Genomic DNA, 56,284 nt, shown 5'->3' with positions numbered 1-56,284 from the left:
TGACGATGAGTTCACGGATCGCGAAGCGATGCAGACGGCCTCTGACTTGTCGATTTTCGTATTTTCGCGCGGGACGCTTCTGTTCGATATCTTACGTTGATTGCCGACGGCGGAGCAGTCCGACGAGTCGTACGACAAGGGCGACGCCGCACGGTCCGGCTCGCGCGAGGTATTTCGACGGCCGGTCTTGATGCGTGATGCACGTGCGCGAAGGCCGGCCGTTCTCGCGTCAGTACCCCGACCCGCCGCTGCCCTGATCCGTGACGATCGCCACTCCCGAACTCGTGCCGAGCCGGGTCGCGCCGGCCTCGAGCATCGCGAGCGCGGCCGCGCGGTCGCGCACGCCGCCCGACGCCTTCACGCCGAGCGTCGGCCCGACCGTGCGGCGCATCAGCGCGACATCCGCGAGCGTCGCGCCGCCATGGCCGAACCCGGTCGACGTCTTCACGAACGCGACGCCGAGCTCGCGGCACATCTCGCACACGCGCACCTTCTCGTCGTCGGTCAACAATCCCGTTTCGAGGATCACCTTGAGCGGCACCGTGCCGCAGGCGCGGTGCACGGCGTCGATGTCGGCCTTCACGTCGTCGGCGCGGCCGCTTTTCAGCGCGCCGATGTTGATCACCATGTCGATCTCGCCGGCGCCCGCCGCGATCGCGGCGGTGGCTTCGAATGCCTTCGCGGCGGACAGCCCCGCGCCGAGCGGAAAGCCGACCACGGCACAGACAAGCACGCCGGTATCGGCCAGCTCGCGCGCGGCAAGCGGCACGTTCGCCGAATTCACGCAGACCGAGTAAAAGCGATGCTCGGCCGCCTGGCGGCAGAGTTCGCGGATCTGCGCGTCGCTCGCGTCGGGCGCAAGCAGCGTGTGATCGATGGTTTGGGCGAGTTGGGCGTTGGAAAGCGGCATGTGTCAGGACTCCACGGATCGTGTGCGGAAAGGGCACACGGAAAGTTGATGTTTTCACATCGGTTTGTTACAAATACGACATTCCGGCCGGGCCTGCGCGCCCGGCACGACGAGCGACTCACGCGACGGGCACGCAGGATACAGGCATGGAAACAAAGAAGGGCGAACGGATCAAGACATTGATGAACGTGCTGCAAGGGCAGAACGCGATTCATCTGCGGGAAGTCGCCGAGCTGTTCGGCGTGTCCGAAATGACGATCCGCCGCGATCTCGCGGACAACCCGCACGGCCTCAGCCTGATCGGCGGCTACGTGACGCGCCATTTCGCCGCGCAGCGCAGCGACATCGGCGAATACCTGATCAGCGCCGAGAACAACCGGCAGACCGAGGAAAAGCGCCGCATCGGCAAGCTGGCCGCACAGTTCGTGACGACCGGCGACACGATCTTCGTCGACTGCGGGTCGACCACGCCGTTCGTCGTCGATTTCATTCCGGACGACCTCGAATTCACGGCGGTCTGCAATTCGCTGAACGTGTTCGCGAAGCTGCAGCAAAAGCCGCATTGCAACGTGATCCTGTGCGGCGGCGCGTATCACCGCCAGAACATGGTGTTCGAATCGGTCGCCGAAACGGGCATCCTCGATTCGGTGCGCGTGTCGAAGGCGTTCATCTCGGCGGCCGGCGTGAGCGATCGCTGCGGCGTCACGTGCTTCAACTTCCACGAAGTCGATGCGAAGAAGAAGGTGATGGCGCGCGCGCAGAACCGCTTCCTGCTGGTCGATCACACGAAGTTCGACGAAGTGCGCGCAGCCTATTTCGCCGAACTGACCGATTTCAACTACGTGATCTCCGACGGGCAACTGAGCCGCCGCTACGAAACCGCGATCCGCGAACACGGGATCGCGCTCGTGACCTGATGCGTCGCGCGCGTGCAGCGCGCCGGGCGTCGCGCTATTCATCGCGTCAGGCATCGCGCGCTTCCGCCGCGCTCAAGTAGCCGGTGACCACCTCGAAGCGGCGCGACGCACCCGGCGCCAGCGCCGCGACGTGACCCTTGCGGCGTTCGGCTTCGTAACCTTCCGGCTCGCAGGTCGACGGCAGCGCGAACGCGGCGACCTGCTGATCCGCGTTGTGCAGGATCCAGCGCGTCGCATGCGGGAATTGCGCGGGGCGGTACGCGGTATGGAACGCGCCGCCGTCCGGATGCGCGAGCCGGAAATGCGCGATGCCGTCGGCATCCGCTTGCACGTCGTTCATGAAGAACACGATCTCCGGGTCGTACAGCGCGGGCGCATCGAGCGTCGCGAGCCGCGCCGGTTCGCGCGCGAGCGTGGCCGTGTAGTCGCGCCACGCAGCGGTCGGCTTCACGTGCGCGGGCACGCTGTCGCGCAGCCGCATGCCGCCGTGCGGGAGCGATTGCACGAAGCGGCCGCCCGGCACGTACGCATAGTTCAGGTGGGCCATGTACATCAGGTCCATCGGCGCGCCGCCGAGATTCGTCACGTCCATCGCGATCGTCATCCGCGCATCGTGCTCCGTCAGCCGCACCGACGGACGCGCGACGTAGTGGCTGCCGAAGCCCTGCACGTACTCGTATTCTCCCGTCACTTCGACCATGGCGCCGCTCGCATCCGTGCCGACGATCAGGCTCGCGCGATCCATCGGCGCGCACGGCATCTCGCCGTGCAGCGCGTGCGTGTCGTCCGGCCCCGGGCAGCCGTTGCGCAGCAGCCCGCTGTGGAACATGAAGCAGCCGTAGGTATCGACGATCGACGTCGCGCGCCTCGGCTGCCGGAACATGTGCTTCATCGTCAGGTCGCGGCCGTCGAATTCGGCGGCCCAGATCATCTGGCCGAGATACGGCAGCACGACGAGATGGCCGCGGCGGTTCTCGAGCTTCAGCGCCTCGACGCCGGACGGATACGCGAACGCGGTGACGGTGATGCCGTCGGTGCGATACAGCGTGCGCGGTGCTTCGCGGAAGTCGTCGCGCCGCAGTTCGATCTCGCCGCGCATGGTCAGGCTCCCGACGTGTGGCGCGTCGCGGCGTAGCGCGCGGACGCGGGCCCGTCGGCCGCCGCGTCGGGCGTTGCCGCCGGCAGATGACGCAGGCAGTAGAAGCCGTAGTAGACGATCACGACGAAGCATGCGAGCGGCACGACGAACGCGAGCTGCATGTTGCCGCCCGTGTGATCGGAGATCAGCCCCTGGATCAGCGGCACGACCGCGCCGCCGACGATGCTCATCACGAGGATCGAGCCGCCGTATTCGGTGTCCTTGCCGAGGCCGTCGATCGTCAGCCCGTAGATCGTCGGCCAGCACGGGCCGAGGAAGATGCTCACGCACACGGCTGCATACACGGCCGTGATGTTGTGCACGCCGATCGTGTATGCAAGCAGCGCGATGCACAGGATGCCGTAGGCGATCAGCACCTTGGCCGGGCCGACGCGCTTCATCACGAGTGTCGCGACCAGCTTGCCGACGAAGAACGCGAAGAAGGTCGCGAGCAGGTAGCGCGACGCGCCGCGCTCGGTGAGGCCGCCGATCTGCATCGCGAGCCGGATCGTGAAGCTCCACACGCCGACCTGCGCGCCGACGTACAGGAATTGCGCGACCACGCCCGCGACGAAGCGCCGGTTGCCGAACAGGCGCGCGAGCGTGCCGCGCGCGTCGATCCGGTGCGTGACCGTGCTCGCGCCGTTGCCCTTGCACGCCGGGTACGGCGTGAGCGCGAACACGACGAACACGGCGGCGAGCACGACGATCAGCCACTTGTACGGTTCGAGCGTGGCTTGAATCATCGCGAGCTGGTGCGTGTGGGCTTCGGCGGCCGACATCGCCGCGAGCTGCGCATGCGACGCGTCGCCTTCCTTGAAGATCAGGAAGCTGCCCATGTAGACGCCGGCCATCGCGCCGAACGGATAGAACGTCTGCGAGATGTTCAGCCGCCGCGTGCTGGTGTCGCGCGGGCCCATCAGCGTCGAATACGAGTTCGATGCCGTTTCGAGGAACGACAGGCCCGCGGCGATCACGAACAGCGCGACGAGGAACATCCCGTACTTCGCCATCGACGCGGCCGGGAAGAACAGCAGGCAGCCGGTCGTGTAGAGCAGCAGGCCGACGAGGATCGTCGTCTTGTAGCTGAACTTCTTCACGACGGTCGCGGCCGGAATCGCGAGGAAGAAGTAGCCGAGATAGAACGCCGACTGCACGAACGCCGATTCGAAATCGGACAGGAAGAACGATTTCTTGAACTGCGCGATCAGCACGTCGTTCAGGTTCGCGGCCGTGCCCCACAGCGCGAACAGGCAGCACAGCAGCGTAAACGCGAAGAGCGGCGTGCGATTCAGGTAATAGCCGTCGGGTGTGTGTTCGATCCTGGTTCGGCTCATGGGTGTCTCCTTCCCAATGTCTCGTCGATGAAGGCGCCGGTCAGAAGCCGGCGTCGCGGAGGAAGCGTTCGAACGTCGCGGCGTCGGCGTACGACTTCTGCGTGCCGAGGCCCGTGACCGAATGCGCGGCATAGGCGGACGCGTAACGCATCGCGTCGACGGCGTCGCGCGACGCGGCATAGCAGCGCGCGAAGCAGCCGATATACGCATCGCCGGCGCCCGTCGTATCGCGCGCGTCGACCGGCACGCCCGGCACGTGGCGCGCGCCGTCGCGCGACACCAGCAGCGAACCCTTGTCGCCGAGCGTGACGAGCACGTGCTTGAGCCCGCGCGCGACCAGCGCTTCGGCGGCCCGGGTCGCGCTGTCGCGCGAATCGACCGGCATGCCCGACACGATCGCGAGCTCGGTCTCGTTCGGCACGAAGAATTCGACGGAACGGATGCGCTCGAAATCGAGATCGGCTACGGCGGGGGCCGGGTTCAGCAACACGGGAATGCCGTGCCGTGCGCCGAATTCGATCGCGTGATAGACGGTGTCGAGCTCGATTTCGAGCTGCAGCACGATCAGCGCGCAGTCGGCGAGCATCGGCGCGGCCGCATCGATGTCGGCCGGTTGCAGATGGCGGTTCGCGCCCTTGACGATCAGGATGCTGTTGCTCGAATCGGGCTCGACGAAGATCGGCGCGACGCCGCTGGGCACGCCGGCGACCTTGCGCACGTGCGTGGTGTCGATGCCTTCGCGCTCGAAGTTGCGGATCGTGGTGTCGGCGAACACGTCGTCGCCGACCTTCGTGACCATCACGACGCGCGCGCCGAGGCGCGCGGCCGCGACGGCCTGGTTCGCGCCCTTGCCGCCGCAGCCGAGCTCGAAGTTCGGCGCCTCGAGCGTTTCGCCCCGGGCGGGCATGCGCGTGACATAGGTCACGAGGTCGACCATGTTGCTGCCGATGACGGCGATCGTCTCCATCTGCGTCTCTTCCTTGGTATGGGGTGCGCCGCGCGCGCGTGGTCGGCGGCGGCTCGTGAATGTGATAATAAAATCACATTAAATGTGAAAATGCAATCCTATGATGTTAGGAGGGTCACTTGTGGGGGCGGGCATCCGGCCGGACGAATGGTTCGTTCCGCCGCGTTGGAGCGGGTTCGGATTCATCGGGGGAGCGCTGGGAGTCGTTACGCGAACGATGCCGCGTTCTCGGATTTTCGTTGCGCGGCGCGATGCGAGCCATGTCGCGCGCTTCGCGGCCGTACGCCAGGATGACCGGCCGATTACCGTTTTGTCATCTACGTCGTTCGCGCCTGCACGGTGAGCGGCCGCGTCGCCGTTTCCGGGTAACATCGCCCGATGTCCCCACGAAAGCGACGGAGCCGGCCATGCGCATCCTGATAGTCGAAGACGAACCGAAGACGGGCGCGTACCTGAAGAAGGGGCTCGAGGAATCGGGCTTCAGCGTCGATCTCGCGAAGGACGGCGGCGAGGGGCTGACGCTCGCGCAGGAAGAGCGTTACGACGTGATCGTGCTCGACGTGATGCTGCCCGTGCTCGACGGCTGGGGCGTGCTCAAGCGGTTGCGCGACACGCACACGACGCCGGTGCTGTTCCTGACCGCGCGCGACGACGTGCAGGACCGCGTGCACGGGCTCGAACTCGGCGCCGACGACTATCTCGTGAAACCGTTCGCGTTCGTCGAACTGCTCGCCCGCATCCGCACGCTCGCGCGTCGCGGGCCGCCGCGCGAGACCGAACGCCTGACGGTCGGCGATCTGGACATCGACGTGGTGCGCCGCCGCGTGAAGCGCGGCGCCACGCGGATCGACCTCACGCCGCGCGAATTCTCGCTGCTGCAACTGCTCGCGCGCCGGCAAGGCGAGGTGCTGAGCCGGACGCAGATCGCATCGTACGTGTGGGACATGAATTTCGACAGCGACACCAACGTGGTCGAGGTCGCGATCCGGCGCCTGCGCGCGAAGATCGACGACGCGTTCCCGGTCAAGCTGATCCATACCGTGCGCGGCGTCGGCTACGTGCTCGAACCGAAGGACGACGCATGACGCGCCCGCGCTCGCTGGCCGCGACGCTCGCGCTCGCGTTCGCCGCGACCACGCTCGCCGCGTTCGCGCTCGTCGGCGCGTACGTGTATTCGGGCCTCGAGCGGCAGGTGAATACGCAGGACGATCTCGACATCGTGCTGGCCGCGCGTCACACGCGCCGGCTCGCGGGCGAGCTCGAGTCGCTCGATGCGGTTCGCGCGCACGCGGAGCGACTGACGAGCCAGGTGCTGGGCAACGAGGCGCTGTCGATGGCCGCCGTCGATGCGCGGGGCGACGTGCTCGCACGTCACAACGTCCGGCTCGCCGCGCCCGACGATGCGCCTGCGGCCGCATCCGCTCCGCTGGCCGACGCGCAATTGTTCGCGCCGCACGCGGTGCCGGTTCCCGCGAACGACCGGATCACGGCCGACCGGCTCGTCACGTGGACCGCCGGCGGCGGCACGCCGATGCGCGGCGTCGTGATCGAGGCCACGCTCGGCGACCGCACGCCGATCCGCATCGCGATCGCCCGCAACATGCGCGACCGGGCCGATCTGCTCGACGGTTACCGCGACCGGCTCAAGCTCGCCGGCGGGCTCGGCGCGCTGTTCGCGCTGCTGCTCGGCTACTGGCTGATCCGCACGGCGCTCGCGCCGCTGCGCGAGATCGTCGACAACACCGGCCGGATCACGGTCGACAAGCTCGACACGCGGCTCGACGCGTCGCGCGCCCCACCCGAGTTGCGCGCGCTCGTCGATGCGCAGAATGCGATGCTCGGCCGCCTGCAGCAGGCGTTCGCGCATCTGTCGCAATTCAGCGCCGATCTCGCGCACGACCTGCGCACGCCGCTGAACAACATGCGCGGCGCTACCGAGGTCGCGCTCGCGCGGCCGCGTTCGGCCGACGAGTACCAGGCGCTGCTCGAATCGAATCTCGAGGAATACGATCGTCTCGCGCGGATGATCGAGAACGTGCTGTTTCTCGCGCGTGCCGAGCATCCGAGCTTCGTCACCCGGCAGCGCGCGTTCGACGTGCGCGACGAACTCGAGCGCATCGCGGAGTATTTCGAAGGGCTCGCCGACGAAGCGGGCTCGACGTTGCGCGTCGAAGGGCAGGGGCAGTTGACCGCCGATGTCGAGCTGTTCCGCCGCGCCGTCGGCAATCTGCTCGCGAACGCGCTGCGTTACACGCCCGCCGGCGGCGTCATCACGCTGAGCGTAGACGAAACCGCGGATGCGGTGCGCGTCGTCGTCGCGAATCCGGGCGAGCCGATCGATCGCGCGCTGCTGCCGCGGATCTTCGACCGGTTCGTGCGCGGCGATCCCGCCCGCAGCGGCGGTGCGCCGGGTGGCACGGCCGGGCTCGGCCTTGCGATCGTGCGCTCGGTGATGGAACTCCACGGCGGTACCGCGCAGGTCGAAAGCGACACGTTCGGCACGCGTTTCACGCTTACGTTCAACCGGCTGGCGGCAGTGTGACGGTGGGTGCGGGTCGCGCGGCCGGTGCGTGTTCCTGCGCGCCGATGTTCGATTTCGCATCCGCACCCACGCTCGCCTGCCACCCGCCGCCCAACGCCTTCAGCAACCCGACTTCTGCCTCGATCCGGCGCGCGTCGATCTGATCGGTCGTGCGCCGATTCGTCAGCGCGATCGTCTGCGCGGTCACCACGTCCAGATAGCTGACGGCGCCCGCGTTGAAGCGATTCGTCGTCAGCCGCAGCGACAGATCGGCCGCGTCGGTCGCGCGCTGCTGGCTGTCGGCTTCGGACGCGAGTGCGTCGAGCGCCGACAACTGATCCTCGACCTGCTGGAACGCGACGAGCACGGTGTGCCGGTAGTCGGCGACCGCACCGTCGTATTGCGCATGCGCGCCGCGCAGCGACGCGCTGCGGCGGCCGCCGTCGAACAGCGTGCCGGCGAGCTGTGGACCGAGCGACCAGAACAGGCTCGGCGCGGTGAGCCACGGTGCGAAGAACGAACTCTCGAGGCCGACGCTCGCCGACAGCACGAGATCCGGGAAGAACGCGGCGCGCGCCTCGCCGATCCGCGCGTTCGCGGCCGCGACACGGCGCTCGGCCGCCCCGATGTCGGGCCGCCGCTCCAGCAGTTGCGACGGCACGCCGGCCGGAATGGCCGGCACGTGGAACGCCTGCACGCGCGGCGGCAGCACGAACGTCGACGCGCTCTCGCCGACGAGCGTCGCGATCGCGTGCTGCAACTGCGCACGCGACGCGTCGATATCGGTGTCCTGCGTGCGCGTCGATTCGAGCTGCGTCTCGGCTTGTGCGACCGCCGACGCATCGATCGCACCGGCCGCGAGCTGCCGCTTGAGCAGCGTCAGTGCGTCCGCGTACGCGCGCACGGTGTCGTCGAGCAGTTGCTTCTGCGTGTCGAGCGAGCGCAGCGCGAAATAGTCGGTCGCGAGTTCGGCCGTGACCGACAGCTTCACGGCCTGCAGATCGGCCGCGCTCGCGGCGGCGTCCGCCCGCGCGCCCGTCACCGCGTCGCGTACGCGGCCGAACACGTCGGGTTCCCAGCTCGCGGCCACGCCCGCCTGATAGTCGGGCGTCGTCTTGCCGGCAAGCGACGAGCCGAGCCGGTTTTGCGACACGCGCGCGCGGCTTTGCGCGGCGCCCGCAGTGATCGTCGGCAGGAACCCGGCGTGCTGATAGTCGACCGTCGCGCGCGCCTGCTGCAACTCGGCGACGGCTTTCTTCACCGTCTGGTTCGACACGTCGACGCGCGCTTCGAGCGCGTTCAGGTCGGCATCGTCGAAGATGGTCCACCAGGCGCCGCGCGCGGCGGCGTCGGCCGGTGTCGCGGTGCGCCAGCCGGACTGCGCGGCCGGTGTGCCCGCGTAGTGCGCGGGTACCGCGACGGCGGGCGGCGAATACGGCGGCAGCGTCGAGCAGGCGGTCAGTGCGGCCACGGCGCCGAGCGCGGCGACGCGGCGGGCGAACGGGAGCGGGTGAAGGAAGCGCATGGCGGATATCTCGTGAGTCGTCGTCGATGGGTCAGCCGCGCGCGGGCGCCGAGACCGGCGCCGATGCGGCCATCGCGGCACCATCGGCGCCGGCGGCACGCATCGGCGGCGCGACGCGCGCGGCGGCGGAGGAGGCAGAGGCAGAGGCAGGTTGCGCGGGGCGCGCAGCCGAGGCGGCAACCGGCGCCGCATCGTGCGCGGTCGACACGATCTTCACGGCTTCGCCGGCCGTGATCGCATCGCCCGGGTTGTCGATCACGCGATCGGTTGCCGCGAGCCCCGCGACGATTTCGACGCGCGTGCCGAAATCGCGTCCGATCTGCACGGTCTTCAGCGCGGTTCGGCCGTTCGCGCCGACGGTGGCGACCGTCACGCCGTTCGGCCGGAACAGCAGCGCACTGACCGGCAGATCGAGCGCCGGCGCCGCGCTCGGCACGGCGAGATGCGCCTGCGCATACGCGCCGGGCATCAGCGCGCCATCGTGGTTGTCGACGTCGATCTCGACGCGCAGCGTGCGCGTGACGGGATCGATCGCGCCCGCGCTGCGCGCGACCCGCGCGGCAAGCCGCCGCCCCGGATACTGGGGCGTCGTCAGGTAGACCGGCGTGTCGGTCGATACGCCGGCCGCGCTGTCCTGCGGCACGTCGACGAACACGCGCAGCGTGTCCGTCTGTTCGAGATGGAACAGTTCGCCGGACAGGCCCGGGCTGCCGGGCGTGCCGCCCGCCGTGACCAGCGTGCCGACGTCGACGTTGCGTGCGGTGATCACGCCGTCGAACGGCGCGGTGACGGACTCGTACGACACGAGTTCGGCAAGATGCGCGACGTTCGCCTGCGCGGACGCGAGCATCGCGCGCTTCGCGTTCATGTCCGCGACCTTCGTGTCGGTGTCCTGCTGCGAGACCGATTGCGTGTTCAGCATGTCCTGCCAGCGCTGCGCGGTCGATTTCGCATAGTCGTAGTTCGCCTGCGCGCTCGCTTCGTCGGCGCGCGCCTGGCGCAATTGCGCGTCGAGATCGGGCGCCGAGATTTGCGCGAGCGTCTGGCCGGCCTTCACGTGGGTGCCGAGATCGGCGCTCCAGTGCGCGACGTAGCCGCTCGTGCGCGCATAGATCGACGCGTCCGCATAGGGCGCCACCGAGCCGGGCAGCGTCAGCGTCTGGTCGGCCGGCGCCGCGCCGGGCACGACGACCGACACCGGCAGCGCCTGCTGCGCGGCCACCTGCGCACGCTGCGCGGCGCGTGCATCGATACGCGGCACGATGCCGAGCGCGAGCAGCGCGGCGGCGAGCGCGACGGCCGCGAGCGGCACGGCGAGCTTGCGGGCGCGGCGAGGCGGCGGCGTGTCGGGGGCGGCGCCGCGTGCGGCGGGCGGCACGGCTGCGGGCGCGGTAGCCGCTTCGGCGGCGGGCGGTGGGGCGACGGGTTCGATCGAGTCGTTCATGATGGGTCCGGGTCGGGCGAATCGAAGGATGAGAAGGGGCGGCCGTCTGCACTCAACGCAGCGCTGGCGTGTCGGGCGCGTGCTGCACACGCCGCGCGAGCCACGCGTGAACGAAGCCGAACAGCACCGGCACGAACAGCAGCGTCGAGCACGTGCCGAACGCGAGGCCGCCGATCACCGCGCGGCCGAGCGGCGCGTTCTGCTCGCCGCCGTCGCCGAGGCCGAGCGCCATCGGCAGCATGCCGATCAGCATCGCGAGCGCGGTCATCACGACGGGCCGGAAGCGGCTGAAGCCTGCGTCGAGCGCGGCCTGCCACGGCGGCGCGCCGGCCGCGAGCAGCTCACGCGCCGCGTTCACGACGAGAATGCTGTTCGCGGTCGCGATGCCGATACACAGGATCGTGCCGGTCAGCGCGGGCACCGACAGCGTGGTGCCCGTGACGAACAGCATCCACGCGATGCCGGCGAGCGACGCCGGCAGCCCGCCGACAATCACGAGCGGATCGAGCCACGACTGGAAGTTCACGACCATCAGCAGGTAGACCAGCGAGATCGCGAGCGCGAGGCCGCCGAGCAGGCCCGAGAACGACTCGTGCATTGCCTGCACCTGGCCGCGCAGCACGATCGACGAGCCGGGCGGCAGTTGTGCGCGCGCGGCGTCGACGAGCTTCGTCACGTCGGCAGTGACGCCGCCGAGATCGCGCCCCTGCACCGCCGCGAAGATGTCGAGCACCGGCTGCACGTTGTAGTGCGACACCACGGCCTGCTGGGTCGAGCGCGAGAACGTGCCGAGCGCGCCGAGCAGGTTCTGCGCGGACGCGCCTGCGGCCGGGCCGCCGGCCGGCGTCTGCGGCGTGCTCGCGGTGCCGGCGGGCAGCGGCACGTTCGCGAGCGACTGCAGCGAATTCACCGTGTATTGCGGCGTCTGCACGAGCACCGGGTAGCTGACGCCGTTGCGCGGATCGAGCCAGAAGTTCGGCGTCGTCTGCGAGCTGCCGGACAGCGCGATCAACAGGTTCTGCGCGACGTCGCGCTGCTGCAGGCCCGCCTGGATCGCCTTCGTGCGGTCCACGTTCACGTCGATCGCCGGTTCGTCGCCGGGCTGCTGGATGCGTGCGTCGACGAGCCCGCGCACGCCGCGCAGCTTCGCGAGCAATGCATCCGCGACCGCGCGGTTCTGGTCGAGCTTGTTGCCGACGATCTGGATGTCGATCGGCGCCGGCAACCCGAAATTGAGGATCTGGCTGACGATGTCGGCCGGCAGGAACGCGAACGTCACGCCGGGGAACGACTGCGCGAGCACGTTGCGCAGCGTCGCGACGTAGGCGGCGGTCGACGCGTGATTCGGCTTCAGCGTGACGAGCACGTCGGCGTCCTCGGTGCCGATCGGGTCCGACGAATCGTACGTGAGGTTGATTCCGCTGACCGGCACGCCGATGTTGTCGAGCACGCCGGCGAGCTGGTTCGCCGGAATCACGCCACGGATCTTCGCTTCGACTTCGTCGGTCAGCCGAGCGGTTTCCTCGATCCGTGTGCCGGTCGGCGCGCGCAGATGCAGGCGGATCTCGCCGGTGTCGACCGACGGGAAGAAGTCCTGCCCGGCGAACGCGTAGAGGCCCGTCGATGCGACACATGCGAGCAGGAACGCGGCCGCGAAGCGGCGCCGCCGCGCGATCGCCGCGGACAACAATGCGCGATAGCGCAGCCGCACGGCCTCGAAGCGATGCTCGAACGCCGCCTGGAAACGCGCAATGCGTGCGAAGGCGCCACGCGGCGGCCGGCCGCTCCCCTTGGCGCGCATCAGCGCCATCGCGAGCGTCGGCACCAGCGTGCGCGAGAAGAAGTACGACGCGATCATCGCGAAGATCACGGCCTCGGCCAGCGGCACGAACAGATAGCGCGCGACGCCCGTCAGCAGGAACATCGGCACGAACACGATGCAGATCGACAGCGTCGACACGAAGGTCGGCACTGCGATCTCGCCTGCACCGGTCAGGATCGCGTCCTCGAGCGGCGCACCGAGCTCGAGATGATGCGTGATGTTCTCGATCGCGACGGTCGCGTCGTCGACGAGGATCCCGACCGCGAGCGCGAGCCCGCCGAGCGTCATGATGTTGATGGTCTGGCCGAGCGCGGACAGCGCGAGCAGCGACGTGAGCACCGCGAGCGGGATCGTGACCGCGATGATCAGCGTCGCGCGCCAGCTGCCGAGAAACAGCAGGATCATCAGCGCGGTCAGGCAGGCGGCGATCAGCGCTTCGCGCACGACGCCCTGGACCGCCGCCTTCACGAACACGGACTGATCGTCGAGCGGCGCAATGTGCAGCGCCTTCGGCAGCCCGGCCGAGATCTTCGGCAGCATCGCCTTCACCTGGTCGATGATCGTCAACGTTGACGCGCTGCCGGTTTTCTCGACCGTCAGCAGCGCCGCGCGCTTGCCGTCCGCCCGCACGATGTTGGTCTGCGGCGCGTAGCCGTCGCGAACGTGCGCGACGTCGCGCACGTACACGACATTGCCGCCGATCGTCTTCACCGGCAGGTCGTTCAGCGCGGCGACCGTCTGCGTGCTGCCGTTCATCTGCACGTTGTATTCGTGCGTGCCGATTTTCGCGGTGCCGCCCGGCAGGATCAGGTTCTGCGCATTGATCGCGTTGACGACGTCGATCGGTGCGAGCCCTTTCGCCTGCAGCGCGCGCGTATCGAGGTCGACGACGATCTGGCGGATCTTGCCGCCGAACGGCAGCGGCACGGCCGCGCCCTGGACGGTCGCGAGCTGGGTGCGGATGAAGCTGTTGCCGAGATCGTACAGCTGCTGCTCGGCGAGCGTGTCGCTCGACAGCCCGAGCTGCAGGATCGGCACCGTCGACGCGTTGTACGTGATGATGTTCGGCGGCAGCGTGCCGGGCGGCAGGATGCGCAGGATCGACGCGGCGTTGCTCGCGGCTTCCGCGATTGCGCGATTGATGTCGGCGCCCGGGTGGAAGAAGATCTTCACGACCGACACGCCGTTCAGCGACTGCGACTCGATGTGCTCGATGTCGTCGACGTCGGACGTGAGCGCGCGTTCGTAGTTCGACGTGATCCGCTTGGCCATGTCCTCCGCGGAGAAGCCGTTGTACGACCAGACGATGCTGACGACCGGAATGTCGATGCTCGGGAAGATGTCGGTCGGCGTGCGCAGCAGCGCGAGCGGTCCCGCGATGAAGATCAGCAGCGCGAGTACGACGAACGTGTAAGGCCTGCGTAACGCCAGCCGGACGATCCACATGATGGTGCTCCTCGAAGCAGGGCTCGGATGCGCATTCGATGCGACGAGCGTGCAGTCTGCCGGCGCAGCGTTGACCCGACCCTGACTCGAGGATTACGAAGTCGTTATCTGTGGGGGCGGGGCGGCATTGGTCGCGGATTTCAAATTTGTCATCCGCCGGTCAGCACTCCGCGCGGGCGCCTTACCGAGAATGCGCACGTCAGGCAGCCCGCGCCGCGGCCATGCTGCCGGCGGCGCATCGTCGATGCGCTGCGTCGAACCCGTCAGGAGCGTGTCGTGATGAAACCTGTCCGCATTGCCGAGATCGCCGTCGTGCGCGCGTTCGCGATCGCGCCGTCCGTGGCGGTGCATGCCTGCGCCGTCATGCGTGCGTCAATGTCCGGGTTCCTTCACGGACAGGTGGTTGACCACCGACTTCGCCGGCGCGGCGGTCTGCGCCGCGGTTTGCGCGAGCTCGATCTGCGCTTGTTCGGGAACGGTGCCGTCGAGCGTGATCGTGTTTGCGCGTGCGACGACGCGAATGTCCGACGTCGCGAGACCGCGTGTCGACGTCAGTGCCTTGCGGACCCGGGTTTCGGTGTGCCAGTTAGCGCGGCGGAGCTGTTTCTTGCCGGCGGTCGATACGGCGGATGCCGAGGCGGCGGCCGTGTCCTGTGCGACTGCGGCAGTCGCCACCGTGAGCAGCGGGATCAGGGCCAATACGGCGAGCTTGATGGGGCGCATGTTTTCCTCTCGTTGAACGTGGCGCCGAGACGGGCGTCGATGCCCGGCCCGTGCGCGTGTGGAGATTCCCGCCCGCGACATACCGGTGCGATTGCGGTGCGACCGGGGCGCCGTGTCGGACAGGCGCGAGACGGTGCCTGCGCCGCGCCGCGCATCGATATCGTCGTCGTTCGGGCAACTGGAGTATCGGGTTTGCGCGCCGGGCAGGATTGCCGCAGCGCACGCCGGTTTGTCCATTGGCACGGAGCGGGCGCGCCGTATCCGGTCGTGGCGCGAACCGCGCGGTTGCGTTCGTGCCTATCGGAAAACCTGCGTTCGCCGTTGCGGGTTGAATGCGCGCTTGCCGGGCTTCGAGACTGTGTCCATGTCGGGCGTCACCGCACCAGCCGAACGCATCGCCGGACTATACGAAAGTATGAAGGCGTTGGCCGGATCGATGCCCCGTTCGATCGGTGGCGATTCCGGCGTGCGGCGGCGGCATGCGGGCGGCACGCTGCGTGGTGCCCGCGAAATCGCCTGAAGGTGTCCGCTTCGCGTCATTAAACCTCGATATGACGCGCCCCATCGATTGTCGTTTTCGTGCATCCCTATGTACGGCTGGCCCGCGCGGTACCGATTCGCTACCGTTGAGTCGACGCGGCGCACCGCTGCCGATCATCGTCTTACGATCTTTTTCGGATAACCATCATGATGCTTTCCTTGCCGAATCTCTCAGGTTCCGTTCATGACGTCGACGCGTGCGGTCGGCAACCGGCCTCGCACGATCCGATCAACGTCGAGCGCGCATGGCGCGAACCCGGCGTGGCGCCGCAGGCCGATATGGCGCTTTCGCGGTGGACGCGAAAGGAGTCGACGTCTGTCGCCGTGTCGAGCGACGGCAGCGACCGATGGCACTGCATCGGCATCAGCCTCAAATGCACGTCGCTGACGTTTGCGCACGCGGGCCGCGTGCTGGTCGACGGACGTTTGACGGCGGGCACCGCGCAGATCACCGCGCCGGGCGTACCATGCCGGGCCGTATTCCACGGCGCGAGCGACGTGCTGCACCTGTTCGCGTCGCAACGCGTGCTTGCCGAATGCTACGAAGACCTGTTCGGCCGGCCGCCGTCGGGCGATGTCGTCATCGACGATCCGCGCCTGATCCGCGACCCGGCCCTTGAGCGGCTCGGCCAGGCGCTCGCGGTGTCGCACACGCGCGACGGCGCGCTCGGCAAGGTGTTCGCCGACGGCGTCGGTCTCGCGATCGTGTCGCGCGTCATCGCCCGTCACTTCTCGGCGCCGCAGCGCGATGCGCGGCGGACGGCCGAGTTGCCGTCGTGGCGGATGCGGCGTGTCGTCGAATACGTGGACACCCATCTCGCCGACCCGATCGGCCTGGCCGACATGGCGCGCAGCGCCGGCCTCACGCGCATGCACTTCGCCGCGCAGTTTCGTCATGCGACGGGGCTGCGGCCGCACGAATACCTGATGCGCCGCCGGATCGAGCGCGCACAGCAATTGCTGCTCGAATCGCGGCACAACGTGCTCGACGTGGCGCTGAGTAGCGGATTCCGTTCGCAGGCGCATTTCACGACGGTATTCAAGCGCTTCGTCGGCGCCACGCCGTGCTGCTGGAGGACGGGTGCCCATGAAGAACGGTGAGCGGATTCGCGCGTTCCTCGCGATCAGCGAGGCGTTTCTGTGCGGCGGCGCCGGCGCGCATGACGACACCCGCGGGCGACTGCCGCAGCCGGCTCCGATGCGCGATGCCGTCGCGCCGCGCGCCATCCGCGCAGGCGACGTATCGGGCCGGCACACAGCGGCGCTGATGCTCGGCGCGCGGCGGGAAAACACGATGGGTTCACGCAACGGAGAGGAACGGTGATGGAGAGTCGAACGAACGTGACGGACATCGATCCGTGGACGCAGACGCTCGGTCTGCTCACGCAACTGTGTGCGCCGCGCGACGTGCGTGCGGCCGCGCGGCCTCGGGAAGCGCGCCGCACGCGCACCGGCCCCGATCCGAGGCACAAGCCGTCCGCGGTGTCGGCGCGGCGCACGGTAGCCGTCAGTTTCGTCGAGCGCCAGACCGCGACGACCGTATCGATCGCGTGGCGCGATGCGACGCATTGCTCGTATGGCGACCAGGTCTGGCAGACGGCGCGTGCGCGCGTCGGCGGCGTATGCGCGGTAAGCGGGCGTCCGGTCGAGCCGGGCGATTCGATTTACCGGCCGCGGCCGACCCGCCCGGTGCCGCTCAATGCAGGCGCGATGATTCTGGCGTCGGTGCTGGAGCAGATCGAGCAAGCGGCCTGAGCGCACGCGGGGCCGTGCGGGCCAGCCGTCGCCCCGCACGTGCCGGCGCGGTGCCGGACTGCCCCGCATCGCGCCGGTGCTTGTCGCATCATGTCCAGTCTTTCGAATCGTTGATCGAGTGCCGGTAACCGGGCGCTCGATCGGCGTGGCCGAGCTGCTTGTCGACAGGGGCCTGGCGAGGCGGATCGGCGTAGCCGGCGGCATTCCATGCGGTCAGGTGGGCGGGCATGCGCACGAGCGCGTGCGCGGCGGGCGATTGGTTGGCGACGAATGCGCTGCCGCTCGCCATGCGTTCGAGCGGCAATTCGGTATCCGAGCCGACCGCTTCGATCGTGTCGAAGAACCGCGGCGACTGGGCCGCCCATACGACCCACGCGGCGAGCGCCACGGCGCTCGACAGGCAAAGCGTTTTCAACGGGCGGATGACGATCGGCTTCATGGAGACTCCTTGCTCATCGGAGGCGGACGAGGCGGCCAACGCCGTTGACGCAACCGGCGTTCGCGCATGTCGGCACGTTCGCCCGACATGCGCGAGCGCGGCCGCCGTCGGCGCTTCACGCTCGTCCGGCCGTCGTCAGCACATTCCGCCGTTTGCGCGTACGACCTGGCCGTTGATCCATCCGCCCTGCGGGCTCGCGAGGAACGCGACGACGGCCGAGATGTCCTCCGGCTGCCCGAGCCGCTCCATCGGATTCATCTTCTCCATGCGTTCGATGAGTTCCGGGCTCTTGCCGGCGAGGAACAGCTCGGTGGCGACCGGCCCCGGTGCGACCGCGTTGACGCTGATGCGGCGACCGCGCAGTTCCTGTGCGAGCACCTGCGTGAGCCCTTCGACCGCGCACTTCGTCGCGATGTACACCGCATAGGTCGGCAGACGCACGCCGGTCACGCTCGTCGTCAGGTTCATGATCCGGCCGCCGTCGCGCACGCGGCGCGCGGCTTCGCGGCACACGTTGAACGCGCCCTTGAAGTTGATGGCGACCGCTCGGTCGAACGTCGCGTCGTCGAATTCGGCGATCCGTGCCTGAAGCATCACGCCGGCGCTGTTGACGACGACGTCGACGCCGCCGTATGCCTTTTCCGCCGCATCGAACATCGCGATGGTGGCCGCCGGATCGGCGATGTCGGCCTTGACGAGCAACGCATCGCCGCCCGCCTGGCGGATGCGGGCGACGACTTCTTCCGCCGGCGCCGCGTTGCTTGCATAGTTGACGACGACCTTGAACCCGTCGTGCGCGAGGCGAACTGCGATATCGGCGCCGATGCCGCGCGACGAACCGGTAACGATGGCGATCTTGTCGGACGATTGAGACATGGGTGCTCCTTCAATGAAGGCCGGGCGACTGCGGACGCGGCGCATCGCGGCCGAGCCCGGACGGGTGGATGATCGATTGCGGGTGAAACAGCGCGCGTCACGCGCGATTCGACGTCGGGACGTGCGGCGACAGAAGATCGGACAGCCCGACGCGATGCAGCATCTCCGCGCGCAGCCGGTCGAGCACCGTAAAGCCGACGTTCGCGCCGTCTTCGGTCGGATCGATGTGCACGCGAAACGGCCGCTTGCCGGCAGGCGTCGCGACGACGTCCACGATGGCATCGGCGACGAGGCTCGCGTGCGCGTGTGCCGGCACGATCGCGGCGAACGCTTCCTGCACTTCGCGGCCGAAGTCCGCATAGGGTCCGGCGTCGTATTCGGCCGCACGCGCGGCGTCGGCCGGCGCGCTCGCGTGGGCGAAATGATTCGTGCCCTGCGTGAATGCGCCCGGCACGACGATCGACGTCTCGATGCCCCAGCGAGACAGTTCGCGCGCATACAGCACGGCGATCGCGTCCATCGCGGCCTTCGCGCCGAAATACGGTGCGAGGTACGGCGGCGTGCCGCCAGCGGCGCTGCTGCTCGATACCCAGATCAGCAGTCCCTCGCGCCGGCCGCGCAGGTGGGGCAGCACGGCGCGGTTCACACGCTGGGTGCTGAGCACGTTGATGTCGTACAGCTGCGCATACTGCTCCGGCGTGAACGCTTCGGCCGGGCCGAATGCCATGTGGCCGGCATTGTGGATCAGCACGTCGATGCGGCCCGCTTGCTCGATCACCTGCGCGACGGCGCGATCGATCGACGCGTCGGACTGTACGTCGAGTTCGAGCGGGCGCAGGTCGATGCCGGCGTCGCGTGCGAGGGCGTGCAGCTGTTCGCGCGCCGGCGCATTGCGCCCGCCGATGTCGCGCATCGACGCATAGACGGTGTGGCCCGCGCGTGCGAGCGCCTCGGCCGTCAGCCGGCCGAAGCCGCTGGACGCGCCGGTGACGAGTATGACTTTGCTCATGATGGATGCCCTCCGTAGGCAAGTGAACGTGACGTTGCGCAATGCTATGCGTCGCGGCCGACGGCCCAGCGCTGCTCGAACCGCCCGACCTTCCAGATCGCGATCGACACGGCCCAGGTGGCGACGAACAGGCCGACGATCGCAAAGCCGAGATCGTTCAGATCGAGCGTGGCGAGCCATGTGCCGGCCGCACCGTGCGTACCCAGTGCGCGGTTGAGCAGGCCGAGTACCTCGACGGTGCCGATGACGAGCGCGACGCCGATCGAGAGACCGGTGACGACCAGGTTGTAGTAGATCTTGCGAACGGGCCGTGCGAGGGCCCATCCGTACGCGACGTGCATGAACGAACCGTCGATCGTGTCGAACAGCAACATGCCGGCCGCGAACAGCACGGGCAGACAGAGAATCGCGTACCACGGGAGACCCGAGGCGGCGCCGGAGCCGGTCAGCACCAGCAGCGCGATCTCGGTCGCCGTATCGAAGCCCAGCCCGAACAGCAGGCCGACGAAGTACATCTGGCCCGGCTTGCGCACGATGCGCATCAGCGGGGCGAGCACGCGGGCGACGAGGCCGCGCGACTCGAGGCGCCGCTCGAGTTGGGCTTCGTCGTAACGGCCCGTGCGCATCGCGCGGAACGCCGCGTACAGGTCGTAGAACGCGGCGACGTTGAGTGCCGCGATCGCGTAGAGAAAGACGCTCGATACGACGGCGCCGAGCACGCTGGTCAGCGCGCGCAGCGTCGATCCGGCGTCCACCACATGCGCGGACAACGAGCGCATGCCGAACGAGATGAGCACGGCGAGCCCGAATACGACGCTCGAGTGCCCGAACGAAAACCAGAAGCCGACGCTCGCCGAGCGCTGGCCTTCACCGAGCAGCTTGCGCGTGGTGTTGTCGATCGCGGCGATGTGGTCCGCGTCGAACGCGTGGCGCATGCCGAGCGAATACGCGGTGATGCCCGCGCCGATTCCGAACGCACGGGAACCGACGCTCAGATGCTGCGGGACGATCAGCGCGATCAGCGTACCCCAGCCGACGACGTGCAACAGCACGATGAAGGCGACGATCGCGATCGCGGAAAGATCGATCGACGTGATGCGATGTCGGTGTGCCCGGTCGGTGCCGGACGGCGGGAGATGTCGACGTGCAAGCATGGCAGCCTCGTCAAGGGGAGCCGCGCGCCCGGCGACTCGCGGACGCCGGACGCGGGAAACGCCGGACCGGCGTCAGGTTTTCGGAACGTACGGGAACGTGGACGACGGCTTCGACGTGACCGATTCCTTGCCGATTCCGAGGCGGATCGGCGTGTTCGACGCGATCGTGAACATCACGTCCGGCGCGTTGTCGGTGAGCGATCGCCCGTTCCACTCGGCCATGCCGAACACGGCGGGCGTGCCGATCGTGTACGGCAGGACGTTCGGCAGGAACCGATGCGCGACGGCGGTTGCATAGCCGACCGGATCTTCGGCGGTGCCGTTCGCGCGCACCGCGCCGGCCACCGATGCAATCACCGTTTCGCCGTATGTCGCGAGGTCGTCGGCGGGGCGGCCCGCGTTCAGCCGGTCGCCGAGGTCCTCGTTGTATTGCGTGAAGAGCGGATGAATCATCGGCAGCCCGACGCGATTGATCGATCGCCAGCCGCCGGCGTCCGTCGCGAGGGTCGCCACTGCCCATACGCCGACCTTGCGGTTCGCGTCGGCATTCGCGAGGAGCTCGGCGTCGGGCACTTCGAGCACGATCGAGTAGACGGTGTGGCCCGCGAACAGGTTGCGTGCATCGCCCGGCTGCCACGTACCGAGGTCGAGCGGGGTGCCATCCTGGAACGCGTGGCCGACCGCATGCAGCACGTCGGGTTCGATCCAGAACGGATCGCCTGCCTTGCCGGCCCAGACTCGCGTACCGGACGGCGCGGTAACCGCTTCGTCGGTGCTGCCGCGCGCGACGAATTCGCCGTCGGCATGCGGATCGGTGGCTGCCGCACCCGCGATACGGCGCAGCTCGAAGCGCTGGCGCCCGTGCGTATCGCGCGCGTCGAAGCGGATCCGGTACGTGAGCTCTTCGATCGCATCGCCGTTCAGATCGAGCTTGAATTCGTAGAACCCTTCGGGGTGATAGCCGGGTGTCGGCACGTCGCCCGCGATCGAGTGGCAAACGTTGATCGCCAGCACCGTTCCCGTCTCCCCGCGAAAGCAGTAGAGGTCGGTGATGTCGAGGCGAATGTCCTGCCGCGCGAGCGGGGAGTCGAGATGATGTGACATGGTTCGATCCTGTCCGAAGTGGGGCTGCGGGTGGGCAGACGTGCCGTATCGCGCGATGCGCGCCGGCACGGTCTTCGACGCTTTTCAGCGGAACGTCGGACGCTTCGATCGACGATGCGTCGGACGACAGGCAGATTCTGGAAGGGAGCAGGGCAGGGCGCTGTCGGCGAACGGCGGGCGTTTGCGGAATCGCACGACGGCGGCGTGGCGGCGGCCACCGCCGGAAGCGGCGTTCAGCGTCGTACGGCGGGCGTTCGCGCGTCGGCCGCGCGAACGGCGGCAAGCGCGACCAGCGTGACGGCGGCCGATACGAACACGTATGCGCCAGCCGCGCCGTGCGTGCCGGCCCACGCGTTCACGGCCGCGACGACGAACGGCGCGGTGCCGCCGAACAGCGCAACGCCGGTCGCATAGACCACGGAGAGGGCGGCCGCCCGGCCGTGCGCGGGGAACATGTCGAGGATCGCGACGATGCTCGGCGCGCCGGCGAGTGCCGACAACCCGGCGAACAGCGCGACCACGCCGAGCAGCGCGAGCGGATGCGCATGGACGGCCGCGAAGTGGAATGCCGGCAGGACGACGGTCATCGTCAGCGCGCGGGCCAGCACGATGGTGCGGATGCGGCCGATCCGATCGGCAAGCAGGCCGCCCGCGATCGACAACGCGAACGTCACTGCGCCGACGGCCGCGGTCGTCACGAACGATGCATGCGCGGATGGCGGCGGCCCTGCGACGCCGAACGTCGTCGTATAGGTGGCGACGTAGGTCGGCACCGTGCCGCCGAAAATCAGTGCGATCGCGAGCAGCCATCGGCCGCGATGCTGCCGGAGCATGCCGCCGAACGCGGTCGTTGCGGTGCGCCGTTCCCACGTTTCGTCGATATGGCGGCGCAAGTAGATCTGCACGGGAATGAGCGCGGCCGCGAGCGCGAACGGCACGCGCCATCCCCAGCGCTCGATCTGCGCGGCGCTCAGCGTCGCGTACAGCGCGATCCCGCAGGCGCCGGCGGCGGCCAGCGCGAGCCCCTGCCCGGCCATCAGCCAGCCCGCGTACGTGCATGTGCGCCCGGGTGGGCACCGCTCGATCAGCAATGCGCCGGACGCGCCCATCTCGCCGCCCACGGCAATGCCCTGCAGGATCCGGCACAGCAGCACGGCGATCGGCGCGGCGATGCCGAGCGTTGCGTAGCCCGGAATCACGGCGAGCCCGAACGAGCCGGCCGTCACGAGCGCGGCGCTCAGCAGCAGCGCCGGCTTGCGTCCTGCGGCATCCGCATGGACGCCGATCGCGATCGCGCCGAGCGGGCGCGACAGGAACCCGGCGGCGAAAGTGCCGAGCGACAGGAGTGCGGCGTAGGCGCCGGCAACGTGCGGGAAGAACGTACGCGTGATGAAGGCTGCGTAAACGGCGTACGAGAAATAATCGAAGAATTCGAGCGCGTTCGCCGCGACGACCGTCGCGAGGAGCCGGCGCTCGGATGCGCGCCGCTGCGCGGTGGCGGCATCGGCCGCGCGCGCGGCGCCGGCGGGCGGTTTCGCGCGGTGCCGGCTCAATCGTCGGTCCGGCCGGGAGCCGGTCCGGCACCGGCCGCCGCGTGCACGGACGAAGGCAGCGTGAAGCAGATCTTCGTGCCGTGCGGGCCGGTGTCGCCGATCCAGATCGTGCCGCCGTGCGCTTCGACGATCGATTTCGAGATCGGCAGGCCCATTCCCATGCCGTCGCGCTTGGTGCTGGAAAACGGCTGAAAGATCGCGTCGCGCGGCGCGCTGGCGATTCCGCAACCGTTGTCGGCGACTTCGAACAGCGTATGCGTGTCGTCGTAGCGGCCGGCTCGCACGCGCAACAGCCGCTCGCGCGCGTCGGCGGGCGCCGCGTCGATCGCGTGAATGCCGTTGATGAGCAGGTTCGTCAGCACTTGCTGGAGTTGAATCCGGTCCGCATGCGCCGTCGCGCCGGCGGCGACTTCCGCGGCGAGCGTGATCGTATGCGCGCTCGCTTCCGATGCGACCAGTTGCATCGCGGAAGCCACGACCTCCGCGCAGTCGAGGTCCACCGCTTCCACCGGCGCGCCGGCCAGGAACCCGCGCAAGCGCCGGCAGATGTTCGCCATGTCGTCCGTCCACCGCGATGCGTGGCGAAAGGCGGCGGTGGCTTCGGCGACGTCCGGCTCGCTGCGGTCCAGCCATCGGACGGCCGCGTCGAGCGCCGTGCGGATCGCACCGAGCGGCTGGCCGATCTCGTGCGTGATCGACGCGACGAGCTGGCCCATCATCGACACGCGGGCCGTGCGCGCGAGCTGCGCGCGCAGCGCGTCGAGCCGTTCGCCGTTCTCCTTGTATTCGGTGACGTCGAATGCGTAGAAATGAAGCCGGCGGTATGCGTCGTCGTCGGCCGGCAGCGAGCAGCGCCAGACGATCGGCACTTTCCTGCCCGTCAACGTGGAGAGCGTACGCTCGCCCTGGCACGACGAACGGCCTTCGAACATCGCATGCAGGACCTGCGAATTGCTGAGCCGGCTGGCCGGCAGCAGTTGCCCGGCCACGGCGAAAAACGCTTCCTTCGATGCTGCCTCGAACAGCGACAGCGTTGCGTCGTTCGCGTCGACGAACGCGTGCAGCCGACGCATTTCGTCGATGACGTCGGGATGCGCGTCGAGGTAGGCGTCGAGATCCGTCACGCCGCGCGCCTTCAGCGTATCGATCCAGCGTTTGATGCCGGACCAGTCCTCGATCAGGATCGGGATCGGCGCGCGGCGGAACAGCGCGTCGACGCGTGCGTCGTCTGCGCGCATATTCCGATCGGGCATCGTGTCAACCGCTGCGTGAGGTTCGTTCATGGTGGAGTGCCACGTTGGCCGCGTGTTCGGGCGACGCCCCGCGACACGGGACATGCCATCTCGCCGAAAAATGCGCGCCGATTATACACAGACAAAATGGCCGGATTGCCGTGCGATGCCGCCGCCCGGTCGATCGCGAGACGCGAGGTTGCCGTGCGGAACGGAAATGCGGCCTGCGTCCGGAAAACTGGTCGGCCGCGCGATGCCGAGAATGGCTCGGATGCACGATGGCGCGATCGGCAAAGGGCCGGTGCGCGCGCCGTGCGACACCGCCGCATGCCCGCGATGGCGGGCGACAGCGGCCTTCTCGAAGGAGCATGAAAATGGCAAAGCGCGTACTGAAAGACGGCACTGAACTGTTTTACAAGGACTGGGGCACGGGCCAGCCCGTGGTGTTCTCGCACGGCTGGCCGTTGAACGCCGACGCGTGGGACGCGCAGATGATGTATCTCGCCGAGCGCGGTTTTCGCGTGATCGCGCACGATCGCCGCGGACACGGCCGCTCGAGCCAGCCGTGGACCGGGAACGACATGTCGCGTTATGCCGACGACCTGGCCGAACTGATCGAGTCGCTCGACCTGAAGGACGCAGTGCTGGTCGGTCACTCCACCGGCGGCGGCGAAGTGGCGCGTTACATCGGCCGGCACGGCACGCAGCGCGTCGCAAAGGCGGTGCTGATCGCCGCCGTGCCGCCGCTGATGCTGAAAACGGCCGCGAACCCCGGCGGGTTGCCGCTGTCGGTGTTCGACGATATTCGCAGCGGGGTTGCCGGGAACCGGTCGCAGTTCTTCAAGGATCTTGCGGTGCCGTTCTACGGTTTCAATCGCGACGGCGCGAAGCCTTCGCAAGGCACGGTGGACGCCTTCTGGTATGCCGGCATGCAGTGCTCGATCAAGAGCGCATACGACTGCATCAAGGCCTTCTCCGAAACGGACTTTACCGACGACCTCCGGCGCATCGACGTGCCGACGCTCGTCCTCCAGGGCGATGACGACCAGATCGTGCCGCTCGACGATTCGGGCAGGCTGACGGCCGAGATCGTTCGCGACGCGCGGCTGACGGTCTATCCCGGTGCGCCGCACGGGCTGTGCACGACGCATGCCGATCGCGTGAACGCGGATCTGCTCGCATTCATCCGCGCGTGAACGGCCGCCCCGCCTCGCGCGCGCAGGCTCGGCGCGCGGGCGGCGGGGTTCAACTGCCGAAGTACGGATTGCAGAAGCTGGCCGGTCCGACGCAGTTTCCGCCCTTCGCGACGGTGCGTGCGGCGCGGTTTCCGGCCGCGCTGCTGCCCTCGGGCGCGCCGCCGTATCCCTGCACGAGCGCCTGCCGTGTGTCGTTCGCGGCGATTTTCGCTTCGGCGGCCTGGATGTCGGTCGGGTAATCCGCATTGGCGCCGCGCGACGGCAGATAGCCTGCCTGCTCGACGCGGGCCAGGTCGGCGCGTACCTGCGCACGCGTGACGGACGTTGCGGCTTGCGCGTAACCGGCGGCGGGGATCAGCGCGCAGGCGCCGAGAATCAGTGAGACGGCGATGTTCTTCATGATGACGCTCCTTCGGGTATCGATGGGGACAGGGACAATGCGTGCAAGCACGCCGGCGACGACCGGTGCTGCGTGGCAATCGTTCGAGGCGGCGGACGGCGGGATGCGGCGAAGAGGGCGTGCCGGCTGCCGATCGATGGTCGACGCGTGCAATATAGGGGGCGTGCGCCGCGGATCGTTACGCGAACGCACGCAATCCTGCGGATTCGCCGGATCGCGAGCGGCGCCGGCCGGTCGCGCGACGGTGCGTCGGCGGTCGTCGGCCCGGCTGCCGGCTCGTGGCGGGCGGGAACGGGCGGGCGCGAGCGCGACTATACGTACATATGATTTCCGCGGCCGATCGATTTCTCTAACATGGCTGGGGTCAGGGCGGCTGGTATCGCGCCGCCCACCGTACGATTTCGGCCGAGGGCCCGAGGTGTGCAGAAAAATCCGATCGTTTCGATTGTCGACGACGACGAATCCGTCCGTGTCGCAATGTCGAGCCTGGTGCGTTCCCTGGGCTGGACGGCTCGCCTCTATGCGTCCGCGGAGCAGTTTCTCGCGGCGGACGACATCGACGACGTCTGCTGCATCATCTCGGACGTCCAGATGCCCGGCATGTCGGGCCTGGAGATGTATCGCCGCCTGGTCGACCGCGGCATCGCGCTGCCGGTCATTTTCATTTCCGCGTACGCGTCGGATGCGGTCCGGCGGCAGGCGCTCGACGTGGGCGCCGTTTGCGTGCTCGGCAAACCGGTGGACGCGACCGAGGTGGCGCGTCGCCTGGAATCGGTGAAGCCGGGCGGGACCGATGCGGTGCGCTGATCCGTGTTTCCCTTTCTCGGTGCGGCACGCCGCGGAACGACGATGAGGCTCGACCGAAGCATCGGCAAGCCCTGGCGCGACGATGCACGCGTGCTGTACTCGTTGGCCGGCGCGCTCGCCGTGGCGATCTTCGTCGTCGACGTGACGCCGCTCGATATCGCGATCGCGGTGCTTTACGTGGTTGTCGTGCTGCTGGTCGCATCGGCCGGTTCGCAACGCGCGACGTGGGTGACCGCTTGCGCATGCATCGCGCTCACGCTGCTCGCGCTGTTGCACGACGAACGCTATTCGGGCGGCGCTCTCGCGCGCTGCGGGGCGAGCCTGTTCGCGATCGTCGCCACGGCATGCCTTTCGCTGCGCAATCTCTCGCCGACGGACGTGAACGAACGCGTCGCCGCACAGGATGCGCTCGACCGTCCCACCGCCGAATTCGTGCATGCGACGCACGTGACGATGCTGGGCGAACTCGCCGCGTCGATCGCGCACGAAGTCACGCAGCCGCTCGCCGCGATCGTGACGGCGGGCGACGCTGCACTGCGCTGGATCGACCGGCCGGAACCGGATCTGGGTGAGGTGCGGCAATCCGTCGGCCAGATGATCCGCGACGCCAGGCGGGCGTCCGACGTGATCCGGCAGATCCGCGACATGGCGAGAAAACGCGCGCCCGAGCAGACGGCGCTCGATCTGAACGCCGTTGTGCGAGAATCGCTCGGGCTCGTGCGGCGCGAACTCGACAGTCAGCGGATCGACGTCGAAGCCGACTACTCGGCGTCGCCGCAGCGTGTGCGCGGCGACCGCGTGCAACTGCAGCAGGTCGTCATCCATCTCGTGACGAACGCGATGCAGGCGATGTCGGACGTCGAACCCGGCGCGCGCCGCCTGCGCATCCGCACGCATGCGTTCGACGAGCGACACGCGTGCGTCGTCGTCGAGGACAGCGGCACGGGGATCCGGCACGCGGATGCCGATCGTCTGTTCAGCGCGTTCTTCACGACCCGGGAGGATGGCATGGGAATGGGGCTGTCGATTTGCCGATCGATCGTCGAAGCGCACGGCGGCCGTATCTGGGCGGACCTGCGCGCAGGTCCGGGCGCTGTCATGCAGTTCGTGTTGCCAGTCGAGGAGGAAACGAATCATGAGCACTGACGCGCAGGATTCGGCCGAGCAGGCGATCGTCTACGTCGTCGACGACGACGAGTCGATGCGCACGGCCGTCGACATGCTGCTTCGGTCGGTGGGCCTGCGCGTTCAGGTGTTCGCATCCGCGCACGAATTTCTCGCGTTCGACAAACCAGACGTGCCGAGCTGCCTGATCCTCGACGTGCGCCTGAAAGGCCAGAGCGGCCTTGCGGTTCAGGAGCAGATCGCGGCCGCCGACCTGCAGCTGCCGATCATCTTCATGACCGCATACGGCGACATAGCGATGTCGGTGAAGGCGATGAAGGCCGGCGCGATGGATTTCCTCGCGAAACCGTTCCGCGAACAGGACATGCTGGATGCCGTCTCCGCAGCGCTCGCGCGCGACGAGCAATGCAGGAGCGGGCAGCGCGCGCTCGCCGATCTGCGCGGCCGGTATGCGACGCTGTCGGCACGCGAGCGCGAGGTGATGGCGTTCGTCGCGAGCGGCCTGATGAACAAGCAGATCGCGGCCGAAATGAACCTCAGCGAAATCACCGTGAAGATCCATCGCGGACAGGCGATGAAGAAGATGGACGCGCGCTCGCTGGCCGACTTCGTCAAAAAGGCCGAAGCGCTGGGCATCGATCGGCCTACCGAGTCCGCCGCCGCGCCGAGGATTCGCGGAACCTGAATCCGGGTGCCGCACCGCGCCGGCCGCGTTCGGTTGGCACGCGCGCCTGGCCGTTCGAATCGACAAGCACGCTCGGGTCGCGAAACGATCCCCTCCATGCAAAGGGCATGATGGCTGCGCCTGCGAAACCGTTCGCTCGCGACATGCCCGTCACGCACTGCGCGCCGCGCAGCCACATGCGTGACGCGTCCTCCCACCCGGAAAAGCAAAGGGGATCACATGAACATGCCATTCAGGAAGATGCTGGTTTGCGCGGCCATCGCCGCCTGTGCGACGCTGGGCGTCGCGACATCGTCGGCCGCCGCTGCGCCGGCCGATCCGTCGACGGACGAGCACATCGATCCGCAGATCCGGACCTTCCTTACCGCACTCAACAAGGACAGCAGTCCGTTCTGGGAGTTGCCGCAGCCGAAGCCGCAGGAAATCCTGACCCATCTGCAGGACCAGACGCCGGTCGACCTGTCCGGCGTCACGACCACCGAGCGAACGATCACCGAAGACGGGCGCACGGTGAAGATCTACATCGTGAAGCCGACCCACGTCGAAGGCAAACCGGGCGTGCTGCTGTTCATCCATGGCGGCGTCTGGATCGTCGGCAATTTCGCGAACCACCGGCGTCTCGTGCGCGACCTCGTGGTCGGCTCCGGCCAGGTCGCCGTTTTCGTCGAATATACGCCGCTGCCGCAGGCGAAATTCCCGACGCAGCTCGAGGAATCGTATGCGGCGCTGAAGTGGGTTGCCGCCAACGCCGGCCAGTTCGGCGCCGACGGTTCCCGGATCGCGGTGGCCGGAAATTCGGTCGGCGGCAACATGGCCGCGGCGCTGACGTTGATGGCCAAGGACCGCGACGGCCCGAAGATCAGCTACCAGGCACTGCTGATTCCGGCGACCGACGCCAGCGTCGATACCGATTCGTATCGCACTTACGCGACGGGGCGATTCCTGGCCCGGGCGTTCATGAAATATGGCTGGGATCTGTATGCGCCCGATGCGAAGGCCCGCGACAACCCGTACGTGTCGCCGCTGCGTGCAAGCAACGATGAACTGAAGGGGCTGCCGCCAGCGCTCGTGATTACCGCGGAGAACGATCCGCTGCGCGACGAAGGCGAAGCGTACGCGCGCAAGCTGAAGGACGCGGGCGTCAGTGTCGCGGCCGTCCGTTACAACGGCACGATCCACGATTTCGTCCTGCTGAACGCGCTGCGCCACGTGCCGTCGACCGAGGCCGCGCTGGAGCAGATCAGCGCCGGCATCCGCGAGCATATCGGCCAGTAACGCCGGGCACGGGCCGGCTGCGGCGTTCGCGCCGAGGCCGGCCTGCTTGCGACCTGACACGCGACTTGACGCGCCGCCTTCGCGCGGTGCGCCGGCCGCAATGAGCGTTTCAGGTCAGGCCGTAGGATGCGGCGCCGGTACCCGCGAGTTTGCCGCCTTCGACGATCAGGTATTCCGGACGAATCGGTTTGCCTTCGAGAAAGCACTGCAGGATCTCGAGCGTGCCCGCGGCATAGCGCGCTTGCGCGGACAACGACGTACCCGAGATGTGAGGCGTCATCGCGGCATTCGGCATCGGGCGCCACGGATGATCGGGCGGGGCCGGCTGAGGAAACCACACGTCGCCGCCGTAGCCCGCGAGGCGGCCGGATTCGAGTGCGCGCACGACCGCGCCCGTGTCGCACAGCCGGCCGCGCGCCGTGTTGATCAGATACGCGCCCGGCTTGACGTGGCCGAACATCTCGTCGTCGAACATGTGTTCGGTCGACGGATACAGCGGACATTGCAGATTGATCACGTCGCAGACCTGCACCAGCGATTGCGGCGTGCAATGGTAGACGAGCCCGAGTTCGCGCTCGAGGTCGGACGAGAGGCGATGGCGGCTCGAGTAGTGCAGGTGCACATCGAAAGGTTTCAGTCGCCGCAGCACCGCGAGACCGATGCGTCCCGCGCCGATCGTCCCGAAGTGCATCCCTTCGAGATCGTAGCTGCGGCTCACGCAATCGGCGATGTTCCAGCCGCCGTTCACCGCGTCGCGGTGGGCCGGCAGAAAGTTGCGAACGAGCGCGAGTACCGTCATCACCACGTGCTCGGCCACGCTGATGCTGTTCGAGAAGGTTTGCTCCGCGACGACGATGCCTCGCTCCGTCGCGGCCTGCAGATCCACGTGGTCCGAGCCGATGCCTGCCGTGAGTGCAAGCTTCAGCTTGGTCGCTTTCGCGATCCGCTCGCGCGTCAGATAGGCAGGCCAGAACGGCTGCGAAATGACGACATCCGCGTCGGGCAGGTGCTGTTCGAAGAGGGAGTCCGGCCCGTCCTTGTCGCTGGTCACGACCAGTTCGTGGCCATGCGCTTCCAGATACGGCCGCAGGCCGAGTTCGCCGGATACGCATCCCACCAGCCTGCCCGGCCTGAAACCGGGTTCGCCTTGCGGCGACGGCAATCGTTGTCCGCCCGGATACGCGGCGATGGCCGGTATGTCGTCGCGAACGTAATGCGGCGGGTAGCCGGCCGTCGGGTCGGGGTACAGCACACAGAGCACTTTCGCCATCGTCTTCTCCTGGGGCACGGCCTTTCGTCTGCAGAAAGGGTTCTCGCCGCAGCTTAGGAGAGGCGTCTGGGGTGTCGTTCCATCGCCGCACGGATTTTTCCGAATCGCATGGGAGCGCATCGCGACTGCGGCAGGCGCACCTGCACGATGCCGTCAGCCTTGCACCGACGGAAGCGTGACGTGAAAGGTCGTGCCGGACGGCTCGTGGCAATGCGCGCGCAACTGGCCGCCGTGCGCGGCGACGATCGAATGCGCGATCGACAGGCCGATGCCCATCCCCGTATCCTTGGTCGTGAAGAACGGCTCGAAAAGCCGGTCCATATGGGCGTCCGGCACGCCGGGCCCCGAGTCGCTCACGCGGATTTCGACGCTGCGATCGCCCGTGTTCGACGTCGAGATGACGAGCTTTCGACGCCCCTCGTTGACCGCCTTCATGGCCTCGATCGCGTTGACGATCAGGTTGAGGATGACCTGCTGAAGCTGGACGCGGTCGCCGACGACGCGCGGTGACGGCGTCGCGAGGATCGTTTCGATACAGACGCCGTGTTTTTCCGCGTCGCGCCGCGTCACGAACAGAATGTCCCGAATCGCCACGTTGACGTCCACCGTCTCTTCGCGCACGGGCGATTTGCGGACGAAGTTGCGGATGCGGTCGATGATGTCGCCCGCTCGCAGCGCGTCGCGGACGATCAGATCCAGCGCCTTGGCCGCCCGGTCGACGTTCGACGGCCGGGCGGCCAGCCATCGCAGCGCGGCGTCGGCATTCGCGGCCATCGCGGCAATCGGTTGCTTGACCTCGTGACTCATCGTGGCGGTCAGTTGCCCGACGGCCGACACGCGGTTCGCGTGCGCCAGTTCCTGCTGCATTTCACGGAAGCGGCTCTCGCTTTCCCGCGCGCGCGCCTCGGCGCGCTTGCTTTCGCTCAGGTCGAGGACGAACGCGACGCCGTCCTGACCGGTGGACGAGAACATCGCCGCGCCGACCAGAATGGGCGCGCGGCTACCGTCCTTCCGGAAGTACTCCTTTTCAATCGGAGGCAGCACACCGGTTTCACGAAGGGTCGGTTCGTGGATCTGCAAATCTGCCCCGATCCATTCCGGCGGCGTCAGCGATCGCCAGTTCAACTGTCCGCGTTCCAGTTCCTCCCGGCTATAGCCGATCAGGTCGAGGAGGGCGGAATTCGCTTCGACGATCGTTCCGTCGAGCGCATAGATGAAGATGCCGATGATGTTCGCGTCGACGAGCCGGCGAATCCGCGCTTCGCGCTCGGACAGTTCGCGATACAGGCGCGCGTTCTGCAGCGAGATCGCCACCTGCGACGCGAGCACGCCGAGCGCCGCAAGGCGCGCCGGCGCGAACACGCCGGTGGCGAGCCTGCTCTCGAGATACAGCACGCCGGTCAGTTCGCCCCCGCGCGCGAGCGGCATGCACAGGATCGAACGCACGCGTTGCGCGACCGTATAGGGATCGGCCGCGCAGATCGGCTCCCTGGCGGCATCGGGAATGGATACGGTTTCGCGCGTTCGCAGCACGTAGTTGATCGTCGCGATCGGCAGGCGACGCGCTTCGAGCGGCGAGCTTTCCTGCACGACGGTCACCGTATCGTCGTGCACGGTCGCTTCCGCGCGGATACTCGCGTCACTGCCACCGTCGCCCGAAGCGAGGATCAACAGCCCGCGGTTCGCGCCGGAATGGGTGAGCGCGGCCCGCATGAACGTGTCGATCACCTTCTCCGGAACGATCTCCGACGATACGCGCTGCGACACATCGATCAACATCGCGTAATCGATCTCGCCCGCCGTCGACCGGATCGTTTCGCGGCGATCGCGGTGGCCCGTCTCCGACGCGAGGTGCGGGTACGCCTCGTCGAGATGACGGACCTTCGCATCGGCGCCCCAGCGCATGTATCCGTGACGCGCATGCCGCACATACGCGTCCGCGATGATGTCGAAGCCTCGCTCGCGGTAGAAGCGCGAGGCCAGTTCGCTGGCGATGGCTTCCTGATGCGGGAAGTCGTTCGTGCGTGCCGAACGGATCGCGTGCTCGTACAGATTCTGTGCGTCGACCGTACGCGATTCGATACGTGCGTGTTCCGCGCCGAGCAGTGCCGCGCGATGCTCGAAGTTTGGACGAAACTGCTCGGACAGCATGTCGATACGCGCCTTATGCGCGACGAAGCGCGCGAGTAGACTGGCGCGCTCCCGGGGCGCCGCGTCGTCGATCGCGGTGGCCAGCGTGAGCGCCGCATAGAAGTGGAACTCGGCCTCCTCCAGAAACATCGACGACGTCCAGATCAGCGCGTGCGCACGCCGCAGCGACTCGAGCGCCGCTTCGCGATCGGCAAACAGATAGCGTGCCTGCAGCTTTCTCGTCCAGTACCAGCACTCGGCGATCGCGAGTCCCGGATTGGCCGCAAGACGCGCTTCGAATGCGTGCTCGACAAACGCTCCGTCGTCGAACGATCCCGGTCGTCGCGTCTGACCGCGCAACGTCCGGACCAGCGCGAGCTGCGTCGACAGGATGTCGACGATGAGACCATGCCCCGCCTGGCGGGCGAACGCGATACCGCGCTCGACTTCGTCGCCGACGGCTGTCAGCGGATCGCCCGCGAACAGGCAGTTCGTATTCAGGCCCGTGAGCGAATACGACGCGTACAGGAGGTCGCCTGCCTTGTTCGCCGCGGTGAACGCGCGCCTCAGCGCGTCTTCGGACAAACGCACGTGCGTCATCCAGCGCAGCGTGAAGAAGACGAACACCATGCAGGTGCTCGCATGGAACCGGTGTTGCGGATTGCGTTCGGCGATCCGGTAGCCGGCCTGGCCGAACCGGATACCGAGTTCGAAATCGCCGAAGCGCGGGCCGGCGATCCGGCTCAACGTGCCATACGCTACGCACGACGCTTCACAGTTGCCTCCGGCGAGGCTGAGGTTGATGGCCTTGCACGTGATCAGCGAATTCAGATTGAAATCTGTGAAGCACGCGGCGGACAGCAGGCGCGTCAATACTTCGAGCGTGGTCAGCCCCACCGGATCGGTCATCGAGGGCAAGCCGACGATGTCGTCGATCGTCAGACTGGCCGCGCGGCGGCGAAGCGCTTCGTATTCGTTCCGGACGTCGAGATCGGACGGATGCGCGGAGGTATCGATGCCCACGTGGCGCAGGAATCCGAGCGCAACCCTGATCGCGTCGCCGCTTCGATCGAGTGCCGTATAGACGTCCATCCGGCGGACGGCGACGCGACCGCGATCGATCACGTCCAGCGTGTCAACGTGGAATGTCGCAAGCCGGCGCTCGGCCGCCGCGAGGTCGCCGGTCAGGAACTCGCATTCGGCGAGTTCCATCTCGACTTCGAAGCGAATGCCGGGCCAGCGTGTGTCCGGCACGCGGGCCAGCAGGTCGACGCCTGCGTGCAGATAGCGCAGTGCGGCGCCGTACGCGGCCGACGCCTTCGAGCGGATGCCGGCGCGCAGGTCGAGCATCGCCACTGCGTACCGCTCGTCCGCCGACAGCGCGTCGCTGCCGGCCCGCTCGAACTGTGCGACAGTTTCGTAGAGAAGTGCGTCGTCGTGGGAGTCGGGCAAACACGGCAGCAAGCGCCGACCGACGTCCCGGTGCATGTCGGCTCGTGCTGCTTCGGGAATCAGCGAATACGCGGCTTCCTGGACCCGGTCGTGCACAAACCGATACGTGTTGCCGACGCATTCGACCAGTTGGTGCCGAATCGCGGGCCGAAGCTCCGCCTGCAATGCGTGTTCGGTCACGTGCCTGGCGATCGCAAGGCTGCGCACGGTCGCGCTGTTCCCGAGGCAGGCGAGTGCGCGGAGCGCGTCCTTGCATGCCTCGGGCAGGCGTTCGAGCCGCGCGGACATGAGGTCCGCGACGTTGTCCGTCAACCGCGCGCGCCTGACGGTCTGTACGTTCCATGACCACTGTCCCGTGGATCGGTCCATCCGCAGCACGTTCTCGTCGGCGAGCGCGTGCAGGAACTGGACGACGAAGAACGGATTGCCGGCCGTCTTCGTGTGCACGATGCGTGCAAGCGACGCCACGCGCGTGTCGCGGGACTGAAGGACGTCGCCGACGAGGGCGCTCGCCTGCGGAACCGTCAAGGGCTGTAGCCTGATTTCATCGACCGCGACGCCGGTCGACCTGATTCGCGCGAGTCGCCGCGGCAACGGGTGTGCGAAGTCGATCTCGTTGTCGCGGTACGCGCCGATCAGCAGCAGATGGCGCAGCCCGGACCGGCTGCATATGCTTTCGAGCAGATCGAGCGTCGCCGCGTCGGCCCACTGCAGGTCGTCGACGAACAGCACGAACGGCGGGTTCAGTCGCGTGAAGACCTGAATGAAGCGGTGCAGCACGAGCTGAAAACGCGCGTGCGCCTGCGGTAGCGGCAGCTCCGGCACGGCCGGCTGTTCGCCGAGCAGCAGCGTGAGGTCGGGCACGAAGTCGGTGATCAGCTTGCCGTTCGGTCCGAGTGCGTCGACGACCGCACCGCGCCATCGGCGCAACACGTCGTCAGGTTGCGTCAACAGCGACTTCGTCACACTTTTCAGCGCGAGCGCGATAGCCGCATAAGGCGTGTCGCAATTGTGCTGATCGCACTTTCCGACCGCGAAAGTGCCGTGCGACGGTCCGACCGCCGCTTGCAGCGTACGCACCAGCGATGACTTGCCGACACCGGCGTATCCGGAAACCAGCGCGAGTTCGATTGGCCCGCCGTGCACGATCCGCTCGAACACGCGCGTCAGCCGCGCGAGTTCGTGCTCGCGGCCGTACAGCCGGGCCGGGCCCGACAACCGGCTCGGAAAGTCGGCGTCGCCGAGATCGAACGAATGGATCGTTGCATCCGCAGACCACTGCGCCGCACATCGGAGAAGATCGCGCTCGAGCCCGACCGCACTTTGATAGCGTGCTGCGGGCTCCTTCTCCAGCAGCTTCATCACGATTGCAGACAGCTGGACATGGACGCGTTCGGCGCGCAGATGCGGTGGTACGGGATTTCGGGCCGTATGGCAGTGTATCCATTCCGTTGCGCTCGTGGCCATGAAGGGCAGCGTGCCGGTCAGCATCCGGTAGAGCATCACGCCGACGCCGTACAGATCGGTGCGGCCGTCGATCGGGTGATTCAGCCGTCCCGTCTGCTCCGGCGCCATATAGGCCATCGTGCCCGCGATGATGTCCGGCGGACTCGTACGCTCGCGGTCGCTCGGTATGTCGGACGCGATTCCGAACCCGGTGATCCTGACGTGATCGGTCGCGCCGTCGACGTACAGGTGCGCCGGTTTCAAGTCACGGTGCACGATGCCGGATGCATGCATCCGGTGCACGGCCGCCGCGATCCTGGTCGCGAGCTTCAGGAAACGCTCGATCGGCAGCGTTGCGCTCAGCAGATGTTCGAGCGGAACGCCGCCGGAATCTTCGAGAACGAGCGCGATGCGATCGCCTTGCCGCTGCAGCTCAAGCGGCCGCACCGCCCATCCGCGGTCGAGCTTGTCGCGGATCCGGAATTCGTTCAGCAGGCGCTCGAACGCGGCCGCGTTCGATGCGCCGCCTTTCGGCCGCACGATCAACACCGGGGTGCGGTGGCCATGTCCGTCGGTCAGCACGGTGCGGCCATAGGCGAGATCCTCGTCCTCGAACACCACGGAAACGGCAAGATCCGCGGCGCAGCGTGCCGTTGCCGGAAAGGATGGCACCGGAGGTGTCGGCGCGCGGTCCGCATCTTCAGCCCGGCCGGAGAAGGAACGGCTATTCGACGATTCTTTCATGGCGAACCGCGCTTCCGGTCGATTCGCCCCGCGTCGTCGTCGGCAACCGAATTCGCTTGCCGACGCGTGTCACGCATGATCGACCAGCCGGCTCTCGCGATCGACCAGCCCGAGCGCGTTGGCCTTCAGCACGAAATCGGCGAGCGACTGCGATTTCATCTTCTTCATCGCCTGGCCGCGGTGCAGTTTCACCGTGATTTCGCTCAGGTTCAGTGCCGTCGCGATCTGCTTGTTGAGCAGGCCGTTCGCGACCATCGCCATGATCGTGCGCTCGCGCGGCGTCAACGAGGCGTAGCACGCGCGCAATATCGCGGCCGAGCGATCGACTTCACGTCGCCGGCGGTCGCTTTCGAGCGCGCGCGTGACCGCGTCGATCATGTCCTGCCCGCGGAACGGCTTTGCCAGGAAGTCCACCGCACCGGCTTTCATGGCCTGAACCGACATCGGAATGTCGCCGTGTGCGGTCATCAGGACGACCGGGATACGCAGTTCGCGCGTGATGTGTTCCTGTACGGCCAGCCCGCTTTGTCCCTTGAGCCGGACGTCCAGGACGACGCAGCTCGGTACGTCGGGCAAGTCGAGCGCCAGGAAGGCCGGTGCGGCATCGAACGACCTGACGCGCAGCCCGACGGAGTCGAGCAACGTTTCGACCGCTTCACGCATCGCGCTGTCGTCGTCGATCACGAAGACGACGGGATCGGTCGTCTCGCCGGTCATACTGGTCATATCGCCCTCCGCCCGTGAAATCCCGAATAGAAGCATACGCGTCCGATGTTTCCGTTCAACGGCTCGGTACGAACGCGTCTGCATTTTATGTCCAAATCGGGAATCGAACGATCGTATCAAAAAGGCGCTGCGCGAGCTTTGCGCCGGCCCGGACAAGACTTGCTCGGGCCGGCTGCGGTGTACCGCTTCATCCCTGCAATGTCCGGCCGCCAGCCGTCGCTCGTCGGCCCGTCTTGCCGATCTCGGGAGCCTGACCGGTATCGGCATGCGCGATGTCGAAAGAAGTTGGCCTGTATTGCGACGTCGCCGATTCCGGCGGGTCGCAGTCGGGTAGCGTATCGCTGTACTTTTCGTCATGGGAAAAGCCTGCTCGTGGAACGACGGTCGGTATCCCGGTGGTCGTTGTCGAGGGTCACGCGGCCGTGCCACGCCGGTAGTCGCCGGTGGTATTCAGATCGATCATCCGCGCGGTGTTCTCACGGCGCTCGATGATGCGCACCGGCCATTGTCGCTCGATCAACGCGCGCAGAGCGCAGCCAACCTGCCGACGGTGATGATGGCCTGCTCGATCGCAGCCGACCACGCGCTGCTGTAGTTCAGCCGGATAAATTGCCTATACCTGTCCGAAGCCGAGAACATGTGCCCAGGCCCGATCGTGATTCGGTGCTCCAGCGCGAGTCGATAGAGTTGCATCACGTCGATCTTGGCCGGCAATTCGACCCAAAGTACATAGCCTCCCGCCGGGCTCGAAATCCGCGTGCCTTCCGGAAAGAACCGCGACACGATCGTACGCATCAGGTTCGCCTGCTGCGCGTAGGCCTTGCGCAAGCGCCGCAGGTGATGCTCGTACCCGTCGCGTTCCAGAAACTCCGCGATCGCGAGTTGTGGCAGAGACGGCGTCGCGAGCGTGTTCAGGAATTTCAGGTTCTCCACCTGATCGCGGTATCGGCCCGGCAGCGCCCAGCCGATCCGGTACGCAGCGGTCAGGCTCTTCGAGAACGACGTGCAATGCAGAACCAACCCATTTCTGTCGTACGATTTCAGCGTGCTGGGATGAGCATTTCCGAAATACAGTTCGTTATACACGCCGTTCTCAATGATCGGAATTCCGGTCTTTTCGGCAAATCCCACGAGTTCGCGCTTGCGCGCGTCGGGCATTTGGAAGCCGAGCGGATTCTGAAAATTCGGCATCACGATGCAGGCGGCAATCGGCTGTGATTTCGCCATCTCGGTTAGCGCTGCAATTTCGATCCCGTACTCGGGATGTGTCGGCACTTCGACCGTTTTCATTCCCATCCGCTCGATGGCATGCAGCATTGAACAAGCAGTCGGGGATTCCACCGCGATGACATCACCCGGCTTTGCAACTGCCTGTAGGCACAGATTGAGTGCCTCCGTCGCGCCGACCGTCACGACGATTTCATTCGCATCGACCGGCATACCGTTCTCCAGATGACGACGCGCAATCTGCCGTATAAGGCGTGGATGGCCAGGCGGCAGCCCGTCTGCAACGTCCCAGGGTGACTTGTCCCGGCCCGCAGCGTATGCATAGCGATTCAGCTTTTCGAACGGGAAAAGGTCCGGAGCGGGGTAGGGAGAGCCCAACGGCACGGCATCATCGGTGCCCAGCGTGCGCAGCGTTGAAAGCACCAGCCGGCCGATGTCATCGGGAGACGAACTCGGTGCCGGCTTCGAAGGCTGAAGTCCTCGCATGTGTCGATCCCCGCCATCGGCATGCAGGCGCACGAAATAACCCGACTGTGGCCGGCTTTCCAACAAACCGCGATTCTCGAGCAGACGGTATGCATGGAGCACGGTCGTGATACTCATCCTGTGCTGTTGGCTAGCTTGGCGAACCGACGGCACCCTGTCGCCGTGTTGGTACACACCCTGAAGAATGAGCCGTTCAATGTCGTCTGAAAGTTTCTTGTAGAGGTTCACTGGGCAAAGGACACAAGGTAGGTTTTTGGGGCGTGAATGAAGAACGTTCGCACAATGGTGGCTTCCGGCCGCACGCGCGGCTGTGCGTCGCCGGATTGCATATCCGTTGCGGCGACGGAAAATCGATTGGAGCGTTGGATGGGATGACCGCACGTCGGTCAAATTTCACCCATCGTCGACAGAAAATTTGGGTCGTACGACTGCGTTGCGCCATGCGCGCGTGAAATCGCGGCTGACCGACTCGTACACGTCGCTGGAAATCGACTGGTCGCGGTACAGACGCTCGATGCGATCGCGTCCCGCGTTCAGCGCGACGAGTAGCAACATACGTCGCTCGAGTTTGCCGGTGTACTGGCCGAAATTCTTCCGCATCTCGGCGATTGCTTCTTCGGTTCTGTCGATGCGGCCGTCAAGAATTGCGGAGAGCGTCTTCGTCGTTTCAGGGCCGAGTAGCGGCTGAAGGCTGGTTTCGGTATAGCGACGGAGTTGTTCCAGCACGGCGCCCCGGCATATGAGTAATTCGAACCGGTTCTGGAGCGCACGAGAGAATGGCCAACTGACCTTCAACCATGAATGGAGCCACCGGGCAGCCCGATAGCTCCATCTGACCTGCAGAATTTGTGCCGCCGCCTGCCGATATGCGACGCGCCCGCCATGCCGGACTGCTTCCGTCATCGAGCCTGCGTTCGCAATCATGCGATCCAGATTCGCGACCGAGATGATTCCGTTGCCGTACCGCGGGATGAGATCGCCTTCCCTGCGCGCAACCGCGAGTAAGCCGGCCGTCAGCCGGTCTTCGTCGGTCGTCGCGACGTCGTCGCAGTGCAATAAGTTATCGAGCGATATGCTTTGGTGATAGGCATCGATTGCGTCGCATGCGAGATTCGGGTCGATCCGAAGAGACCGCGCTGACGCGCGCACGAGCCCGTCGATTTCCGTCCCTGCAATGCCGACGACGCGTTCCTGCAGCGCCATGTCTTGCGGCGAGAGGCGATCGAGCCCGAGAAAGCGAATCAGGGGGCGGAGCGTCGATCCATTGACGACCAGCGAAAAGAGGACGAAACCGGTTGCCAGCACTGAAACGAAGCGACGTGCAGGTTCAGGCAACGCCGCGTTGCCCTCGATACCGAGCGCGAGAATGATGGTGACTGCTCCGCGTAAGCCGCCCCAGGTGATCACCAGCCTGAAGGAACGCGTGACGGCATTGCTCAACCCTAGACGGGACACCGAGGGAAACACGCCAAACAGTACCGCGAGCCGGGCGGCAAGTGCGGCGATGATGACCGCCCCGAGCGTCAGGATATCGGACGCTCGGGCGGCTCTCAACAGACCGGGCACGCGTATCGTCGCGAGAAGGAATACAAGCGTGCCGGCAATTCCGGCCACCTGTTCCCACATGAGTTGAAGATGCGACCAATTGCGCGGGGTGAGCCGAGTCCGTCCCAGCCCGCCGATCACGAGTCCCGCCGTTACGACAGCCACGACGCCAGAGACATGGAAGAACGTGTTGCCGAGAATATAGAGCGGGTAGGGAACCGCCAGGGTCAGCGTCAGCTCAGCCTTTCCTTCGCCGCCAAGGTGAACGAGTGCCCAGGCAAGCATGCGTCCCACGGCCATGCCCAGCATCGCACCACCAACGAATGAAGTAGCAAAGCCCTGCGATATCTCTGCGACCGTCTGTGAGACCGAATCGGCATTGTGCGATGCCGTGAGCAGGACCGTTGCGATCGAAATCGCGGCGGCATCGTTCAGTAAGCTTTCACCTTCGACGAGGCGTACGAGCCGGCTGGGCGCCGTCACGCTGCGAAATACGGCAAGGACCGCCGATGCGTCGGTCGTGGCGACAATTGCGCCAAGCAACAGACCGTCCCTGGACGGTACGTTTGCGGCGAATGACGCGACGAACCCGATCGATACGGTCGCTACAAACACGCCGATGATCGCGAGAATCAGAATCGGCAGCCAGTCGCCGAGTATCTCGCGAACCTCGACACGCAATGCCGATTGGAATAGCAGCGGTGGCAGAAACAGCGTCAGGCACATGTCCGCTGAAAGCGGCCCTGCGACGACCGGGTCGACAAACGCAAGCGCCGGCTCCGGAATCCACGCATGCATCGCGAGAAATATCGCTCCGAACAGAATGCCGACGAATGACACCACGAACGTTTGAGGCAGAGCGAACGAAACACTTGCCGCCTGGACGGCGCCGGTTACCGCGACAAGCATCGAGCCGAGCAACAGAATCTCTGTCGGCATCAGCGGTTGCGCCGAATGGCGCGGCGTCCTCTTTCGCACGGGCAGACCGCGAACCAAGCCGACAGCGGGCGGCGCTCGCTTTCCGTCACGTTGCTTGTGTCGATCTTCATGACTCGGGTTCCTCTGGTCCAGGTGAAAGGGAGGGCTGATTTCCACTCTGCGGCGTCGCCCATACTGTATTCGTCGCGCGCGGGCAGATTTTCCAGAAATGCACGAGATCGGCGATTCGCTCGTGCTGAATGAGGAATCCGGTCGCACCGTCGTGCGAATTCGAAAACGCGCTGCCAATTTCGACATCGCAGTGTGAGAAGGGCGGCAATATGCCTTCGTGTCCGAGGATGTGCGGTTAGGGCACGTGCTTGGCGGGCTGCGGCGATTGCGTCGGCCCATGAGGACCGGAGTTGCCGCGATTTCTGGACTGACTGGAGTGAATGATGGAAACATCGAAATGGATCGCCGGAGCATTTATCGCAGCATCGCTTGTATCCGGCGCGATGCCTGCCGACGCACAGATCGCCGGCAGCGAGGTGGTCGGCGTGAGCATCGAACAGGCCAGTCTCGTGGTGAATGGCTGGAGCGCAAGGAAGAGTCTGCTCGGCAAGGAAATCTACAACGACCGCGGTGAGAAGGTAGGGGTACTGCACGACATCATCGTCACACCCGACGACGCCGTTTCATTCGCGATCGTCGCGGCGCACCAGTTCCTTGGCGTGTCTGCGCACGACGTTGCGGTGCCTGTCACGCAGATCGACTTCATCGGCGGCAAGCTCGTCTGGGCCGGCGCGACGCGGAATGCGCTCAAAGCCATGCCGGTGTTTCAGTATTCGAAAGTGCGAGCTACACCGATTGCACGCACGGAATACGCGCACCACTGATGCGGGAGAGAAAATCCTCCGCGTCAAGTTTTCAGCATAACGATCAAGCTGTCTAAATCGACAAAGGTCACGCTAGTCACGGGCGCATCGGGCGGTATCGGAAGGGCGGTCGCGCTTCGGCTCGCTGCTGCCGGATTCGCGGTCGTTGGACGCCGCGCTGAAAGTCCGCCGAGACCGATGCGGTGGCATCCGAGATCGCGCGTGGTGATGGTTCAATTTGATTCTGGGGCGATTGAAAAATGCAAAAAGATAATGCAAAACTGTCGTTGGTCCCGCCGTTCACGCATGAGTCTGCGGTAGCGAAGATCCGCGCTGCCGAGGATGGATGGAACTCTCGCAATCCCGAAAAGGTTTCTCTCGTTTACTCGATCGATACGGTGTGGCGAAATCGCGCGGAATTCATTTCTGGTCGAGCTGAAGTTTGCGCGTTCCTCGAGCGCAAATGGCGGCGTGAGCTCGATTATCGGCTTATTAAGGAACTGTGGGCCTTCTCGAATGACCGTATCGCGGTACGTTTTGCCTATGAATGGAGGGATGATGCAAACAACTGGTTTCGTTCATATGGCAATGAAAATTGGCTGTTCGATCCGGATGGCCTGATGCATTATCGCCATGCAAGCATCAATGACCTGCCGATCAGGGAGGCCGACCGAAAATTTCACTGGCCGCTCGGTCGACGTCCGGACGACCATTCAGGATTGACTGAGTTAGGGCTCTGATTTCGAGGGGCCGGGGTGATGCCGTTTCGGGCACCGAGAAAGCGGCTGGCGAGTTCGACCGCGCTGGACGTCATGTCCTTTGGCGGCATTCGCTACAGCGGGATGGGGGCGTACAACGGCAAGGCCGGTTTCGATGCGCCGAGTAACCCCAATCGATGCTGATCAGCGTTCCCGATGCGATGTTCGACGTATTCCGCCTTATGCGGAAAAGGACATCGGCAGGATGCCCGGCGTCTTCGTATAAGGTGGAAACAATGCATACGCTCTGGACGATCGTCGCCGGCGTGCTTTTGCTGGCCGTGTTCCTGTTGTTTGGGCAGTTGTGGGGCGTGCAGGCGGCATCGCCGGCATTCGCCGCGAAGGCGTTCGTGCCTGTCTGGCTCGGTATCTCGCTGGTCAATCTGTGGGTCGGCGTGTATCGAGCCGGATACGGCGTGCGCGAGGAACTGCCGGTGCTCGCGATCGCGTTCGGCGTGCCGGCCCTCGTGGCGGTAACCGTCGCGCTGCTGTTGCCGCGCACCTGAATCGAAACATGGCGACGAGTCGGGTGATCGCGCGTCCGTCGTCGACGTGCTCCCACGATGCCGCCCGTCATTCCGGTGACGTGAAGATCGATCAGTCTTGGCTGCGCCGCTGGTCCGGGACGTCCTCACGTTCCGGATCGATGCAGGGCCCGCGCAATGGTTCGCGAAACCGTGCGGCTTACCGCGTGTGACTGCCCAGCCCGACTTCGGCGTGCTGCTTCATCCCTATAATGATGGACCGTGAGCCGTCGCTCATTGACCCGTTGCCGATATCAGGAGCCTGATCGATGTCGTTGCGCACCGATGCACACTTCTTCCTTCTTCTTGCCGACTCCTACCGCCGGCTGCTGAACCGCCCGCTCGTTCCCGACGGCATGAGCGCATCCGACGGCGCCGCGTGGTTGTATGGCGTGGCACCGTTCGGCATCCTGGCGCACGACGCGTCGGCCGATCCGGTGTTCGTGTACGGCAACAAGCGCGCGCAGGCGATTTTCGAATACGACTGGGACGAACTGACGGCGTTGCCGTCACGGCTGTCGGCGGAACCGATGGAGCGTCGCGAGCGCCAGTTGTTTCTCGACAAGGTGGCGCGCGACGGCTTCGTGTCCGAATACCGCGGCGTGCGCGTCACGAAGTCCGGCAAGCGTTTCTGGATCGAGCGCGCGACCGTGTGGCAACTCATGGACGCAGACGGAATCGTGCGCGGCCAGGCCGCGATGATTCCGGAAGTGCGGCCGCTCGACGCGACGGCATGAACGCGATGGTCGGCAGACATGCGGCGCGCGTTGCGCACCCGTGCCGTGCCCGATCAACGGGCGCCCGGTCGCACCCGACATGCGCCAGCGCCCGGATGACAAAACCGTAATCGAAGCCTCACCTTCAGGAAAGCGCGCGAATCGCAGAATGGACACAACTCCTCATCGCATCGATGCGGAGCGGATGTCCGGCCTGATCTGCGGACGCAAACATGCCATCTTGTGAGGTGAACATCATGACCAACCTGATTCGTGCAGTCCTGCTGTCCTGTGCGCTGAGCGCACCGATCGTCGCCTTTGCGCAAACCACCGACCATACGGTCACACGCGCCGAAGTGCGTGCCGATCTCGTCCGTGTCGAAAAGGCCGGTTATCGGCCTATCGGCAGCGATCCTTACTATCCGGAAGACATCCAGGCCGCCGAGGCGAAGGTCGCCGCGCAGCAAGCGCAATCGGCCGCTGCACGGCCGACCGACGCTGCAACGCCCGCGACCTCATCGTTCGCGTCGCTCGACACGCAGCAGTTGTACGAGCATCACTGAACGCGGCGATCGACCGCTGCCCGCGGTGCCGGCGGCGGATCGATCGACGGCACGCATGCCGCCGCGATTCAGTGCTCGCCTTTCTCGAGCACGTTCTGCGTGAGGGCGACCGACGGAATCGTCGGCTTGAGCAACGCACGGCGCGCACGGCGGCTCAACCACTTCCAGCCGGCCACGAGCAGCAGCGCGACCAGCGGGATCGATGCAATCGTCCATGTCCCGTTCGGGTAGTCGAAGGCCATCAGCACCAGCACGCCGAGCAGGAACAGCAGCGTGAGCCACGATGTCACGGGCGCGCCCGGCATCCTGAACGAGACGTCGTCCGCCTCGCCGCGCCGGACCGCGGCGCGGAACCTCATCTGGCACACGACGATGAAGCCCCATGTGCTGATGATGCCGAGCGATGCGATGTTCAGCACGATCTCGAACACGCTCGACGGCACGAGATAGTTGAGCAGCACGCCGACCACATAGATCGCGACCGTCACCAGAATGCCCGCGTACGGGACGGACTGCGCGCTCATCCGCGCGAGGAACGCGGGGGCCGAGCCGCCCATCGACAGCGCGCGCAGCACGCGCCCCGTCGAATACAGGCCGGAGTTCAGGCTCGACAGCGCGGCCGTCAGCACCACAAGGTTCATCACCGAGCCGATGCCCGGCACGCCGAGCGCGCCGAAGAACGTGACGAACGGGCTCTGGCCCGCCTTGTACGCGCTCCACGGCAGCAGGCAGACCAGCAGCACGACCGATGCGACGTAGAAGATCGCGATGCGCCAGATCACGTTGTTGATCGCGCGCGGCAGCACCTTGCGCGCGTCCTTGCATTCGCCGGCGGCCGTGCCCACCAGTTCGACGCCTGCGAATGCGAACACCACGCCTTGCACCAGCACCAGCGCCGGCATCAGTCCGTGCGGAAAGAACCCGCCGTTGTCGGTGATCAGATGCATGCCGGTGCCATGGCCGGCCACCGGCATGCCCGTGCCGAGGATCGCCGCGCCGATCACGAGAAACAGCACGATCGCGGCGACCTTGACCAGCGCGAACCAGAACTCCATCTCCGCGAACCACTTCACGCCGATCAGGTTCATCGTCGCGACGATGCAGAGCGCGACGAGCGCGAAGATCCACTGCGGCACGCCCGAAAACGGCGCCCAGTAATGCATGTAGAGCGCGACGGCGGTGATGTCGACGATGCCGGTCATCGCCCAGTTCAGGAAGTACATCCAGCCCGCGACGAACGATGCCTTCTCGCCGAGGAATTCGCGCGCGTACGACACGAAGCTGCCGCTGCTGGGGCGATGCATCACGAGCTCGCCAAGCGCACGCAGGATCAGGAACGAAAACGCGCCGCATACGAGATAGACGATCGCGAGCGACGGGCCGGCGGCCTGCAGCCGGCCGCCGGCGCCGAGAAACAGCCCGGTGCCGATGGCCCCGCCGATCGCGATCATCTGCACCTGTCGATTGCCGAGGGTCTTGTGATAACCGGCTTCGTGCGATTCGAGCCAGCTGCGTTTGTCGGTTTCGCCGGTTGTCGACGGTTCGGGAATCGATGCCATGACGGTATCCTCGCGCACGGATGGGATTGGAATCATCCCGATCGCGGGACGATCGGGACCACCGGTACCGGCGGACCGGCGCGCGGAAGCAAGCGCGCCCGTCCTGTTCGCGATTCGCCGGGCGTGGCGAAAGGCACGGTACGTCGCGAACGTATTCAGCCGTAATTCCCGTCACAAACGGCATGCAAAATTGGACTGCGTCTGTTCGAATCCGTGCATAGGGGCCTCGGCGGCGGGTGAACCAATTGGGTAATTTGGTGCGCCGGCGCGCACTGCGAGGGCAACCGTTGCCGAAGGTGCCGGCTCATGCACCGAAATGAGGAATGCGGTACACCGAAAGGTTCGCCGAAATTTCCGTCTCGCGCCGGTGCGGCCGGCGTTTTGCGGCAATGGCCTGGTTTTTGCTGGAGTGGTTCGGCCGCGCAATCGTTGCGCGCTGCCCGACGACATACCAGACAAGGAAGATTCACCGTGAGCCCGACGACCCGACCGTTCCCCCGACGCACCTGGCTGGCAGCACTGATCGCCGCCCCCGTGATGGCGCTGTTCGCCGCCGTGCCGGCCCATGCCGATGCGCTCGACACCATCGCGAAAAACGGCACGCTGCGCGTCGCGGTGCCCGAGGACTATCCGCCGTTCGGCTCGGTCGGCACGGACATGCAGCCGCAGGGCTACGACATCGACATGGCCGCGCTGCTCGCCAAAGCGCTCGGCGTCAAGCTGAAGCTGGTGCCCGTGAACAGCGCGAACCGGATTCCGTACCTGACGACCAACAAGGTCGACATGGTGATCTCGTCGCTCGGCAAGACACCGGAGCGCGAGAAGGTCATCGATTTCTCGAGCGCTTACGCACCGTATTTCCAGGGCGTGTTCGGGCCTGCCGACGTGAAGGTGAGCTCGCCCGCCGACCTGTCCGGCAAGACGGTCGGCGCCACGCGCGGCGCGCTCGAGGAGATTGCGCTGTCGCAGCTCGCGCCGAGCGCGACGATCAAGCGCTTCGAGGACAACAACGCGACGATCCAGGCGTTCCTGTCGGGGCAAGTCCAACTGATCGCGGCCGGCAACATCGTCGCGGCGGCGATTCTCGCGAAGAATCCGCCGCGCCGCCCCGAGGTCAAGTTCGTGATCAAGAATTCGCCGTGCTTCGTCGGCGTCAACAAGAACGAGCCGCGCCTGCTCGCGAAGATCGACGATGCGATCGCGCATGCGAAGCAGGACGGCACGCTGGGCGAAATGTCGCGCAAGTGGCTCGGCCAGCCGTTGCCGGCCGGACTGTGACGAAACGCCGTGTCGCGTGACACGGCGCCGCGGCCGGCATGGCCGGCGCGGCACGTGTCGTTGTCCGAACCCGAACTTGTCCCGTTCCCATGAGCTACCAGCTTCAATTCGGCGAGCTTGCCGAGTACGCCGGCGTGTTCGCGAGCGGCGCGGCGATCACGCTCGCGCTGACCGCGGTCGCGACCGTGCTCGGCGTGGCGCTCGGCGTGCTGGGCGCGGCCGCGTACAGCGCCGACGCGCGCGCGGCCGTGCGGTTGCGCCCGCTGATCGGCGCGTACGTCGAGGCGATTCGCAATACGCCGTTCGTCGTCCAGCTGTTCTTCATCTTCTTCGGCTTGCCGGCGCTCGGTGTGCACATCGACGAATACACGGCCGCGATCCTTGCGATGACGCTCAATCTCGGCGCGTACTCGGTCGAGATCGTGCGCGCGGGCGTGGCCGCCGTGCCGAAAGGGCATCTGGAGGCGGCGTCCGCGCTGGCGATGTCGCGCGCGCAGATGTTGCGCCACGTCGTGCTGCCGCAGGCGCTCGCCAAGGTGTTTCCCGCGCTGTCGAGCCAGATCGTGATCACGATGCTCGGTTCGGCGGTCGTGTCGCAGATCTCGGTGGCCGACCTGACCTATGCGGCAAGCTACATTCAGTCGCGCAACTTCCGCGCATTCGAGACGTACTTCGCGATCACGTTCGCGTATCTGGCGATGGCGCTGCTGCTGCGCGCCACGCTCGGCGCGATGGGCCGCCGCCTGTTCTCCCGGCGCGTGCGAGGTGCGTGATGATCGATTTCACGCTTGGGCAAATTCTCGCGAACCTGCTGCTGGCCGCGCGCTGGACGATCGTGCTGTCGATCGTGTCGTTCGTATCCGGCGGCCTCGTCGGCCTCGGGCTGCTCGTGATGCGCGTGTCGAATTCGACGGTGCTGCGCGGCGTCGCGAAGCTCTATATCGAAGTGTTCCAGGGCACGCCGTTGCTGATGCAACTGTTCATCGTGTTCTTCGGCCTGCCGCTCGTCGGGCTCGACGTTTCGCCGTGGGTCGCGGCCACGGCCGGGCTCACGTTCTTCACCAGCGCGTATCTGGCCGAAATCTGGCGCGGCTGTGTCGAGGCGGTGCCGAAAGGGCAGTGGGAGGCGTCGGCGAGCCTGGCGATGAGTTACGTCGAGCAGTTGCGTCACGTGATCCTGCCGCAGGCCGCGCGCATCGCGATCGCGCCGACGGTCGGCTTCGGCGTGCAGGCCGTGAAGGATACGGCGCTGGTGTCGATCATCGGCTTCACCGAGCTGACGAAGGTCGGTATCGCGATCTCGAACGCGACGTTCCGGCCGTTCGTCGTGTATGGCCTCGTCGCGCTGATCTATTTCGCGCTCTGCTATCCGCTTACCCGTTATGCGCGCACGTTGCAAAGGAGATGGCATGCCGCTCGTTGAAACCCGGGGTGTCGAAAAGAATTTCGGCACCCATCATGTGCTCAAGGGCATCGATCTGTCCGTCGAGCGCGGGCAGGTCGTATCGATCATCGGCCGCAGCGGCTCGGGCAAGAGCACGCTGCTGCGCACGCTCAACGGGCTCGAGAGTATCGACGCAGGCACGATTTCGGTCGACGGAGAACGCGTCGATGCACGGCACGCGGACCTGCGTGCGCTGCGGCTGAAGGTCGGCATGGTGTTCCAGCAGTACAACCTGTTTCCGCACCTGAGCGCCGGGCAGAACGTGATGCTCGCGCAGTCGGTGGTGAAAAAGGCGCACCGTCAGCAGGCACGTGCGATCGCGGAGCTGATGCTCGAGCGCGTCGGCCTCGGCGACAAGTTCGACGCGTTTCCGGAACACCTGTCGGGCGGCCAGCAGCAACGCGTCGCGATCGCGCGTGCGCTCGCGATGAAGCCGAGCGTGCTGCTGTGCGACGAGATCACGTCCGCGCTCGATCCCGAGCTCGTCGGCGAGGTGCTGGGGGTCATCGAGCAGCTCGCGCGCGAGGACATGACGCTGATCATGGTCACCCACGAGATGAACTTCGCGCGTGCGGTGAGCGACAGGATCGTGTTCATGCACCAGGGGCGCGTGTGGGAGAGCGGGACGCCCGACGAGATCTTCGAGCGGCCGCAGACCGTGGAGTTGACGCGGTTTCTGGGCACCGTTCGGCACACGGCGCCGTCACGCGTCGACTGACGCTGCCGTGCGGCCGGGTCGCGACCGGATGACAAGACCGTAATCGAAGCTTCACCTTCCGGAAAGCGCGCGAATCGCAGAATGGATACCACTCCTCGTCGCATCGATGTGGAGCGGATGTCCGGCCTGATCTGCGGACGCGAACACGCCATTTTCGGAGGTGAACGTCATGAACAAGCTGATTCGTGCAGTCCTGCTGTCCTGTGCGCTGAGCGCACCGATCGTCGCATTCGCGCAAACCGCCGGCGACACGATCACGCGCGCCGACGTGCGCGCCGACCTGATTCGGGCGGAGCGCGACGGTACGCTGCCGACGTCGAACTGGGACTATCCGCCGAGCACGGGGACGATTGCGCGCAATCGCGAACTGTATGCGATCGCACATGGCGACCGGCACACGGCAACGGCCGCGACGTCGGCGTCCGTCTCGACCGCGAGCGCGCAATGAAGCGCCGAGCGAAGGGGCTGGCGATCGCCGCGTGGCTTGCGGCAGCCGCGGCCCCGGCTTTCGCGCGCGGACAGCCGCAACTACCCGCAGACGACGGCGGGCGCGCGAGCGTGCTGCGTGCGCTCAATTCCGAGGGCGATCCGTACCGCGCGGCGGCCGACAGACGGCAGGCGCACCTTCACGCCGTGCCCATCAACCGCGCGCCGAGCGCGATCCCGCGCGCGGACAGCAACGCACCGGCTGCACGCTGACGGGCGTCCCAGCCTGCCAGCGCGACATCGAACGCGGCGCCGCGTGCGACGTCGCGCAATGCTTCGGCGAGACCGATCGCATCGTCCGCCGCTTTCGCGACGCCCGCCGCCGTGTGCGGGCGCACGATGCATGCGGCGTCGCCGAGCAGCACCGCGCGCCCGAAAGCCATCCGCTCGACCGCGAGATCGAGGATCGCCTGCGCGAACGGCGCGGGTGTCGCATCGACGAGCGCGGCGAGCGTCGGTGCGAGCATCCGGTCGGCGGCGTCGACGAGTTCCGTGCGGTTGTCGTCGCGCATCGCGCCGGGCGGCAGCGATCCGTCGCGCTGCGTGCCGTCGCGCGCAAGGAACAGCGACGGCAGCCGGTCGGACGCCAGACGCCGGTACCACACCCAGTTCACGCGCCGTTTGCCCGCTTCGGTTGCGCCGTCGGAGCCGGGCACCAGATAGGTGAGGAACAGGTGCCGGTCGCCTTGCTGGAACGTGAAGCGTTCGCGCAGCAGATACAGCACCTGCTCGGGCAGCGTGCGTTCGTCGACGAGCCCGCGCCACGCGACATAGCCCGCATACGTCGGGCGCACGTCCGGCAGCAACTGCGCGCGCACGGTCGAGCGGCCGCCGTCCGCGCCGATCAGCAGGTCGGCGGTCTCGGCGCGGCCGCTCGCGAAATGCGCGACGATCCGCTCGCCGTCCTGCTCGAACCGCTCGAACGCGTCGCCGGCCTGGACGATCCCGGCCGGCAGCGCGCGCTTGAGCGCCGTGTAGATCACGTTCCACGCGGTCTGCGTCTGCGGCATCGCGAAGCGCTGCACGATCCGGTCCTGCGCATCGACGTAGATCCGGTCGATCGAATCGACGCCGATGTCGCGCGGTAGCGCTACGCCGCCGAACGCGAACGCGCGCTCGATCGGCGGCTGCAGCACGATGCCGCCGCCGCGGCTGTCGAGCGCGTACGGCGATTGTTCGAATACGCGGACGTCCCAGCCGGTCGCGCGCAGCGCGGTCGCCGCGAACAGCCCGCCGACCGATCCGCCGGCGATGACGGCCTTGCGGCCCGTTCCGTGTTCCATCCGGTGTTCCTCCGATGATGCCGCGTGCGGCGGGCGTTGCGTCAGCCGGCCCAGCCGCGCAGGAAGTCGAGCAGCAGCGCGTTCACGCGCTCGGGCTGTTCCTCGTGCGGCAAATGCCCGCACTGTGCGATCGGCTCGGCGCGCAGGTTCGTCGCCATGCTTTCCCATACGGCCTTCATGTCGAACATCTTGCCGACCGCGTAGAAATCCTCGCCCCAGATCGCCATCGTCGGGCATGCGATCCTGACATCGGCGTCGACGAGGTCCTGCTGCACGTCTTCCGCGTTCGCGCGATAGTCGGCCAGCGCGCCGCGCACGGCCCCCGGGCGCCGGTACGCGCGCACGTAGGCGTCGAACGCGTCGCCCGCGATGGCGTGCGGGTTGTAGCACCAGTCGGCGAAAAAATAGCCGAGCCATTCGGCTTCCTTGCCGGCGATCAGCGCTTCCGGCAGGTCGGGCACCTGATGGAACAGGAAAAACCAGTATGCGCGCGCCGTTTGCGCGGTCATGTTCTGCGCGACGATGCGCGTCGGCACATTGTCCATCACGACGAGCCGCTCGACGCGTTCGGGGAAGTCCTTCGCGAAACGCGTCGCGACGCGTGCGCCGCGATCGTGCCCGACGAGCGCGATGCGCTCGATGCCGAGCGCATCGAGCAGCGCGGCGAGATCGCGCGCCATGTTGCGCTTGTCGTAGCCGGCCGCGGGCTTGTCGGTTTCGCCGTAGCCGCGCAGGTCGGGCGCGATCACGCGATAGTGCCGCGCGAGCGCCGGAATCTGGAAGCGCCACGCGAAGCTGGTTTCGGGGAAGCCGTGCAGCAGCACGACGACGGGCCCGGCGCCGGCGTCGATGAAGTGCTGGCGGATGCCGTTCGCCGTAACGGTGTGATGGGTGAGCGCAAGCGTGTCGGTCGTCATGGAGGAATCCCGGTTCTGCGGGCGGTGCGCGATACCGCACGCGTCCGATGCTGTCCGAGCATAGGGCAGACGACGCGCGTCGCGGCTGAATCGTTCTGAATCGGCTCGAGCGTGGCGCCGCTGCGTCGCTTGCGGCGCGGGCGCATCGCGGATGCGCCGGACGCGATACGCTTCAGCGTGGCCGGCGTGCCGTTGAGGAACGCGTCGATCTGCCGTTCGATTTCCGCGTTGCGCTGTGCTTCGGAGGCCGGCGTCGCGATGTCGTACGCGCGCCCCGGCGCGGCCGGCCACGCAGGCGGGTGCCATGCCGAGCCGCGCGTTGCGCGGCGCTTTCAGGAAAATTCAGTTCGCCGCCGTGACTTTCAGGCGGGCGTTCCCTTAGTCTTGCTTCAGAACCGCCGCACGGGCCGGACGCCATCCTGTCGGCCGGGCCCGCGGCGCAACCGGAACGGACCATGCCTTATCTGATCTCGCCGGGAGCCGCTATCGCAGTCGGCTTCCCGTATCACCGCGTGCGCGTGCAATCGCCCGCGGCGCCGCTGATCGCGCTCGCGCGCCGGCTCGGCATCGTCGTCGACGAGCCGGCGATCCCGCTCGCCGCACCGGTCCGCGATGCGGACACCGCCGACACAACCGCGGAAGCCACGACATGCAGCCCGTGCAAGTAACGGCAGCGGGCGCGGCGGCCCCCGATCGCCTGCGCGGCGAGGATGTGTACCTTGCATCGATCGCCGGCTATGTCGACACGCTCGGCTTCGTCGCGCTGTTCGGGCTCTTTACCGCGCACGTCACCGGCAACTTCATCCTGATCGGATCGGGCCTCGCCGGTGTCGGTCAGGGCCTCATGATCAAGTGGCTCGCGTTTCCGGCATTCATCGCGGGGATCGTGGCCGCCCGCCTGCTCGATCACCGGATGCGCGTGCGCGGGCATGGCCCGCGGGCGCGCGCGCTGTACGCGCTGCAGACGATCCTGCTGGCCGGATTCATGCTCGCCGGCGTCGCGGCGTCGCCGATCGGCAGCGCCGATGCGCCCGCGACGATCGTCTGCGGGCTGCTCGGTGCGGCGGCAATGGGCGTGCAGAACGCGCACGGCCGGCTGACCGCGCGCACCGTCGTCGCGAACACCGTGATGACCGGCAACGTCACGCAGGCGGTCATCGATGCATTCGACTGGCTCGTGCCGATCGCCGCCCCGGCCGAACGGGAAGCCGCACGCGCGCGGCTGCGACGCACGCTGCCGCCGGTTGCCGGATTCGCGCTCGGCGCGGGCGCCGGGGCGAGCGCCTACCTGTACGCCGGGTTCTGGGCACTGGCGCTGCCGCTCGCGGCGCTCGGCTTCCTTACCTGGCGATCCGGCCGGACCGGCGAGCCGTCCGCGTCGCGCTGAACGCCGATTCCGCACGCGACGTCGGCTGCGTGCGGAATGGGGGGCGGCGAAGCCGCTCCGCTCTTCATTCTTTCGACGCTGATTTCGGGAACGGCTTGATGCAGGTGAGCAAGCGCGAGACCGCTCGACCGTTCGTAGAAAGCGCAGCGTCACACGCGCGCGGTGAACCGGTCGACGAGGTCGTGGTGACCGAGCCGTTCGACCCACCAGCGTAGCGCGCGCCCGGCTTCGTTGGCGCGCCACGCGATATAGCAATGGGTCGTGTCGCGCATGCCGGTGACTTCCCGCGCGACGAGCCTGCCTTGCGCGATCGCGGGCGCCGCGATGCAGTCCGGGAGCGTACCCACCGCGAGCCCTTCGCATTGCGCGGCCAGTTTCGCAGCGAGCGTCGGCACCGCGAGATACCGTTGGCCAGGGTCAAGCGCGGCCGACTGCGGCTGAAGTTCGCGGGACGTGTCGGAGATCACCGCGCCGCGATACTCGACGATCGATGCCATCGACAGCGGTTCGGGCAGCGCGGCGAGCGGATGGGTAGGGGCGACCGCGAACACGTGCCGCAGCGTGCCGATTGGCTGCGCGACGATGTCCGGCAGTTCAGGCGGCTCGCCGGCCGCGCCGACGATCAGATCGGCCCGCCGCGAAATCAGTGCGTCCCAGGTGCCGCCGAGCACTTCGGTGGAGAGTCGCAGCCGCGTATCCATTTCGAGATCGTAGAACGCGTGGACGTATGGCCACAGCTTGTCGAAAGGCAGTATCTCGGCGATGCAGACGCGGATCTCGGTTTCCCAACCTTGCTGCGCGCGCTGCGCCTTCCGTTCAAGCTGTTCGGCAGCGCGAAGCAGACGACGGCCTTCCTCGACGACGATGCGGCCCGCGTGCGTGAGCTTCGCACGACGCCCGCTGCGATCGAACAACGCGACGCCGAGATCGCTCTCGAGCTTCCGTACGACGTATGTCAGTGCGGACGGCACGCGGTGCACCAACTCTGCAGCGTCGGCAAACGTACCGGTGCGGTCGATCGCGTCCAGTGCCTCGAGTGCTTCGAAAGACAGCTTCATGGGGAATTTCGCGACGGCAAGCGCATCAGGCGATGTCGCGTCGTCGAGCGGCGCTGAATCCAATACGGTTCAAAACGGGTCGTCGCCCGACGTGCCGGGACACGCACGCCTGCGAGCCAACGGTCGGGCCGACGCCGCGTTCGCTCGACATCGGCCTGTCACGTCGGCGTCGATTCGCGGCGCTTCGCGGCAGCGTCGGCGTGTGCGCCGGGAAGCGCGCCGAACATGTGCTGGCTGCACTTGGCGTCGCGCCACGCGGTTCCCAGTTGGATGCCGTCGAACATCCGACGCACCACGGGAAGAATCTGCTCGCCGGCGAGAATGCCGAGCAGGCCGGCCAGGGCGACGGCGGGCGGCGCCGGCGATTGCACGCCGATCAGCGCATAAACGACGCCGGCGAGGATGCCGGCGAGCAGTGAAGCAATGTACGGTTTCATGGGTCTGGAATGGAATGACGGCCGTTAAAGATACGGATAACTACCGGGCTGGCGTCGATCCGAAAGTCTTGGGCCAGCCTATCAGGTCCGCGCGTTCGTCGTCAGCGCATTCAATGAAATTCAGATCTTTTCAGTCTGAATTCAGCGCGTGGCGAAAATCAGAACAATTAACTGGTGCGGCCGCAAGTTCGCGTATTGAATGGCGCAGGCTGGCTGCCGACGCTTGCGACTCGGCGCATTGGACGCTTCGCGGATTCGTCGGCCAGGCAAGCCTCATCTTTCTTCGCGTCAAAGGACATCACCATCATGAGCAATCCCAAGCTTGAAGTACTTACTCCGCACAACAGCCAGCTGATCTTCATCGACCAGCAGCCGCAGATGGCGTTCGGCGTGCAGTCGATCGATCGCCAGACGCTGAAGAACAACGTCGTCGGGCT

51 protein-coding genes and 1 pseudogene are annotated in these 56,284 nt (G+C 66.7%); 26 read left to right on the top strand and 26 right to left on the bottom strand.

Translation table 11 applies throughout. The features are described 5' to 3' along the window. Positions 1–229: 229 nt before the first annotated feature. Entirely contained in the window at positions 230–910 is a 681-nt protein-coding gene (deoC, locus tag WT97_RS21065) for a deoxyribose-phosphate aldolase (protein ID WP_060354325.1), read from the bottom strand. Between the two features lie 146 nt (positions 911–1,056). On the opposite strand from deoC, the gene deoR reads away from it, so the two are divergent. Beyond that, positions 1,057–1,827, top strand: coding sequence for a DNA-binding transcriptional repressor DeoR (gene deoR / locus WT97_RS21060; RefSeq protein ID WP_034209379.1), 771 nt, complete (start codon positions 1,057–1,059; stop codon positions 1,825–1,827). Between the two features lie 46 nt (positions 1,828–1,873). On the opposite strand, the gene WT97_RS21055 is transcribed toward deoR, so the two are convergent. Genes WT97_RS21055 through rbsK form a run of 3 tightly spaced genes read right to left on the bottom strand, consistent with a single transcriptional unit; the run spans position 1,874 to position 5,269 of the window. Continuing rightward, positions 1,874–2,926: an aldose 1-epimerase family protein gene (locus tag WT97_RS21055; RefSeq protein ID WP_060354324.1), complete on the bottom strand. Its 1,053-nt coding sequence runs from the start codon at positions 2,924–2,926 to the stop codon at positions 1,874–1,876. Positions 2,927–2,928: 2 nt separating this feature from the next. Beyond that, positions 2,929–4,302: an L-fucose:H+ symporter permease gene (gene fucP, locus WT97_RS21050; protein WP_060354323.1), complete on the bottom strand. Its 1,374-nt coding sequence runs from the start codon at positions 4,300–4,302 to the stop codon at positions 2,929–2,931. A 40-nt stretch (positions 4,303–4,342) separates the two neighbouring features. Then, the gene (gene rbsK, locus WT97_RS21045) at positions 4,343–5,269 is read right to left on the bottom strand and encodes a ribokinase (RefSeq protein ID WP_059790932.1); all 927 of its coding nucleotides are present in this window, start codon (positions 5,267–5,269) and stop codon (positions 4,343–4,345) included. Between the two features lie 407 nt (positions 5,270–5,676). Here rbsK and WT97_RS21040 point away from each other — a divergent pair, with 407 nt between their 5' ends. Next, complete coding sequence (locus WT97_RS21040) at positions 5,677–6,354, top strand: heavy metal response regulator transcription factor (RefSeq protein ID WP_059499809.1); 678 nt, start codon at positions 5,677–5,679, stop codon at positions 6,352–6,354. Beyond that, positions 6,351–7,811, top strand: a complete 1,461-nt coding sequence (locus WT97_RS21035) for a heavy metal sensor histidine kinase (protein ID WP_060354322.1) — start codon at positions 6,351–6,353, stop codon at positions 7,809–7,811. Before WT97_RS21040 ends, WT97_RS21035 begins: the two co-directional genes overlap by 4 nt. On the opposite strand, the gene WT97_RS21030 is transcribed toward WT97_RS21035, so the two are convergent. From WT97_RS21030 to WT97_RS21015, 4 genes are all read right to left on the bottom strand, one after another. Then, complete coding sequence (locus WT97_RS21030) at positions 7,789–9,315, bottom strand: efflux transporter outer membrane subunit (protein ID WP_060354321.1); 1,527 nt, start codon at positions 9,313–9,315, stop codon at positions 7,789–7,791. The two genes, WT97_RS21035 and WT97_RS21030, sit on opposite strands and share 23 nt — an antisense overlap. 31 nt (positions 9,316–9,346) lie before the next feature. Then, on the bottom strand, positions 9,347–10,759 hold the full coding sequence (locus WT97_RS21025) for an efflux RND transporter periplasmic adaptor subunit (RefSeq protein WP_060354320.1): 1,413 nt from the start codon (positions 10,757–10,759) through the stop codon (positions 9,347–9,349). Between the two features lie 52 nt (positions 10,760–10,811). Then, positions 10,812–14,027, bottom strand: a complete 3,216-nt coding sequence (locus tag WT97_RS21020; RefSeq protein WP_060354319.1) for an efflux RND transporter permease subunit — start codon at positions 14,025–14,027, stop codon at positions 10,812–10,814. 372 nt (positions 14,028–14,399) lie between these two features. Then, entirely contained in the window at positions 14,400–14,750 is a 351-nt protein-coding gene (locus tag WT97_RS21015; RefSeq protein ID WP_059790910.1) for a BON domain-containing protein, read from the bottom strand. Between the two features lie 364 nt (positions 14,751–15,114). Between WT97_RS21015 and WT97_RS34215 the strand changes: the two genes are divergently transcribed. The 4 genes from WT97_RS34215 (at position 15,115) to WT97_RS21000 (ending at position 17,045) form a co-directional block, all read left to right on the top strand. Next, the gene (locus WT97_RS34215) at positions 15,115–15,270 is read left to right on the top strand and encodes a hypothetical protein (RefSeq protein WP_156440301.1); all 156 of its coding nucleotides are present in this window, start codon (positions 15,115–15,117) and stop codon (positions 15,268–15,270) included. Between the two features lie 167 nt (positions 15,271–15,437). Continuing rightward, entirely contained in the window at positions 15,438–16,391 is a 954-nt protein-coding gene (locus WT97_RS21010) for an AraC family transcriptional regulator (protein WP_059790908.1), read from the top strand. Then, on the top strand, positions 16,378–16,614 hold the full coding sequence (locus tag WT97_RS21005) for a hypothetical protein (protein ID WP_257128544.1): 237 nt from the start codon (positions 16,378–16,380) through the stop codon (positions 16,612–16,614). Before WT97_RS21010 ends, WT97_RS21005 begins: the two co-directional genes overlap by 14 nt. Continuing rightward, the gene (locus WT97_RS21000; protein WP_179949801.1) at positions 16,614–17,045 is read left to right on the top strand and encodes a DUF3331 domain-containing protein; all 432 of its coding nucleotides are present in this window, start codon (positions 16,614–16,616) and stop codon (positions 17,043–17,045) included. The genes WT97_RS21005 and WT97_RS21000 overlap by 1 nt, the downstream gene beginning before the upstream one ends. Before the next feature lie 88 nt (positions 17,046–17,133). On the opposite strand, the gene WT97_RS20995 is transcribed toward WT97_RS21000, so the two are convergent. The 7 genes from WT97_RS20995 to WT97_RS20965 all read right to left on the bottom strand — a co-directional run bounded on the left by WT97_RS20995 (position 17,134) and on the right by WT97_RS20965 (position 24,418). Continuing rightward, positions 17,134–17,484 carry a hypothetical protein gene (locus WT97_RS20995; RefSeq protein WP_060354316.1) on the bottom strand — a complete coding sequence of 117 codons (351 nt, stop codon included), beginning with the start codon at positions 17,482–17,484 and terminating at the stop codon, positions 17,134–17,136. Between the two features lie 135 nt (positions 17,485–17,619). Further along, positions 17,620–18,360, bottom strand: a complete 741-nt coding sequence (locus WT97_RS20990) for an SDR family oxidoreductase (protein WP_082741922.1) — start codon at positions 18,358–18,360, stop codon at positions 17,620–17,622. Between the two features lie 97 nt (positions 18,361–18,457). Continuing rightward, on the bottom strand, positions 18,458–19,369 hold the full coding sequence (locus tag WT97_RS20985) for an SDR family oxidoreductase (protein WP_060354315.1): 912 nt from the start codon (positions 19,367–19,369) through the stop codon (positions 18,458–18,460). A gap of 44 nt (positions 19,370–19,413) precedes the next feature. Further along, a complete protein-coding gene (locus WT97_RS20980) occupies positions 19,414–20,523 on the bottom strand; it encodes a HoxN/HupN/NixA family nickel/cobalt transporter (RefSeq protein WP_082751464.1) in 1,110 nt (369 codons plus the stop codon). Positions 20,524–20,595: 72 nt separating this feature from the next. Beyond that, on the bottom strand, positions 20,596–21,627 hold the full coding sequence (locus WT97_RS20975) for a DUF4331 family protein (RefSeq protein ID WP_060354314.1): 1,032 nt from the start codon (positions 21,625–21,627) through the stop codon (positions 20,596–20,598). 233 nt (positions 21,628–21,860) lie between these two features. Beyond that, positions 21,861–23,180, bottom strand: coding sequence for an MFS transporter (locus WT97_RS20970; protein ID WP_059793105.1), 1,320 nt, complete (start codon positions 23,178–23,180; stop codon positions 21,861–21,863). After that, complete coding sequence (locus WT97_RS20965) at positions 23,177–24,418, bottom strand: sensor histidine kinase (protein ID WP_257128541.1); 1,242 nt, start codon at positions 24,416–24,418, stop codon at positions 23,177–23,179. The genes WT97_RS20970 and WT97_RS20965 overlap by 4 nt, the downstream gene beginning before the upstream one ends. A gap of 368 nt (positions 24,419–24,786) precedes the next feature. Between WT97_RS20965 and WT97_RS20960 the strand changes: the two genes are divergently transcribed. Beyond that, entirely contained in the window at positions 24,787–25,608 is an 822-nt protein-coding gene (locus WT97_RS20960; RefSeq protein ID WP_059793103.1) for an alpha/beta fold hydrolase, read from the top strand. A gap of 49 nt (positions 25,609–25,657) precedes the next feature. Here the strand turns inward: WT97_RS20960 and WT97_RS20955 are convergent, their stop codons facing one another. Then, positions 25,658–26,008: a DUF4148 domain-containing protein gene (locus WT97_RS20955; protein ID WP_060354312.1), complete on the bottom strand. Its 351-nt coding sequence runs from the start codon at positions 26,006–26,008 to the stop codon at positions 25,658–25,660. Between the two features lie 420 nt (positions 26,009–26,428). Between WT97_RS20955 and WT97_RS20950 the strand changes: the two genes are divergently transcribed. The 4 genes from WT97_RS20950 (at position 26,429) to WT97_RS20935 (ending at position 29,900) form a co-directional block, all read left to right on the top strand. Beyond that, positions 26,429–26,815, top strand: a complete 387-nt coding sequence (locus WT97_RS20950; RefSeq protein WP_156440300.1) for a response regulator transcription factor — start codon at positions 26,429–26,431, stop codon at positions 26,813–26,815. 42 nt (positions 26,816–26,857) lie between these two features. Beyond that, positions 26,858–27,961 carry a sensor histidine kinase gene (locus WT97_RS20945; RefSeq protein ID WP_060354311.1) on the top strand — a complete coding sequence of 368 codons (1,104 nt, stop codon included), beginning with the start codon at positions 26,858–26,860 and terminating at the stop codon, positions 27,959–27,961. Then, positions 27,951–28,625 (top strand): response regulator transcription factor, encoded by a 675-nt coding sequence (locus tag WT97_RS20940; protein WP_059793098.1) that lies wholly within the window; start codon positions 27,951–27,953, stop codon positions 28,623–28,625. The genes WT97_RS20945 and WT97_RS20940 overlap by 11 nt, the downstream gene beginning before the upstream one ends. 219 nt (positions 28,626–28,844) lie before the next feature. After that, positions 28,845–29,900 carry an alpha/beta hydrolase gene (locus WT97_RS20935; RefSeq protein ID WP_059793096.1) on the top strand — a complete coding sequence of 352 codons (1,056 nt, stop codon included), beginning with the start codon at positions 28,845–28,847 and terminating at the stop codon, positions 29,898–29,900. Between the two features lie 109 nt (positions 29,901–30,009). Here WT97_RS20935 and WT97_RS20930 read toward each other — a convergent pair whose 3' ends face one another. The 5 genes from WT97_RS20930 to WT97_RS20910 form a co-directional block, all read right to left on the bottom strand. Beyond that, a complete protein-coding gene (locus WT97_RS20930; RefSeq protein WP_059793094.1) occupies positions 30,010–31,170 on the bottom strand; it encodes an NAD-dependent formate dehydrogenase in 1,161 nt (386 codons plus the stop codon). 153 nt (positions 31,171–31,323) lie between these two features. Then, the gene (locus tag WT97_RS20925) at positions 31,324–36,819 is read right to left on the bottom strand and encodes an AAA family ATPase (protein ID WP_257128540.1); all 5,496 of its coding nucleotides are present in this window, start codon (positions 36,817–36,819) and stop codon (positions 31,324–31,326) included. 192 nt (positions 36,820–37,011) lie between these two features. Beyond that, positions 37,012–37,668: a response regulator transcription factor gene (locus WT97_RS20920; protein WP_060354309.1), complete on the bottom strand. Its 657-nt coding sequence runs from the start codon at positions 37,666–37,668 to the stop codon at positions 37,012–37,014. Positions 37,669–38,184: 516 nt separating this feature from the next. After that, a complete protein-coding gene (locus WT97_RS20915; RefSeq protein WP_060354308.1) occupies positions 38,185–39,609 on the bottom strand; it encodes a PLP-dependent aminotransferase family protein in 1,425 nt (474 codons plus the stop codon). Between the two features lie 165 nt (positions 39,610–39,774). Continuing rightward, on the bottom strand, positions 39,775–41,865 hold the full coding sequence (locus WT97_RS20910) for a sodium:proton antiporter (RefSeq protein WP_060354307.1): 2,091 nt from the start codon (positions 41,863–41,865) through the stop codon (positions 39,775–39,777). Between the two features lie 434 nt (positions 41,866–42,299). On the opposite strand from WT97_RS20910, the gene WT97_RS20905 reads away from it, so the two are divergent. The 6 genes from WT97_RS20905 to WT97_RS20890 all read left to right on the top strand — a co-directional run bounded on the left by WT97_RS20905 (position 42,300) and on the right by WT97_RS20890 (position 45,280). Next, positions 42,300–42,740 (top strand): PRC-barrel domain-containing protein, encoded by a 441-nt coding sequence (locus WT97_RS20905; RefSeq protein WP_060354306.1) that lies wholly within the window; start codon positions 42,300–42,302, stop codon positions 42,738–42,740. A gap of 36 nt (positions 42,741–42,776) precedes the next feature. Further along, complete coding sequence (locus WT97_RS34645) at positions 42,777–43,040, top strand: SDR family NAD(P)-dependent oxidoreductase (protein ID WP_082751459.1); 264 nt, start codon at positions 42,777–42,779, stop codon at positions 43,038–43,040. Beyond that, positions 42,980–43,459: a nuclear transport factor 2 family protein gene (locus WT97_RS33235; protein WP_082741915.1), complete on the top strand. Its 480-nt coding sequence runs from the start codon at positions 42,980–42,982 to the stop codon at positions 43,457–43,459. Before WT97_RS34645 ends, WT97_RS33235 begins: the two co-directional genes overlap by 61 nt. Positions 43,460–43,713: 254 nt before the next feature. After that, a complete protein-coding gene (locus tag WT97_RS20900; RefSeq protein ID WP_059793082.1) occupies positions 43,714–43,983 on the top strand; it encodes a hypothetical protein in 270 nt (89 codons plus the stop codon). Positions 43,984–44,270: 287 nt separating this feature from the next. Then, a complete protein-coding gene (locus tag WT97_RS20895) occupies positions 44,271–44,738 on the top strand; it encodes an MEKHLA domain-containing protein (RefSeq protein ID WP_060354305.1) in 468 nt (155 codons plus the stop codon). 236 nt (positions 44,739–44,974) lie between these two features. Then, positions 44,975–45,280 (top strand): DUF4148 domain-containing protein, encoded by a 306-nt coding sequence (locus WT97_RS20890; protein WP_060354334.1) that lies wholly within the window; start codon positions 44,975–44,977, stop codon positions 45,278–45,280. Positions 45,281–45,348: 68 nt separating this feature from the next. Here the strand turns inward: WT97_RS20890 and ansP are convergent, their stop codons facing one another. Further along, complete coding sequence (gene ansP / locus WT97_RS20885; protein ID WP_060354304.1) at positions 45,349–46,839, bottom strand: L-asparagine permease; 1,491 nt, start codon at positions 46,837–46,839, stop codon at positions 45,349–45,351. A gap of 471 nt (positions 46,840–47,310) precedes the next feature. Here ansP and WT97_RS20880 point away from each other — a divergent pair, with 471 nt between their 5' ends. The 5 genes from WT97_RS20880 to WT97_RS20860 all read left to right on the top strand — a co-directional run bounded on the left by WT97_RS20880 (position 47,311) and on the right by WT97_RS20860 (position 50,727). Further along, positions 47,311–48,117, top strand: coding sequence for a transporter substrate-binding domain-containing protein (locus WT97_RS20880; protein ID WP_060354303.1), 807 nt, complete (start codon positions 47,311–47,313; stop codon positions 48,115–48,117). 89 nt (positions 48,118–48,206) lie between these two features. Further along, positions 48,207–48,890, top strand: coding sequence for an amino acid ABC transporter permease (locus WT97_RS20875; protein WP_060354302.1), 684 nt, complete (start codon positions 48,207–48,209; stop codon positions 48,888–48,890). Beyond that, entirely contained in the window at positions 48,890–49,540 is a 651-nt protein-coding gene (locus WT97_RS20870; RefSeq protein WP_060354301.1) for an amino acid ABC transporter permease, read from the top strand. Before WT97_RS20875 ends, WT97_RS20870 begins: the two co-directional genes overlap by 1 nt. Then, on the top strand, positions 49,527–50,279 hold the full coding sequence (locus WT97_RS20865) for an amino acid ABC transporter ATP-binding protein (protein WP_060354300.1): 753 nt from the start codon (positions 49,527–49,529) through the stop codon (positions 50,277–50,279). Before WT97_RS20870 ends, WT97_RS20865 begins: the two co-directional genes overlap by 14 nt. Positions 50,280–50,448: 169 nt before the next feature. Then, positions 50,449–50,727, top strand: coding sequence for a DUF4148 domain-containing protein (locus WT97_RS20860; protein WP_060354299.1), 279 nt, complete (start codon positions 50,449–50,451; stop codon positions 50,725–50,727). 178 nt (positions 50,728–50,905) lie between these two features. Here the strand turns inward: WT97_RS20860 and WT97_RS20855 are convergent, their stop codons facing one another. Both WT97_RS20855 and WT97_RS20850 read right to left on the bottom strand, forming a co-directional pair. Continuing rightward, complete coding sequence (locus tag WT97_RS20855) at positions 50,906–52,048, bottom strand: FAD binding domain-containing protein (RefSeq protein WP_060354298.1); 1,143 nt, start codon at positions 52,046–52,048, stop codon at positions 50,906–50,908. Between the two features lie 41 nt (positions 52,049–52,089). Next, positions 52,090–52,965, bottom strand: coding sequence for an alpha/beta fold hydrolase (locus WT97_RS20850; protein ID WP_060354297.1), 876 nt, complete (start codon positions 52,963–52,965; stop codon positions 52,090–52,092). A gap of 455 nt (positions 52,966–53,420) precedes the next feature. Here WT97_RS20850 and WT97_RS20845 point away from each other — a divergent pair, with 455 nt between their 5' ends. Both WT97_RS20845 and WT97_RS20840 read left to right on the top strand, forming a co-directional pair. Continuing rightward, complete coding sequence (locus WT97_RS20845; protein WP_060354296.1) at positions 53,421–53,633, top strand: DUF1427 family protein; 213 nt, start codon at positions 53,421–53,423, stop codon at positions 53,631–53,633. Further along, complete coding sequence (locus WT97_RS20840) at positions 53,615–54,352, top strand: YoaK family protein (RefSeq protein ID WP_060354295.1); 738 nt, start codon at positions 53,615–53,617, stop codon at positions 54,350–54,352. The genes WT97_RS20845 and WT97_RS20840 overlap by 19 nt, the downstream gene beginning before the upstream one ends. Before the next feature lie 149 nt (positions 54,353–54,501). Here the strand turns inward: WT97_RS20840 and WT97_RS20835 are convergent, their stop codons facing one another. Continuing rightward, complete coding sequence (locus WT97_RS20835; RefSeq protein WP_060354333.1) at positions 54,502–55,410, bottom strand: LysR family transcriptional regulator; 909 nt, start codon at positions 55,408–55,410, stop codon at positions 54,502–54,504. Between the two features lie 158 nt (positions 55,411–55,568). Next, entirely contained in the window at positions 55,569–55,847 is a 279-nt protein-coding gene (locus WT97_RS20830) for a XapX domain-containing protein (protein ID WP_060354294.1), read from the bottom strand. Positions 55,848–56,153: 306 nt separating this feature from the next. Here WT97_RS20830 and WT97_RS20825 point away from each other — a divergent pair. Then, positions 56,154–56,284: pseudogene (locus WT97_RS20825) on the top strand (hydrolase); the annotation flags it as partial.

It is taken from the genome of Burkholderia sp. MSMB1459WGS, from assembly GCF_001534535.1.
Lineage (GTDB): Bacteria > Pseudomonadota > Gammaproteobacteria > Burkholderiales > Burkholderiaceae > Burkholderia.
The sequence above is the reverse complement of the archived record's forward strand: the minus strand, read 5'-3'. Positions and strand labels throughout refer to the sequence as shown.

What these genes read in the sequence shown, in the direction of transcription:
- deoC (WP_060354325.1), bottom strand. Translation starts at nt 910, where the DNA reads ATGCCGCTTTCCAACGCCCAACTCGCCCAAACCATCGATCACACGCTG.
- deoR (WP_034209379.1), top strand. Translation starts at nt 1,057, where the DNA reads ATGGAAACAAAGAAGGGCGAACGGATCAAGACATTGATGAACGTGCTG.
- WT97_RS21055 (WP_060354324.1), bottom strand. Translation starts at nt 2,926, where the DNA reads ATGCGCGGCGAGATCGAACTGCGGCGCGACGACTTCCGCGAAGCACCG.
- fucP (WP_060354323.1), bottom strand. Translation starts at nt 4,302, where the DNA reads ATGAGCCGAACCAGGATCGAACACACACCCGACGGCTATTACCTGAAT.
- rbsK (WP_059790932.1), bottom strand. Translation starts at nt 5,269, where the DNA reads ATGGAGACGATCGCCGTCATCGGCAGCAACATGGTCGACCTCGTGACC.
- WT97_RS21040 (WP_059499809.1), top strand. Translation starts at nt 5,677, where the DNA reads ATGCGCATCCTGATAGTCGAAGACGAACCGAAGACGGGCGCGTACCTG.
- WT97_RS21035 (WP_060354322.1), top strand. Translation starts at nt 6,351, where the DNA reads ATGACGCGCCCGCGCTCGCTGGCCGCGACGCTCGCGCTCGCGTTCGCC.
- WT97_RS21030 (WP_060354321.1), bottom strand. Translation starts at nt 9,315, where the DNA reads ATGCGCTTCCTTCACCCGCTCCCGTTCGCCCGCCGCGTCGCCGCGCTC.
- WT97_RS21025 (WP_060354320.1), bottom strand. Translation starts at nt 10,759, where the DNA reads ATGAACGACTCGATCGAACCCGTCGCCCCACCGCCCGCCGCCGAAGCG.
- WT97_RS21020 (WP_060354319.1), bottom strand. Translation starts at nt 14,027, where the DNA reads ATGTGGATCGTCCGGCTGGCGTTACGCAGGCCTTACACGTTCGTCGTA.
- WT97_RS21015 (WP_059790910.1), bottom strand. Translation starts at nt 14,750, where the DNA reads ATGCGCCCCATCAAGCTCGCCGTATTGGCCCTGATCCCGCTGCTCACG.
- WT97_RS34215 (WP_156440301.1), top strand. Translation starts at nt 15,115, where the DNA reads ATGTCGGGCGTCACCGCACCAGCCGAACGCATCGCCGGACTATACGAA.
- WT97_RS21010 (WP_059790908.1), top strand. Translation starts at nt 15,438, where the DNA reads ATGATGCTTTCCTTGCCGAATCTCTCAGGTTCCGTTCATGACGTCGAC.
- WT97_RS21005 (WP_257128544.1), top strand. Translation starts at nt 16,378, where the DNA reads ATGAAGAACGGTGAGCGGATTCGCGCGTTCCTCGCGATCAGCGAGGCG.
- WT97_RS21000 (WP_179949801.1), top strand. Translation starts at nt 16,614, where the DNA reads ATGGAGAGTCGAACGAACGTGACGGACATCGATCCGTGGACGCAGACG.
- WT97_RS20995 (WP_060354316.1), bottom strand. Translation starts at nt 17,484, where the DNA reads ATGAAGCCGATCGTCATCCGCCCGTTGAAAACGCTTTGCCTGTCGAGC.
- WT97_RS20990 (WP_082741922.1), bottom strand. Translation starts at nt 18,360, where the DNA reads ATGTCTCAATCGTCCGACAAGATCGCCATCGTTACCGGTTCGTCGCGC.
- WT97_RS20985 (WP_060354315.1), bottom strand. Translation starts at nt 19,369, where the DNA reads ATGAGCAAAGTCATACTCGTCACCGGCGCGTCCAGCGGCTTCGGCCGG.
- WT97_RS20980 (WP_082751464.1), bottom strand. Translation starts at nt 20,523, where the DNA reads ATGCTTGCACGTCGACATCTCCCGCCGTCCGGCACCGACCGGGCACAC.
- WT97_RS20975 (WP_060354314.1), bottom strand. Translation starts at nt 21,627, where the DNA reads ATGTCACATCATCTCGACTCCCCGCTCGCGCGGCAGGACATTCGCCTC.
- WT97_RS20965 (WP_257128541.1), bottom strand. Translation starts at nt 24,418, where the DNA reads ATGCGCGCAGACGACGCACGCGTCGACGCGCTGTTCCGCCGCGCGCCG.
- WT97_RS20960 (WP_059793103.1), top strand. Translation starts at nt 24,787, where the DNA reads ATGGCAAAGCGCGTACTGAAAGACGGCACTGAACTGTTTTACAAGGAC.
- WT97_RS20955 (WP_060354312.1), bottom strand. Translation starts at nt 26,008, where the DNA reads ATGAAGAACATCGCCGTCTCACTGATTCTCGGCGCCTGCGCGCTGATC.
- WT97_RS20945 (WP_060354311.1), top strand. Translation starts at nt 26,858, where the DNA reads ATGAGGCTCGACCGAAGCATCGGCAAGCCCTGGCGCGACGATGCACGC.
- WT97_RS20940 (WP_059793098.1), top strand. Translation starts at nt 27,951, where the DNA reads ATGAGCACTGACGCGCAGGATTCGGCCGAGCAGGCGATCGTCTACGTC.
- WT97_RS20935 (WP_059793096.1), top strand. Translation starts at nt 28,845, where the DNA reads ATGAACATGCCATTCAGGAAGATGCTGGTTTGCGCGGCCATCGCCGCC.
- WT97_RS20930 (WP_059793094.1), bottom strand. Translation starts at nt 31,170, where the DNA reads ATGGCGAAAGTGCTCTGTGTGCTGTACCCCGACCCGACGGCCGGCTAC.
- WT97_RS20920 (WP_060354309.1), bottom strand. Translation starts at nt 37,668, where the DNA reads ATGACCAGTATGACCGGCGAGACGACCGATCCCGTCGTCTTCGTGATC.
- WT97_RS20910 (WP_060354307.1), bottom strand. Translation starts at nt 41,865, where the DNA reads ATGCCGACAGAGATTCTGTTGCTCGGCTCGATGCTTGTCGCGGTAACC.
- WT97_RS20905 (WP_060354306.1), top strand. Translation starts at nt 42,300, where the DNA reads ATGGAAACATCGAAATGGATCGCCGGAGCATTTATCGCAGCATCGCTT.
- WT97_RS33235 (WP_082741915.1), top strand. Translation starts at nt 42,980, where the DNA reads ATGCAAAAAGATAATGCAAAACTGTCGTTGGTCCCGCCGTTCACGCAT.
- WT97_RS20900 (WP_059793082.1), top strand. Translation starts at nt 43,714, where the DNA reads ATGCATACGCTCTGGACGATCGTCGCCGGCGTGCTTTTGCTGGCCGTG.
- WT97_RS20895 (WP_060354305.1), top strand. Translation starts at nt 44,271, where the DNA reads ATGTCGTTGCGCACCGATGCACACTTCTTCCTTCTTCTTGCCGACTCC.
- WT97_RS20890 (WP_060354334.1), top strand. Translation starts at nt 44,975, where the DNA reads ATGACCAACCTGATTCGTGCAGTCCTGCTGTCCTGTGCGCTGAGCGCA.
- ansP (WP_060354304.1), bottom strand. Translation starts at nt 46,839, where the DNA reads ATGGCATCGATTCCCGAACCGTCGACAACCGGCGAAACCGACAAACGC.
- WT97_RS20875 (WP_060354302.1), top strand. Translation starts at nt 48,207, where the DNA reads ATGAGCTACCAGCTTCAATTCGGCGAGCTTGCCGAGTACGCCGGCGTG.
- WT97_RS20870 (WP_060354301.1), top strand. Translation starts at nt 48,890, where the DNA reads ATGATCGATTTCACGCTTGGGCAAATTCTCGCGAACCTGCTGCTGGCC.
- WT97_RS20865 (WP_060354300.1), top strand. Translation starts at nt 49,527, where the DNA reads ATGCCGCTCGTTGAAACCCGGGGTGTCGAAAAGAATTTCGGCACCCAT.
- WT97_RS20860 (WP_060354299.1), top strand. Translation starts at nt 50,449, where the DNA reads ATGAACAAGCTGATTCGTGCAGTCCTGCTGTCCTGTGCGCTGAGCGCA.
- WT97_RS20855 (WP_060354298.1), bottom strand. Translation starts at nt 52,048, where the DNA reads ATGGAACACGGAACGGGCCGCAAGGCCGTCATCGCCGGCGGATCGGTC.
- WT97_RS20850 (WP_060354297.1), bottom strand. Translation starts at nt 52,965, where the DNA reads ATGACGACCGACACGCTTGCGCTCACCCATCACACCGTTACGGCGAAC.
- WT97_RS20845 (WP_060354296.1), top strand. Translation starts at nt 53,421, where the DNA reads ATGCCTTATCTGATCTCGCCGGGAGCCGCTATCGCAGTCGGCTTCCCG.
- WT97_RS20840 (WP_060354295.1), top strand. Translation starts at nt 53,615, where the DNA reads ATGCAGCCCGTGCAAGTAACGGCAGCGGGCGCGGCGGCCCCCGATCGC.
- WT97_RS20835 (WP_060354333.1), bottom strand. Translation starts at nt 55,410, where the DNA reads ATGAAGCTGTCTTTCGAAGCACTCGAGGCACTGGACGCGATCGACCGC.
- WT97_RS20830 (WP_060354294.1), bottom strand. Translation starts at nt 55,847, where the DNA reads ATGAAACCGTACATTGCTTCACTGCTCGCCGGCATCCTCGCCGGCGTC.